Origin of the sequence: Maricaulis sp. (assembly GCF_030149515.1) — a bacterium.
GTDB lineage: Bacteria > Pseudomonadota > Alphaproteobacteria > Caulobacterales > Maricaulaceae > Maricaulis.
In genome coordinates, this window is record NZ_JASBRI010000022.1 from 224,957 (window position 1) to 280,674 (window position 55,718).

The following is a 55,718-nucleotide window of genomic DNA, read 5'->3' on the forward strand; positions in this document are numbered from 1 at the left end:
GCATGGCGTCACGGATGCGCGCCAGGAGATCGTCATCGGGATTGACGGTCACCGCCACGGTCTCGCTCGAACTGGCCAGATGGGCCAGTTCTCCGGCAAGCGACGGCGAAACGCCGCGCGGACTCTTTTCAAAAATGACATAGCCCGTCCAGCGCGCCCGGGCCCGTTCGGCCGCTGCCACATCGCGTCCGGTCTTCAATCCGCAGAACTTGATATCGGTCATCCGATACCGGTTAAACGCTTGCCGCGCAGGAGAAAAGGGGAGAATTGCCGGCAGCCGGAACCGGGCCGGTCATATGACCGGCCCGGCCGGGGGTCGGACTACAACTCGTCGTGACCGATCACGTTGAACGGGTTTTCATAGCCCGAATAATTGTGGTTGGACGAGATGATGAACTGGACGATGTCCATCCAGCCATAGGTGTCCGTGTTATATTTTTCGAACTGGTAGTCGAACAGTGTCCAGCCGAACTGGGCCGGCCGATTGGCTGCGGAATTGGCGCCGAAGTAGGACAGGAGGTCGCCCATTATGTAGACGCCGATCACACCGTACCAGGTGGCGCTGGCATAATTCAGGACCGCATCGTAATTCGCCTTCTTCCCGAAAGCCGAAGTGACCAGATTGGTCTTGACGCCATTGGCACCGAAGGTTGGCAGACCCTTGTACTGGTCCTGGACGTAGACGGAGAAATTGCGGTTCGAATTGCCATAGGCAGCGCTGCCGCTTGTATTGTCGCTCCAGCCGATCGGCACACCCAGCCGCAGATCGCTGTTGATACGATTGTAGAGCACGATCTTCGAACGCACCGAACCCAGCGTCTGCATGTCGCTCGACGAGGTAACCGGATAGGCCGAAAGAACATCGGCCAGCGCGTTAAGTACATTCGTGGAATCGCCATTGTAGCCATTCCAGTCATCAACCTTCAGCGTCATCACCACCATTTCGGAGGTGTTGGAGGCAAGGAAGGTCTTGCACTCGTCCATCAGCGACGTGAAGGACTGGTATTCGTTAACCCCTGTCGAGCTGCCCAGGTCTCCGTGGCAAGTCACGAAGGAGTAGGTACTGCCCGTCTTCTGCACCTTGAGCCGGACGTCGAGCAGGCGGACCCCGCCATTCAGCTGATCCGTTATGGAGAAGCGGTGACAGGCATAGGGCGTATGGATGGTCGTGTTGATTGCAGCGGAGTCGTGCGTGCCCGGCAGGTTGATATTGCCCAGGGGCAGCGAGTCGTCGATTGACTGCAACCAGTTGGACGCGCTCGTATCCGTCGTGTGCAGGTCGACGATGGCATAGCGCATGAAGACCTTGGAATTACCCCCGATCAGCTTCAGCACGATCTCATTGTCCCCGGCCTTCAGCATGCTCGCCGGCACCGACCAGACCATGTCGTAGAAGCTGGTGATATGCGGATCGAAGCCCGTCACCAGAAGCTGGCCATTGACGGTGATGGAGATCGGACAATTTGTCGTGCCGTTCACAATGGAGCTGCACAACTGGAAGATCAGATTGACGCCCTGTTGCTGGTCCAGCTTCAGATTGAACTTGAAGAAGCCGTCGACGTAATTGATCGACCAGCAGGTATAGGTCGGATTGTAGTCGCAGCCCTGATACAGCGGCAAGGAGTAGTTCGCGGTCCGCGCCGGGTCGGGACGGGTGAAGTCGATGGTCTGCTTGAGCGCGGCTGTCGTCGCCGCGGGGCGAGCTTGTTGCGCCGACCGCTTTGTCGCGACCGGTGCATCGGGCGTTTTGAGAGACATGGCAGATATCCTGGGATGAGTGTGATCGATCGGCCGCGCTAGCACGGCCGGCAGATTGCATTTGGAACTCACTCGATTTCGAACTGGCTGCGACCCGCCCGTGTGTTCTGCCGCATCCTTTAAAGCGGGTGTCATGTGCGGGTCGGGAGCGCCAGTCAGTACGCGCTTTGCGCAGCGTGTTTCTAGCCTATTACTTAAGGTTCGTCCAGAGCATAAATATAACTAGACCGTGTTGTGCCAAACGCATGGAGAGCGCGGCATGGCACAGCGCCTTATGGGCTTTCGACGGTTCGCTGGGCGGGGCCGTCCCGGTTGAGGCAGAACGCCATTGGCTGAAACAGCATCCATTCGACGAATGCTTTGATCTTCGGTTCGACGGCCCGCGTCTTGTCGAAGACGAGATAGTGCGAATGCGTGTGCGGGGATTCATGTTCGAAAGGCTGCAACAGGCCGCCGGCCGCGAGCTGTTCGGCGAAGTATATCGGCGTGACCATCACCGCAGCATCTCCGGCAGCGATGGCCGCCGACACCTCCATCGTCTGGGTTTCCAGCTCCAGGGCCGGACGTTCCGGCAGACGGGCAGGGTCGACCCCACATTCCTCCATCCAGGCACTCCACCAGTGCATGGGCCCGAACAGGCGCAGGCGCAGAAGATCTTCCGGCTTTTCGAACGGACCGAACCGGACGGCTGCCTGGGCCGGCACAAGCGGCGCGGTCTTGTCGTCAAAAAGGTGACGCGCCTCCAGGCCCGGCCAGTATCCCCGGCCCATACGGATGCCGATATCCGCGTCGCCGGCGCGGATGTCGACCAATTCGGACCGGCTGTCGATCCGCACGGCCAGATGCGGGTGATCGATCTGGAAGCTGCCGATCCGCGGGACCAGCCAGTTCGAACAGAATGTCGGCAGGGCGGTGATGGTCAGCACGCTGTCCCGGTCCTCACGCACATCGCGGAACGTGCGTTCGAGCAGGCGGAAGGCCTCGGATGTCCCCCGGGCCAGTTGTGCGCCACGTACGGTCAGTTCGACGTGGCGGGCCTTGCGTTCGAACAGCGCGAAGCCGAGCCGGTCCTCAAGCAGCTTGACTTGATAACTCACGGCGGCCTGGGTCATGCCAAGCGCCTCGCCGGTACGCGTGAAATTGCCCAGACGCGCTGCGGCCTCGAAGACGCGGATAGCATTGACCGGGGGCAGGGAAGCGAAATTATCCATAAGCGGTATTTATCAAAGACCCTTGAGAACGCGTTGGTCAAGACTGCCCTGACCCGCTACATCCCGGTCGTGCTTATGACGGAGGCCGCCATGACCCTGGTCGAACTGATGATCGAAAGAACCCCTCCCCGCGTCACCGGAGCAGCAGGTGATCGCTGGCTTGTCGACAAGTCCTGGCTGGGCTGGCTTGTCCGGACCTTCGGCTGGCTGGAAGGCAGGACCGACTGGAACCGGAAAGCTTGAGGGCAACAGTCGTGCCCGATGCCGATGGGTGCGGCTGCAGGTGTGGCGGACCGGCGCCGTGCTGCCGATGACCGGTGCCGGTCCTGCCACGCCGACCCGGGCAGACGACAAGGCGAACAAAAGGAAAGGGCCCGTCAGCACACTGCCCGGGCCCTTTCTCTTTCGCACGATTGCGAACGGTTATTCGACGAGTTCCGGAACGGTTTCCCGCGATGCGTCCACGCGTTCGCGCAACTCCTTGCCGGTCTTGAAGAAAGGCACATGCTTTTCCTTGACGGCAACGCTTTCGCCGGTCCGCGGATTGCGTCCGATACGGGCGGGGCGGCGGCGCACCGAGAAGGCACCGAAGCCGCGGAGCTCAACCCTGTCCCCGCGGGCAAGGGCATCGGTGATACCGTCAAGGACCGTGTTGACCACACGCTCGACATCGCGGTGGTAGAGGTGGGGATTGGCCTCCGCCAACTTGTCGATCAATTCCGATTTGATCATGCTAAACCTCCGCGCGGGAAAGCCTGATCCTTACGTCTGCTGCTGCGGCCGTCAATGCGCACGGACAAAAAAACGGCCGGAGCGTGAGCTCCGGCCGTCTTCTGTCTGTATGTAAGGGGATGGAGACGACTAGTTGTCGTCCTTCTCCTCTTCCTTCTCGCGCAGTGCGGCGCCGAGAATGTCGCCGAGCGACGCGCCGGCGTCGGACGAACCGTACTGTTCGACGGCCTCACGCTCCTCGGAAATCTCCAGCGCCTTGATGGACAGGGAGATGCGGCGCGATGCCTTGTCGATATTGGTGACGCGGGCGTCGACCTTGTCGCCGACCGCGAAACGCTCCGGACGCTGTTCCGCGCGATCGCGGGACAGGTCGGACTTGCGGATGAAGGACTTCATCGAACCGTCTTCGCCGAAGGAGACCTCGATACCGCCCGAGGTGACCTCGGTGACGGTGCAGGTCACCGTATCGCCACGGCCCACGCCGGACGAATCCATCGGATCGCCGCCGAGCTGCTTGATGCCCAGGGAGACGCGCTCTTTCTCGACGTCGACATCGAGCACCTTGGCCTCGACGACATCGCCCTTCTTGAATTCCTCGATGGCCTGCTCGCCCGACTTCTCCCAGGAGATGTCGGAGAGATGGACCATGCCGTCGATATCGCCGTCGAGACCGACGAACAGACCGAACTCGGTGATGTTCTTGATCTCGCCCTTGATCGACGATCCGGACGGATGGGTTTCCGCGAAGACTTCCCAGGGATTGCGCTGGGTCTGCTTGACACCCAGGGAGATGCGGCGCTTTTCGGCATCGACGTCCAGCACCATGACTTCGACTTCCTGCGAGGTCGACAGGATTTTGCCCGGATGGACGTTCTTCTTGGTCCAGGACATTTCGGAAACGTGGACGAGGCCTTCAACGCCCTCTTCCAGTTCCACGAAGGCACCATATTCGGCGATATTGGTGACACGGCCCTTGAAAACGGCGCCAACCGGGTATTTGGCGCCCACGCCTTCCCACGGATCCGACATCAGCTGCTTCATGCCGAGCGAGATGCGCTGTGTGTCCTTGTTGATCTTGATGATCTGGACTTTGACGGTCTGGCCGACTTCCACCACTTCGGACGGGTGGCCGACGCGGCTCCAGGACATGTCAGTGACGTGCAGCAGACCGTCGATCCCGCCCAGGTCCACGAACGCACCGTAATCGGTGATGTTCTTGACCACGCCTTCGCGGGTCTCGCCCTCGGCCAGCTGACCGACGAGTTCGGCACGCTGTTCGGCGCGGCTTTCTTCCAGCACGGCGCGGCGCGAAACCACGATATTGCCGCGCGGACGGTCCATCTTCAGGATCGCGAAGGGCTGTTCCTGATTCATCAGCGGACCGACATCGCGCACCGGGCGGATATCCACCTGGGAGCCCGGCAGGAAGGCCGAGGCGCCGCCCAGGTCCACCGTGAACCCGCCCTTGACGCGGCCCACGATGGCGCCGTTGACGGGCTCCTTTTTCTCGAAGGACTTCTCGAGACGATCCCAGCTTTCCTCGCGGCGGGCTTTGTCGCGCGACAGGATGGCATCGCCGAGCGCGTTTTCGATGCGCTCCAGGTAAACTTCGACTTCGTCACCCACTTTGGGGGCTTCCGAGCCCGGGCCCGTGAACTCGCGCAGCGGGATCCGGCCTTCGGTCTTCAGGCCGACATCGACCACCACGAAATCGTTTTCGATCGCGGTCACGGAACCTTTGACGACCTGGCCTTCCGCCAGATCTCGTCCGGCGAGACTCGCTTCGAGCATGGCGGCAAAATCATCGGTCGTCGGGGTGAGGGATTCGTTAGACATGTTAAAGGGTTGCTCCAATGCGGCGAACGCTTCGAACTGTGCTTTCGCGGCCACCGCGTAGCCGTTTCCGGCCGGTTGGTCGTTGTACAAATGGGCGCCAGCCAAGGCCGCGACATCGGATCGATATTGCGGTGACGGCATCTGGAACGCCCGGCTTCTTGTTGCTCTAGCGTCGGAAGTGTCACGCCTTTTGGCGCTTTTCCACAATGCGGATCGCTGTTGCAACGGCCGCGTCTATACTCAAGGAAGACGTATCAAGCAAGATCGCGTCGTCCGCCGGACGCATCGGCGCATCGCTGCGCCCGGCATCCCGGCGGTCCCGTTCGCGGGTCTGTTCCAGCATTGCGTCAAAGCTGAGCGTCTCGCCGCTCGCGGTCAATTCCGCCCAGCGGCGGCGGGCCCGTGTCTCCGGATCGGCGGTCACGAACAGCTTTACGTCCGCATCCGGGCAGATCACCGTTCCGATATCCCGGCCGTCGAGAATGGCGCCGCCCGGCTGCGTTGCAAAGGCACGCTGCACCTCGAACAGGGCGTCACGCACGGCCGGAATCGCCGCGATTTTTGACGCCATGGCCCCGGCCTGTGCCGTGCGTATGCGAGCTTCGTCGATCGCCGAGACATCGAGGTCGCGGGCCAGCGCCGCACAGGCGGTGTGGTCCTCCGGGGACACGCCGGCATCAAGCACCGCCACGCCGGTGGCGCGATATAGCGAGCCCGTGTCCAGATGGGGCAGGGACAAGTGCGCGGCCAGCGCCTTTGCGATCGTGCCCTTGCCTGAGGCCATGGGTCCGTCGACGGCGATGATCATCTCAACCGGCCTCCAGCGCCGCGCCCAGGCTGCGCATATGGTCGAAGAAGTCGGGATAGCTGGTCGCGATCATGGCGATATCGTCGACGCGCGCGCCCGTTCGCGAGGCGAGGCCGAGGACAAGGCCGCTCATGGCCAGCCGATGATCGTGATGCGTCACCGTTTCGCCGCCGCCCTCGAGCCCCTTCGGACCGGCCCCGTAGACGGTCAGACTATCCTCGCCGGCTTCCACCCTGGCGCCGTTCACAGTGAGTAGCGCCGCGGTGCCGGCAAGCCGGTCGCTTTCCTTGGCGCGCAGTTCCGCAAGCCCTGGCATGAAGGTGGTTCCGGTCGCGAATGCGGCGGCGACTGCAAGAATGGGATATTCGTCAATCATGGCAGGCGCGCGCTCGGCCGGCACTTCGATACCTCTCAGCGGGCTGGTCCGCGCGGTTACTGTCATCGTGCGCTCGCCGGCCATGACAGGTCCCGGCACGATTGTCAGGTCCGCTCCCATTTCCTTCAGGGTCTCGATCAGGCCGGTGCGGGCCGGGTTGTTCATGACGCCGGTCAGCGTGACTTCGGAGTCCGGCACGATCAGGGCAGCGACAATCGCAAAGGCCGAAGAGGACGGATCTCCCGGCACGTCGACCACCTGACCGGTCAGGCGCTGCGGACCGGTAAGACGGATGCGCGTACCGCCGCCTTCGCGCGTCACGTCTATTTCGGCTCCGAAGGATTTCAGCATGGTTTCTGTGTGGTCGCGCGTGACCTGCAGCTCGCGCACACAGGTTTCTCCCTTAGCGCCCAGGCCGGCGAGCAGGATTGCCGATTTCACCTGTGCCGACGCGATGGGCGGCGTGTAGTCGATAGCCGCCAGTTCCCCCGGCTCCAGATGGGCTGGCAGGCGCCCGTCGGTCGTTGTGAAGCGTGCGCCCATGAGACCCAGCGGATCCGTGACACGCCGCATCGGGCGGGATGAGAGGCTTTCATCCCCGACGAAATCCGCGCCCGCTCCGGACCCGGCGACTGCTCCCATGACCAGGCGCACGCCTGTGCCCGAATTTCCGAAGTCGAGCGGTTCTGGCGGGGTTGAAAGCCGGCCGCTCGTGCCCTGCACTACCCATTCGCCGGGGCGGTTGTGCTTGACGCCGGCGCCGAGCGCAGCCATTGCCTTCGCTGTATTCAACACGTCTTCGCTTTCCAGCAGACCGGAAATGCGCGTCTCGCCCCGGGCAAGGGCGCCAAGAATGAGAGCACGGTGGGAGACGGACTTGTCCCCGGGAGCGGCCAGGGAACCTGCCAGGCCCGAGGCCGGATGGGCCTGCGCGGGACCGCGCAGACGGGAGGACGTTTCGCTCATGAACGGAAATGCAAGGTTTGAGGTGACATGACGGCGAAGAGGTTTTGACAGAGGGCGGTGATCGTGGCAACGGGTCCCGCCGAAATTCGAAACTGGTTGTGAAGGGAAGTCATGGCCAAGCCAGAACTGGGAACCAAGCGCGCCTGTCCGAGCTGCAGCGCGAAATTCTACGATTTGGGCCGCCGGCCGGCCCGCTGTCCGAAATGCGAAACCGAGTTCGATCCGGAACTCGAGGAACCGCGTCTGGAGACAGCACCGGAAGTCGAGGAAGAGCCGCCTGCCAAACAACCCGCCGCCACATCGGACGATGATGGTTACGGCGACGAGACCGACGACACACCTGAAATCGATGCCGAAGCCGACCGCATTCCCGACAGTGACGACGATGATGACGACGAGGACTCATCCGGTCTGAGCGACGATCTTCCCGACGGGTTCGAGGAAGACGATGTCGATAATGACAGCGATGACGAGGACGATACGAGTGTCCTGCTCGACGATGAGGAAGACGATGATTTCGGCGACTTCCCGATTGAAAAGGACGAGGACCTGTAGGCCGGTTTCCGGTCGCTGCATTTGTGGCGCACAAGAGGCTTGATCCCGGTGAAAACCGGGACTAGTTTCCGCGCCTCCCGCCGGGACCCAATCCGGCACAGGGTAATGGGGCCATAGCTCAGTTGGGAGAGCGCTTGAATGGCATTCAAGAGGTCGGCGGTTCGATTCCGCCTGGCTCCACCATTCCCTCGATCTCACGACAGTCCGCTTCGCGGACGTCTCCGATGGGGCGGGCTGACCGCCCGGCGCGCAGTCGCGCTTGCGAACCCTGCGGGTTCGAAGTTACTTCGTCCAGCTCCACCATCTTCCAGCCGGCAGGATTCGGGTAATCGGCCCGCGACAGGCTCGGGCATCCGTTATTTGCCTAATGAAAGTCCCGGCTTTTCGGGATCACGCGCACATTGCGCGGATGTGTGCGTCCGCGCGGATCCCGGCTGACGGGGCGGGCCACTTCATCGGTCGGGGCCAGCACCTGTTTGAGCGTATCGCGCTGGACGTCTTCGGACAGCAGTGAGAGATCGTCCGTCCGGTCGACGAGGCCTTCGGCAACGATATGCACGACATTGTCGGCGCTTTGCACCCGGCCGCTCACCGCAAGTAGCCGCGCTCCCATGACGACAGGACGAAACCGGTCGAAAACGCGCGGCCAGACGACAAGATTGGCGATGCCGGTCTCGTCCTCGATGGTGATGAACACCACACCACTGGCTGTACCCGGACGCTGGCGTACCAGCACAACTCCACCGGTTTTCACCCGGCTCCCGCCCGGCCGCGCATTGGCCGAGCGTGTTGTGACCAGGCCCATGGCGTCATAGCGTTCGCGCAGGAAACGCAGGGGATGCGCCTTCAGGGACAGGCCCGTGGTCTGATAGTCCTGCAACACGTGCTCCGACAGGGGTATGTCCGGCAGGCCGGCCTCGCGCTCGCGTCCAAACGCATTGACACCGGCCATGTCGAACAGGGGAAGTCCCGCGTCCCGCGCACCGCCACGAATGGCCCAGAGCGCCTGCCGGCGGTCGAGTTCCATAGACCGGAAGGCATCGGCGGCGGCAAGACGTTCCATCGCCCCCCGGCCCAGCCCGGCACGGCGCCGCAATTCCGCCGGATCGTCATAGCCGCGGCCTCGTCCCTCGACGATTGCCATGGCATCGTCCTCGCGCAGGCCATCGATCAGTCTCAGTCCCAAGCGCAGGGCGAAACCGCCCCTTTCGGCCGGTTCCAGCATACAGTCCCAGGCCGAGTAATTGACGTCCGGCCCGCGCACTTCGACACCATGCTCGCGGGCATCGCGGACGATCTGGGCCGGCGCATAAAACCCCATGGGCTGGGAATTCAGAAGCGACGCTGCAAACACCTCCGGGTGATGGCATTTCAGCCAGGCGGAAACATAGACTAGAAGCGCGAAGCTGGCGGCATGACTTTCGGGGAAACCGTAATCGCCGAATCCCTTGATCTGGTTGAAACAGGCCTGGGCGAATTCCAGCGAATAACCGCGCGCAGTCATGCCCTCGACCATCTTGCTCTCATAGTTCGCGATCGTGCCCATCTTGCGGAAAGTCGCCATGGCCCGGCGCAGCCCGTTGGCCTCATCCGGCGTGAATTTCGCGGCATCGATCGCGATCTGCATGGCCTGTTCCTGGAACAGGGGAACACCCAGGGTCCGGCTGAGGATCGACCGCAACTCGTCCGGCGGCCCGTGCTCCGGAGCGGGCGAAGGATAGTCGACGGCCTCCAGCCCCTTCCTGCGCCGCAGATAGGGGTGGACCATATCGCCCTGGATCGGCCCCGGCCGCACGATGGCAACCTCGATCACCAGATCGTAGAAGTTTCCCGGCCGCAGACGCGGCAGCATGGTCATCTGGGCCCGGCTCTCGACCTGGAATACGCCCAGACTGTCTGCCTCGCAGAGCATGTCGTAGACCGCCCTGTCACCTTCAGGGATCGAGGCCAGGCTCCATGTCTCGCCCTTGTCGAACGCAAGCATGTCGAAGGCCTTGCGGATACAGGTCAGCATGCCCAGCGCCAGGACATCCACCTTCATGATACCCAGGGCGTCGATATCGTCCTTGTCCCATTCGATAAAGGTGCGATCGTCCATGGCCGCATTGCCCACGGGCACTGTTTCGATCAGCGGGCCCCGGGTCAGTACGAATCCCCCGACATGCTGGGAGAGATGGCGCGGGAAGCCGATCAGCTCGCCGGCCAGACGCAGCGCCAGGCGGATTGACGGATTGTCCGGATCCAGCCCGGCCTCGCGGATATGCTCGGTGTTTACCGACCGCCCCCAACTGCCCCAGACCGTGCCCGCCATCGCCGTGGCGATGTCCGGAGACAGGCCCATCGCCTTGCACACATCACGCAGCGCCGAGCGCGGCCGGTAGGAGATCACCGTCGCAGTCAACGCGGCGCGATGGCGGCCATAACGGCGGTAGACATACTGGATTACTTCCTCGCGCCGCTCATGCTCGAAATCGACGTCGATATCGGGCGGTTCCTTGCGTTCCTTTGACAGAAAGCGCGCGAAAAGCAGGCTGGTCCGGGCCGGATCGACCTCGGTAATGCCGAGACAGTAGCACACGGCCGAATTCGCCGCCGACCCCCGGCCCTGGCAAAGAATGCCCTGCCGGCGTGCCCAGGCGACAATATCGTGCACAGTGAGGAAATAGGCGGGATAGCCAAGCGCCTCGATCAGGGCGAGTTCCTGATCGACCAGGCGGGCCACCTTGTCGGGAATGCCGTTGGGATAGCGCCTGTGTGCGCCCTCCCAGGCAAGAGCTGTGAGATGCTGCTGTGGCGTCCGGCCGGGCGGGACAGGCTCGTCAGGATAGACATAGGCCAGTTCGTCGAGGCTGAAGGCACAGCGCGCCACGATTTCCTGCGTGCGAGCCAGAGCCGTTTCGAACCCCTTGAACAGGCGTTCCATCTCTTCCGGTGATTTGAGATGACGCTCGGCATTCGGCTGTAACCGGAACCCGGCCGTTTCCATGCTGCAGCCCTCGCGGATACAGGTCAGCACGTCCTGCAAGGGGCGGCGGGACGGGGTGTGGTAGAACGCGTCTTGAGCCGCGACCAGCGGCACACCGGTGCGTCCGGCAAGGGCCGACAATGCGCCCAGGCGAGCCCTGTCGCCGCCGGCCATACGGTGGATGGCCGCCAGATAGAGACGATCGCCCCAGATCCTGGCGAGACGGGCCAGCAAGTCCTCGAACCCGTCATCATCGTTCTCTGGCGGGATGAGGATGAAAATCTGGCCTTCGCCATGAGCTATAATGTCGTCCAGTGCGATGCGGCACTCGCCCTTGGGCACATCGCCCATCTTGCCATTCGACAACAATGCGCACAGGCGGCCATAGGCGGCGCGGTCGGTGGGATAGCAGACCAGGTCCGGCCCGTCGGCGGGGCGCAGCCGGGCCCCGACCAGAAGGGGAAAGCCGTGTTCCTTCGCCGCCAGATGCGCCCGCACCACCCCGGCCAGCGTGTTGATATCGCAAACGCCCAGTGCGGCAAGGCCGAGCGCCTTGGCGGCCAGCACCATTTCCTCGCCATGCGAGGCCCCGCGCAGAAAGGAAAAATTGGTCGCGCTGACGAGTTCGGCATAACCGGTCATGGGAAGAGCCCGTGGACATACCAGGCCGGCGTCCCGCCGCGACCATCGCCATAAAGGCCTTCGCGGAAAATCCAGTAGCGGCGTCCATCCGTGTCTTCGACGCGGTAATAGTCGCGCGCCCGGGACGGCCGCGGCGGCGGACGCCACCATTCCGGTGCGATGCGTTCCGGCCCGTCGGCACGACGGACCCTGTGCACCACCCGGCGCCAGACAAAGCGCATGGGCGGTCCGTCGGGGATTTCCGCGATCACATCGAGGCTTTCCGGCCGCTCGAACAGGCGCAGGGGGCGCAGCGCACTTCCGGCCGGGGCCGCGCTCTGCCAGTCCGGGAGTTCACCATCATAGACAGAGAGTCTTTCCGCCCGTTCGGGCAGATGGCTTTCAACCGGTTTGAGGGTTTTCACCACCCGGTTGCCCAGCCGGGCGGTGATCCGGTCGGCGAGCAGCGACAGGCCCGCCAGGTCCGGCCCTTCCCGGCCGAAACCCGGCCCGAAATCGCGCGCAACGGCCCGGACCGGTCCCGTGCCGGCCGCCTCCAGCTCCACCATCTCGATCCCGAAGCCCGGATCGATCCCGTCCAGACGGTCCCGGAACAGGCGCAGAATGTGGTCCGGGTCGCGCACCGGCCGGGCCGCACCCGCCTGGACCACGGTCACGCTCTGATCGCTGCGGAAGGCGGCGAAGCGGAAGCGGCGCGCGCCTTCACCATGGGTATCCAGCCGTTCGCACAGGGCCGGCACCAGCTGCTCCAGCCCGGCCCGGATACCGTCATGATGCAGCAGCGGTTCCGCGCAGGGCAGGCGAACCGCATGATCCGGCGGCGGGCGCAAAGGATCGAGCGGTTCCGGCCGCAACCCCAGCGCCTGATCGAGCCGGGTCAGGACCGCATCGGCAACCGACCGCGAATGAAAGCGCCGGGCCAGGGCCTTGCGGTCGATATCGTAAAGCTGGCCGATCCGCGTCAGTCCGAAGCGCCTGAGCAGGGTCAGCGCCCCCTCCGTCAGGCGCAGACCGGACATGGGCAAGTCCGCCAGACCGGCCCGGAGGCCGGTTTCGTTAAGCCGCGTCCGGTCCGGCGCCGCATGCGCGAGGGCCCAGGCGGCGCCCGGCGTCGGCGCCAGACCGAGCCGGCAGGCAAGTCCGCTCCGGGCGAGCGCCGCTGCCATGTCATTCATCATCGCCGTTTCGCCACCGAAAAGATGGGCGCCACCGGTTGTATCGATCAGGATCGAATCAGCATCGGCCAGCGCGACACTGGGCGACCAGCGTTCCATCCACAGGGCGAGCGCCGACAAGGCCTGCGCATCAGCCATGCGGTCGACGGGCTCCGCCATCATCTCCGGCGCCCGGGCACGGGCATCGGCGAAGCGCAGCCCCGCCTCGATTCCGGCCATGCACGCCGCCGCATTGGCCGCCACAACGCGCAGGCCGTGCTGGCCGCTTTCGGTCAGAACGAAGGGTGTGGCCTCATCCGGTGTCACGCCATTCGAGGCCACGTCCCGGAACGGGGCCGATGCGGCGCGGCTGCGGTACAGACGGTCGAGCGGCCAGTCCGGGAACCAGACGCAGACATGGCGCTTCATGATGGAACTCCAGGTCGAAGACGCGTCCCGCCTCGCCCGGCCGCAGGCGGGACTTCTCCAGAACCGCACGCCAGGCCGGCCGCCCCGGGGCGCGCGCATCGTATGGATCCGGTTGCGACGGCCGCGCCGAAACCCGCCATCGTCCCTGTGCGGCCGTTGCCCCCGACCGCGTATGAGGAAACATCAGCACCAGCGGAGTCCGGCTGGATTCCGACGCAAGGACCAGCCGGCGCGCCGCCGTGAAGTCCATGCCGTCGACCTCCCCCACCACAGCAGCAAGCTCCTTGTCCCGCGCGCCCTCCTCGATCGCCCGCAACGCATCCAGGCGCGTACGTGCCTCAACCCAGAGCAGGCGCCCGGGGTCGAACCCGAACCCGGCAACTCCACGGGCCGAAACACGCCCATGCTCGGCGGCCAGCGCCTGCTGGCGCACCCAGAGACAGACACCCGGCCTCCCGGCATCGCGCAAGGCTGCCAGGGTCAGACCTGCCAGGGCCGCAAAATCGCCGAAACCGGCCTCGGCCAGCTCATGCAGGCCCGCCTGCCCCAGCCCGTAGGGGAAGGGGGAGACTGCCGGCCTCCCGGCCACATTCGTGTCGGGCTTCAAGATCATTGTTCTGTTTTTGTTCCAATGCAGGAAAGAGTCAAGAGCGTCCCGAACAATCCCCATACCCAGGATCAAAAGAGCGGATCGGGAGGGCTGAGCCTTGGACCAGGCCAAACGCCCATTGCTCCGGCGAGGCGAAGCAAGTCACCCACAAGCCGCCGCCGGTCGGTCTCGTCGGCCGGCTTCTCGACGGCTCCCACGACATTGGCGAACTCGCGAGCCTGCCGCACGGCATCCGGGCGCTGAGAGAGAGCCAGGACCGGTATGTCACACAAAGCCGGATGACCAGACATTCGCTCGAGCAGCCAGACACCGTCATGCGCACCCATCACCATGTCCAGAAGCACGCAGACAGGCCGTTTGCTCCGCCCCGACAAGGCCCGGTGGCGCAACAGGTCCCACGCCGCGTCCGCCGACGGAGCCCGTTCCAGCTGAAGAATGGCCGCATGACGCCGCACGGCATTCTCGACCAGTTCCGCATCGGCTTCATCGTCTTCGACCAGAAGGACGCGCTTCATGATTTCAATCAAAGAGTTCGTTTTCCAGCCTCTCCAGTGTCCCACGCCTGTCGCCTGGAATCCAGAAATGGTTTTAATTTGGAACCAATGATTCCGGCGCGCCAAGGGGTGCTTGAATGCCAATCGGAAAGGGAAATGCATGAACTGGGCGGCAGAACTTCGAGCCATGCGGGCCCGCGCCGGGCTGACACAACGGGGCCTCGCCAGACTGCTGGACACCAGCCAACCGCACATCTCGCGTATCGAGGCCGGACTTGCCCTGCCTCGCCACGGCCTGATTGACCGGATCCGCCTGTTCCGCGATGCACCGAAGGCCCGCGGCGTTCTGGCCGGCATTCTGGCCAGCGTGCGCCGCAACCCCAATGCCGCCTGCGTCCTTCAACCGGAGGACGGTACCCTGCGCTATGTTGCGCTGAGCGCCGGCTTCCGGCGCCATCCCCAGTTCACCAACGATAATGAAGGAGAATGCGTCCGTCCCGAGATTAGTCCGAACGGGACCAAGCTGGTCCGCAAACTCCTGGAAAGCGGCATATTCAACGGCGATGCAGAGACGGTGGAAACACTCTGGCCCGCCGATACCGGTGGTGTCCGCTATTACTGGTCGGTCACGCATACACCGATCCGGACGGCCACCGCAGAGCGCTATCTGCACTGCGCCCTGCAACCGATCGACCCCAGCACATATGAGCGTCTCCACAAGACCTGGAACGGGCGGCTCCGGATCCGGACCTATCGCCCGCCGGAGCCGACGCCAACGCTTCCTTTACCCCGATAGGCTAGAAGAAAGGCATGACCGGATTGCGCCGCCTTCTTCCCCTAACCGCGTTTGCGGCAGCCCTGTGCCTGACCGGCCCGGCCCTGGCCGGTGGAGGAGGCAGTCCCGCGCCCAGCGAGGACAGCCGCCACAGAACGCTGACCTCCTCGGAATCCTATGTCCCCATTTCCGCACTCACGGCGACCGTGCAGGCCAATCACCGGGCCCAGGGCCTGCTGCAGATAGAAGCCGGACTGGAAGTGCCCGACGCGCGACTGCGCAGGCGGGTGGAACAGTACATGCCGCGCCTTCGCAATGCCTGGGTGACCGCGCTGAGCGTCTATACCGGCGTCAATTACCGCTTCGGCGACGTTCCCGATGCCGACCGGATCGCGCAGGTCCTGCAGGAAGCGACCGATATCACGCTCGGTCAGGAAGGTGCGGAAATCCTGATCGGCATGATCATCATCCACCCCAACTGATGGCGGATTAGCCCGCGACGGCGTCCATGAAGGATGCCAGGTCGACATCCTTCTGCGTCACACCGCCGGCATCATGCGTGGCCAGGGTCACATCGACCTTGTTGTAGACATTGAACCATTCGGGATGGTGATCCATCTGGTCGGCCTTCAGCGCCACCCGGCTCATGAAACCCCAGGCGGCATTGAAATCTGCGAACTGGAAGGCCTTGCGAATTGCGTCGCGGCCCTCCACGGCCGACCAGCCGGACAAACCGGCCACAGCAGCCTCGGCTCCGATGCGATCCATATCCTGGTCTCCCTTGATTGCCTATTCCGCCGCCGGAAGCGGCATCGGTTCGATGCCCAGCGTTTTGAACAGATCGAAATCCTCGCCTTCGTCCGGATTGGGCGTCGTCAGCAATTCCTCGCCCACGAAGATCGAATTCGCCCCGGCGAGGAAGCACAATGCCTGCAACTCCTGGCTCATGCCTTCGCGTCCGGCCGACAGGCGCACCATCGAACGCGGCATCAGGATGCGCGCCGTGGCAATGGTGCGCACGAACTCGATACCGTCCAGCGGCTCCGAATCGCCCAGCGGCGTACCCGCAACCCCGACGAGGTGATTGATCGGCACGCTTTCCGGATGCGGATCCATGATCGCCAGCTCGGTCAGGAGACCGATGCGCGCGCCCTCGTCCTCGCCCATGCCGACAATGCCGCCCGTACAGACATGAATGCCCGCACCGCGCACCCGCGCCAGGGTATCCAGACGGTCCTGGTAGGTGCGTGTCGAGATAACGCGGCCATAGTCTTCCGGCGCGGTATCGAGATTGTGATTGTAATAATCCAGCCCCGCATCCCGCAGACGTTCGGCCTGGCCATCGTCCAGCATGCCGAGGGTAACGCATGTCTCCATGCCCAGCGCTTTCACGCCGGAAATCATGTCGCAGACCTTGTCCTCGTCGCGCGGCTTCAGTTCACGCCAGGCCGCACCCATGCAGAATCGTGTCGCACCGCCGGCCTTCGCCTTCTTTGCCGCCTCGAGCACCTCGTCCAGCGGCATCAGCTTGGAGGCCTTCAGGCCGGTATCGAAATGGGCCGACTGGTTGCAATAGCCACAATCCTCCGCACAGCCGCCGGTCTTGATCGACAGGAGCTGGCTGGTCTGGACCTGGTTGGCCGGATGGCATCTTCTGTGCACTGACTGCGCCGCAAAGATGAGATCGTTGAAGGGGGCACGGTAGATCCGGGCCGCATCCTCGCGGGTCCAGTCATTGCGCGGCTGTGCCAGAAGGTCGATATCGCTCAGCAAAAAGGTCATGGAAGGTCTGTCCCGGAAAATGACAACGGAACCTAGAAACGCGAGCGCCGCACGTCCAGACATGACACTGCGTTGGGCTGGCCGCATTCTGTTCGTTGCCGCGATCATTGTCATCACCGACCTGGCGCTGCAGCCGGGCCATGCCATGCCAGCCACGCTTCTGGGCTCGGACAAGCTGGAACATCTCGCGGCCTTTGCCGTGCTGACGGTGCTGGCTCATATCGCCTGGCCCGGTGTCAGCCGCTGGTTCACGGTTCCCATCCTGGTGCTTTACGGGATCGGAATCGAACTGGCCCAGGCGTCTCTGACGGTCGGCCGGACCGCCTCGCTCGCCGATCTCGGCGCCGACACGCTGGGCATTCTGGTCGGACTGGGCCTTCTCTCCCTCGTCCGGCCGGGGCGCTGAGCGGGCAGGTCCCGCCAAAGCGGGACCTGCATCATTCGGCATCAGGACGCGCGATCTGCTCCGGTCTTCGCCTCGGCCTCCCGCTTTTCGAAATAGTCCCGGGTCATCTTGAAGATGACGGGCGAAAGCACGAGCAAGGCGATGAGGTTGGGCGCCGCCATCATCCCGGTCAGCGTGTCCGTGGTCAGCCAGACTGTATTCATCAGCGCGGTGACATTGTCGCCCGCATAGAGCAGGCCGGTAACGAACAGCATCATGGCGATCCAGGCATAGCGGAACGGCATGATGATCTTCTCGCCGAAGAGATATTCGGCACAGCGTTCGCCGTAGTATGACCATCCCAGAATAGTTGTGAAGGCGAACAGCGCCAGCGCCACCGTGACGAAATGGTCGCCAAAGCCCGGCAGGGCTTCGGCGAAAGCCGCCGACGTGATGCGGGCACCCGTGTCGCAGACCTCCGGGGTGATACCGCTCTGGGCGATCAGGAAGGCATTGCATTCCTCCGGGATAACGCCCGAGGTGAGGATGGCCAGGCCGGTGATCGAACACACCATGATCGTATCGATGAAAGTACCCAGCATGGCGATGATGCCCTGGTCCACCGGATCATTGTTCTGCGCGGCCGCGTGCGCGATCGGGGCGGAACCCTGGCCAGCCTCGTTGGAGAAGATGCCCCTGGCGACACCGCGCTGCATTGCCAGCATCAGCATGGCACCGGTAAAGCCGCCGGCGGCGGCGTCAAACCCGAGCGCATTGGAGAAGATGCGGACAAGGGCATGCGGCACGGCATCGTAGTTGATCGCCACCACGCTAAGACCCAGCGCGATATAGATCAGCGCCATGGCGGGAACGACCTTTTCGGCGACGCTGGCGATGCGCTTGATGCCGCCCAGAATCACCATGCCCGCCAGCAGGGCCAGCAGCCCGCCGGTGACGTAGTAGTCGACGCCATAGGTCTCATTGACCGTACGCACGACTTCCGCCGTCTGGATCGCATTGCCGGTGCCAAGCCCCGCCATCACGCCGAAGAAGGCGAACACGCCGCCCAGCCAGATCCAGCGTTTCCCCATACCGTTCTTGATGTAGTACATCGGCCCGCCGACCCGCTGTCCGGTCTCGTCGACCTCGCGGTATTTCACAGCCAGCACGCCTTCGGAAAATTTCGTGGCCATGCCGACAAGGGCGGTCATCCACATCCAGAACAGCGCGCCGGGACCGCCGATCGCGATCGCCACAGCGACGCCCGCGATATTGCCGGTGCCGATGGTCGAAGACAGCGCAGTCATCAGGGCGGCAAAGGGGGTGACTTCACCGTCGCCCTCGGATTTGCGTCCCTTCATCAGCTCGCCGAAGGCAAAGCCGATCTTGCGCAGGGGCATGAAACGCAACCCGATCGTCAGGTAGAGCCCTGTCCCCAGCAGGAGGACCAGCATGGGCGGCCCCCAGACGAAACCGTTTACGGTCCCAATCCCGTTGGACACCACTTCGCCAATAGACGCCGAACTTGCACTCATACTCATCCCCGGTTGGTTAGGTGGGCGCACATTATGAACTCGACTCCGCCTCTCCAAGGTCTGCACGCGGCTCTTTCGCAGTAATCACGGCGCTCAGTGCCTGCCTGGAACGCAAAAGGCCCCGCCGGAGCGGGGCCTTAAGGTCTTCGGACGGGCCGGCGTCTATTCGCCGTCGCCGGGCTTGTCTTCGCCAGTGGAGACCGCAACGATTTCCTCGGCAGGCGTTTCGTCGGTTCCCCAGTCGTCGCCAGCCCAGTTGGGCGGCAATTCCCCGGTTGTGTCGAACCGCTTGGTCATCGCCACGACGACGCCGGACAACAGGAGCAGGGATATCACGTTCGGGATCAGCATTACCGAATTGGCGATGTCGCCGAAACGCCATAGTCCGTCCACATTCAGTATCAGCGTACCCACGAAGGCGACCAGCACCCACGCATAGCGGAAGGGTTTCGCCACCCAGTCGCCGGCGATGTAGGTGATGCACTGCTCGGCATAATAGGACCAGCCTATGATCGTGGTGAAGGCGAACAGCGCCTGCGCGGCCAGGATCACCCAGGCCCCGCCGAACATGCCCGCCGAATAGGCAGCGGTGGTTACGGCGGAGGCTTCCAGTTCGGTCGACATCCAGGCATAGGGCACAGGACCGCCCTCGCTCGGGAAGGAGCCTTCCACGACCAGGATGACCAGCGCCGTCATCGTGCAGATCACCATCGTGTCGATGAACACGCCCAGCATGGCGATCTCACCCTGCTTGACCGGATTCTTCGTCTGCGCCGCGGCGTGCGCGATCGGAGCAGAGCCCTGACCGGCCTCGTTGGAGAAGAGACCGCGGGCCACACCGGCGCGGATCGCGGCCAGGACGCCATAGCCGGCCAGCCCGCCGGCGGCCTGTTCAAGCCCGAAGGCATGCGAGAAGATCGTCGCGAACGCCCCCGGAACATGTTCGATATGGGTGACCAGGACAAACAGGGCCGCCGCCACATAGGCCAGCGCCATGAAGGGAATGATCTTGCCGGCCACACTGCCGATCGACTTGATTCCGCCGATAATGACGAGGAAGACCAGAGCTGCCAGGACCACACCGACCGCCCAGTTCGGAATGGCAAGCCCCAGCGAGGTACCGGCCTCAAGCGCGCTCTGCGTGACGGAATTGGCCTGGATCATGCCGCCGGTGGCAATCGCGGAGAACACCGTACCGGCGCAGAAGAGGAAGGCCAGCCAGCCCCAGTGCTTGCCCAGCCCGTTCTTGATCGAATACATCGGCCCGCCATGAAAATGCCCGTCGGGATGGCGTTCCCGGAAGCGCACGGCGAGGCTGGATTCGGCATAGGCAGCCGCCATGCCGAAGATCGCCGTGACCCACATCCAGAAGATGGCGCCGGGCCCGCCCAGCGTGATCGCCGTGGCGACGCCGGCGAGATTGCCCGTGCCGACCTGGCCGGACAGCGCGGTGGACAGGGCCTGCCAGGGCGTGATCTCGCCCTCGCCGGACCCTTTGCGACCGCCCCAGAGTTCGCCAAAGGCGGGCCCCAGGCGGCGCAGCGGGCGGAAGCCCAGCCGCAGCATGAAGTAGAGGCCGGTGCCCAGGAGCATGTAAGTGATGGGCCCGGACATCGGGACGATGCGGGTCCCGTTCCATTCGCCCCCCCACAGGAAGTCGCTGACCGTAAAGATCAGGTCGAATACAGCGTCCATAATTCTCCCCACGCGCTGTTGTCAGGCCGACACCTTAGTTAGGCGCCGGGGCCGATGGGAAGCCTTTTCTGGATAAAGCCTGCATGACGCGACGAGTGTGCGCATACGGAGCGATGAACGCCCATTCCTCCGGTCCCGACATCTCGATGGCGAAGATGCCCCGGACCCGGTCGTCATCCGGCATGCCGCGCAGCGCCGGGTCGGCGCGGCGATGCCAGGCCGGCCAGAACGAGATTTCCGGTCGTCGCATCGCTCGCGCTTTGACCCTGGATATCTGGCACCGTGGCCGGGCAAGCTCAGAAATAGCTGCCACCCAGTGTCACCACGCGGCCGCCGGTCCCGATCTTGAAGCGGGCGATCCCCGCACCGGACGCCGTGTTCACCCCGCCCAGGTCCAGCTGGACGATACCCCGGGCCTGCAGCGCCTCGATCGCCGACCAGAGCAGGAGATTGTGGGCACCGTCGCGGCGCCCCGTCTCGTCGGCCCAGCCCATGTGATACGTCGCCGCCCGGCCGTGAATCAGGAACAGCATCGCCGCCGTCTTTGACCGGCCCTTGTCGGCCCGCAGGATCAACAGGCTGGACCGCTCGCCCTTGGCTTCGGCATAAGCCGGAACCAGGGCAGCCGGTGCCGCACGATAACCGCGCTCGGTGCGCTGCCCCTCCTCGGTTTCCAGCAACCAGCGGTATTGCGCCGGCTTGGTACCGGCCTGCTGGACCTTCAGACCGGACTTTTCCGCCGCCTTGAGCCGGTTGCGCCACTTGCCGTCCAGTCCGGCACGAAGCGCCTCGGCGCTTTGGGTGAGATCCAGGAGCACCGTGGAATAGCCCGTCATCACCCGGCTCATCCTGCCGGCGCCTGCCGGCGCGGTCTCGTCAGGCGTAAACACGGTAATCCGAGGCCAGGACAGGCCAAGACCGCGCTTGAGCGCCCTGTAGGATTCGGCCTTCGCATCCGGCCCCACATTTTCCAGCCAGACCGGTCCGCGCGTACAGGCTGCCATATGCACGACCCCGCCAATCCGGCGCGTGGTGAACTGGGCAAGGCCGACAAGCGTATCGCCATCAAGGATGCCGGCACGGCAGACTTGCGCACCCAGTGCAACGAGGGCATCCCCATAACACCAGTCCTGCTGCACAGCCGCGGGCCGGTCCATCAGGGCGAGGTCCCAGGCCGGACGGTGTATATCCAGGTCGAGTTTCATCCTCGAAAGGGTTAGGGATGAGATCGCGTCAAGTCGAGACTGCCTGAGCAGAACGGAGACTGTCTGCGTGTTCGCGAGAAAGACCCGGACCGTGATGGGTTACCGTATCCCGGAACCCCGACCCACCCTGGCGGCCGTGTGGCTGGCCATTCTCTATGTCGGCATCCCCCTGTTGGTGGTAACCGGGCTTTTGGATCTCGCCATGCAGCTTGTTTTCGGGATCTGTACCGGATTGTGGTGCCTGGCCTGAACCGGCCTGTAATATTCTATTCAGGCTCGGATCTCCGCCCCTCAAATCACCCTGCCCGGCCCGAGACACGCCGAACTTTCCACCCGGTTTTTCGAAAAAACCACCCCGAATCCACCCAAAGCCGGATTGACGGGCCCTCACTGCCCAAACGCCAACCTCTTGTTTTTCATGCTGCATATCGGGCGCACAAAGAGTGCGGCGCGGGCGGCGCCGGTGCGCTAACACAACTCTTTTCACGATATGAATCGCACATACAAAGTTTATTAGCTTTGTCAAGTTATATTTCACAGTATCGCCCCGCAGAAAGACCGCGAACAGGACGAATTCCGGCAGCGGAGCGCTCGTGTGGAAACAGTGAGTGGGGGCCAAGAAATGGCAACGATCAACACCAATGCCGGCGCCATGATGGCGCTGCAAACGCTGAACCAGACCAATCGCGATCTGGAACAGGTCCAGAGCCGCATCAATACCGGACTCGCCGTTGCATCGGCGAAAGACAATGGCGGCGTCTACGCCATCGCCCAGAAGATGCGCTCCGACGTCAATGGCTATGCTGCGGTCAGCGGATCGCTGGATCTGGCAACCTCGACGGTCGATGTCGCCCTGGCCGGCGGCGAGGCCATTTCGGATCTTCTGGTCGAAATGAAGGAAAAGGCGCTGGCCGCGTCTGACACGTCACTCGACACCGCTTCGCGCAGTGCTCTCAACGAGGATTTCAAGGCCCTTCGCGACCAGATCGCCAAGATCGTCGAAACCGCAGAATTCAACGGAACCAATCTGATCAACAACAGCGTGACGTCGATCAGCGCCCTGGCCAATGCCGACGGCACGTCGTCCATCGTCATCTCGGACGAGAACCTGTCGCTGGGCGGTGCGGTGGTGACCCTGTCGGCGACCGCTTCCTTCAGCTCGGCCGGGGATGCCTCTTCGGTAACCACGACCATCGAGACGTCGCTGGACAATCTCAACGCTTCGCTCGCCCGCCTGGGCACGGCGTCCAAGGCGCTCGGCGTGCACCAGTCCTTCATCGGCAAGCTGTCCGACGCCCTTGAGGTGGGGATCGGCAATCTGGTCGACGCGGACCTGGCGAAGGAAAGCGCCCGCCTGCAATCGCTGCAGGTCAAGCAACAACTCGGCGTCCAGGCGCTCTCCATCGCCAACGCCGCACCGGCAACCATACTCGGCTACTTCATCTAGCAGCCGGCAGGCGCAACACAAATCCAGTGCTGTCTGATTGAGGCACCAACTGAGGCGGCATCCCGATGCCGCCTCTTTTTTGTCCGGCATCGCCAGGACCTGAAGGACCGGAAGACCCTCATGGCAGGGCTCGCAGGCACGGGTGCAGCGAACTGCCGTGAGATCAAGGAAATGGCGCGCACCGGAAGATCGCGTTCAAACCGAGCGCGTTCCATATGAGCATCGACCCCGACACCGACAGCGGCGGCGAACTCGGGTCGAGCGGAGCGGGAACAAGGTGAGAGTGGCGCACCCATCAGGATTCGAACCTGAGACCTCTGCCTTCGGAGGGCAGCGCTCTATCCAGCTGAGCTATGGGTGCGCGAGAGGCGCACCCTTACCCGAAGCGGCCGCGGGGTGCAACGCGGTTGCGCTTGGCGAATTCAGCCCCGCGGCGCACGCGCGCCACCCAGAACGCCGCGCAGGCCGATGATGACAAATCCGGCCAGCATGACACCGACCGCAATCCAGGGCGCCAGCGCCACGGGCGCGAACAGCCAGACCATCGAATAGCCGATACCGGCGAGCACCAGGGTCAGCGCGAAAAAGCGGCGGAAGGCTGCGTGGGCCGCCGTCCTGGCTTCCCCGTCACCGGCGCCCGGCAGGCGCTTGGCGGCCGGGTTCGAGAACACCGCCACGGTGAGACCTATCAGAACCCCGACTATGCGGTCGGGCATGCCGGTCCCGATCCAGCCCTGCCGGTCGGCAAGCACTGCGGCCAGGGAGACCAGGATGAGGAAGGCGGCAAAGCCAAGCGCGAAACCGACATTTCGAGTGATCATGATGGATCTCCGGGGTTTGCGTCCGAACCGAGGCCGAAAACACCGGCAAAGCCGAGCAAGGCCTCTTCGAGGACCGAAACATTGAGGTGGTAGAGGATCGACTTGCCCTGCCGTTCGGCCGTGATCAGGCCCGCCTCGCGCAGCACCGCGAAATGCGCCGACATGGTCGGCTTGGAGACCGGGAAGGCCCCGGCCAGCTCGCCGGCGGATTTCGGCCCGCGCTTGAGTGCCTGGAGGACCTGGCGCCGGGTCGGATCGGCAAGGGCTTTGAAGACATCGCTCATAATTTAGACAATTAGCCAATTATCAAATTATTGTCAACAAAGAGACCCGGACATCATTGTCCGGGTCCAGGCAGGCGCCGCAGTCAGGCCAGCGATCCGCCCTCCAGCCCGTCCGCATCGCCGTCCATCTCCCCCGACGAGCGCCGCCCGCCCAGATCGTCGGGCGTATCGTCATCGCGGCGGCGGCGTCCGCCGTCCTTGTGTCCGGCATAACCGGTCAGGCCCATACCCCAGTCCCGGTCATACCCGTCGACCCCCCGGTTGCGGAACCGCATCTTGGGCCCGGGCCGCATCAGCCAGCCATACACCCACAGCGCAGCAAGGGCGGATGCGGCAATGAGGCCCAGCGCAAAACCGGCACCGATCTCGCCCTGGGGCTGCATGAAGATACCGAAGAACCAGGCCAGGAAGATAAACAACGGCGCCGAAACCAGGATGGCGAAGAACTTCCGGACATGATGCATACGCATGGCAACCTCCCTAATCTCGTGAACCGCATAGTCTTTCCGCGCGCCCGGCCTCCTTGCGGCCAAAATCAGGATGCGACGGGATCGTGCCGGAAAAAGGGCAGGTTGCCGGGGATAAGGGGTGTTTCAATCCCGCTCAGGCGGTTTCGCGATTATAGGTCAGCGCCAGAAAAACGTCTTCCAGATCGGCCTCTTCGGTGCGCAAGTCGTCGATACGGTGGCCCGAAGCCCGGAATTTCTCGATCATCTCCGCAACTGACTGCTCGCCATAGCGGTAGGTGATGGCCAGGGCCCCGTCGGCGCGGATCTCCGCGTCGTATTGCGCCAGCTCGGCGGGAATGTCCGACATGGGGTCGACCGGGTCGATCACCAGCGTCTTCGAATCCATGCGCTTGAGCAGGGTTTCGGTGGGCTCGCATGCAATCACCTCGCCCTGGTCGACAATGGCGATCTCGTCGCACAGCTCCTGGGCTTCCTCGAGATAGTGGGTGGTCAGAACGATGGTGGTGCCGCGGGCATGCAGTTCTCGCACATAGGCCCACAATTGCCGGCGCAGCTCGATATCCACCCCCGCCGTCGGCTCGTCGAGCACCAGGACGGGCGGGGTGTGCACCATCGCCTTGGCCACCAGAAGGCGCCGTTTCATGCCGCCGGACAATTGCCGCACATAGGCATCGCGCTTGTCCGCGAGTCCCACTGCTTCAAGCAATTCCGCCGTCCGCCGTTCGCCCCGGGGTACGCCGTAGAAACCGGCCATCAGCTCCAGCGTCTCATAGGGCGTGAAGAAGACGTCCATATTGATTTCCTGAGGCACCACGCCGATCGCGGCACGCGCGGCGCGGCTGTCCCGATCGATATCGATCCCCCAGGTCCTGGCCACGCCGGACGTCTTGTTCACCAGGCCGGCGAAAATATTGATGAAGGTCGACTTGCCCGCGCCATTGGGGCCCAGCAGCCCGAAGATGGAGCCGCGCGGCACTTTCAGATCGACCCCCTTGAGCGCCTCCTTCGGCGGCGCATTCTTCGATCCGGCATAGGTCTTTTTCAGACCGCGGGCTTCCAGGGCGAATTCGGGCAAGGAGGAACTGTCGGGCATGTGGCCTCGGAATTGACGGGACTGGGTCAAGCGCCATAACTAGGCGCCATACCTAGGGATCGTCTTAGCTTCTGTCCATGAGGACTGCATCCATGGCCAATACCGACAACGCCGTTCCGCCGCCGGAAATCATCGTCACGGATCAGCACCGCATTGCCTGCGACGGAGGCGGCGGCGCACTGGGCCATCCCAAGGTCTATCTGGAAATGGGCGAAGACGATTTCGTCGAATGCGGCTATTGCGACCGCCGTTTCGTGCGCAAGGGATCGAAGGAAGACCCGAACGCCTGACCGGGCCGTACCGGCGCCGGCATACAGCCGCACAAGACGACTGGGGAGGCGTCTTTGGGTCAATCTCGCAGCCAGCGTATCGGGCTGATCGCCGGCCTCGTCCTGGCGGCCGGGGTCCAGTTCGCGCCCGTACCTGACGGGTTGAGCCGCGAGGCCTGGCTGCTCGCCTCGCTCGCCCTCCTGATGGCCAGCTGGTGGGCCACAGAAGCCATTCCCATCGCGGCCACGGCGCTGATCCCGATGGCGCTGTTCCCGCTTCTGGGCATCACCTCGACCGGTGCGGCAACGGCTCCCTATGCCAGCCCCATCGTCATGCTGCTGCTGGGCGGTTTCATCGTCGCCCTGTCAATCGAGCGATGGAACCTGCACACCCGGATCGCACTCAATGTCGTCGTCCGCGCCGGCGGCAAGCCGGCCGCCCTGATCGGCGGTTTCATGATCGCCTCGGCACTGTTGTCGATGTGGATCTCCAACACGGCGACCACGCTGATGATGATCCCCATCGCCCTGAAGGTCGCCGAGGAGGTCGAACGCGAGGGCATGACCTCGAAATTCTTTGCTCCTGCCCTGGCCCTGGGCGTGGCCTATGCCGCCTCTATCGGCGGCATGGCGACCCCGGTAGGCACGCCGACAAACCTCATCGGCATCGGTTATCTGCAAAACGAGTTTTCCCGCTCCATCGATTTCGCCACCTGGATGATGCTGGGCCTGCCTGCGGTGATCCTGATCGTTCCCGCCGCCTGGTTCGTGCTGACCCGCTGGGCCTTCGATCTGAAGGGCGGCGAGGAGAGCGAGGCGGCGCGCGATCTGGTGCGTTCGGAGCTCAAAGGCCTTGGCCGGATGACCGCGCCGGAAGTCCGCGTCGCCCTGCTGTTCGGCACCGTGGCGATCCTGTGGATGGGCCGCGTCCTGCCCGGCGAGCTGATCGGCCAGCCCGGCACGGAATGGGGCTGGAACCCGCTTCTGGCGTGGCTGGGCGAGCGGCTGAACCTGCCCGTCTCGATCCAGCTGGGCAACACCCAGATCGCCGTGATGGGCGCCCTGGCCACCTTCCTGGTACCCGCCGGCGGCCGGGGCGAAGGCCGGGGCCAGGCGCTGATGAGCTGGGACGGGCTGGCCCGCCTGCCCTGGAATGTCGTCATCCTGTTCGGCGGCGGCCTGTCGCTCGCCGCAGCGCTGACCGACACCGGCCTGGCCGACTGGCTGGGCGGGCAGATGCAATTCCTCGCCGGTTTCCCGCTGCCGGTCCTGATCCTGGTCATTGTGGCGGTCGTGGTCTTCCTGACCGAACTTACTTCCAATGTCGCCACCACGACGGCCTTCCTGCCCGTACTGGGCGTCATAGCACTGGAGGCCGGCGTGCCGCCGGAACAGCTGATCGCCCCGGTCGCGATCGCCGCCTCGACCGCCTTCATGCTGCCCGTGGCCACGGCGCCCAACGCCATCGTCTATGCCTCCGGCGCGGTGACCCAGGGCCAGATGATCAAGGCGGGTTTCCGCATCAACCTCTTCGCCATCGCGGCGATCACGCTGGTCGGCATCGTGGCGGGGATAATGGGCTTCGGCGGTTAGAGCCCGTCGGGCAAGGTGCGGCTGCCGTGCACGATGCGTTCAATGCGAAGCGCGTCGGCGCCGACCCGGTAAAGTACAAGATACGCCGCGTAAGACTGGACCCGAATGCCCGGACCGATTTCCGGCCTCGACGGGGCGGCTTCGGGAAAAGCGGCTGCCCGTTTGCAGACTGCCTTCAACTCCTCGACGAAGCTCGCCGCGCGAGCCGGATTGTCCCGCGCGATATAGTCAGCAATGTCCATGAGATCCGCTCTGGCAGCCGGTGCAAAATCCAGCTTCATTTGCCCTGTTCGCGCTCGGCGGCGATCCTGGCGATGTGCGCCTTGACGTCGGCGAAGACCTCCTCAGCCGGGATGCCCGGCCCGCTCTCCATGCCGATCCGCACGGCCTCGCGCAGCTCTTCCAGTTCGGTGAGATAGCGCGCCTCGCTCTCCTCCACCATGCGCAGCCCGTGGCGCAGCACCTCGCTTTTCGAGTTGAAGCGGCCGGAGGCGATGAGATCCTCCATCATCTTCTCGTAGCGTTCGCCGAGGGAGTAGGAACTGGGCATGAGCGATCTCCGGTCGGTTGGATAATTATTATTATAGCCGCTTTGACCGCTGGACTCAGCCATCGATTTTGCCGTGCCGAGCGGAAAGAATCCGCTCACCCTCTAGCGGCTGATCGAATCTACCACTTCGAGGGTGCTATGAAGGATGATGACGAACGCTATGCAGCCACAATAGAACGGGCTCTACACGAAATTGGCTCACTACACCGACCACGAGTTGCCGTGAACTCGGAACGCGGCGGCGTAAAACTGAGCGTCTCGGCCTCCAGCCCAAATGGGGAGATTGCGATGGAGACCCGGTTCTTAGAAGGAGAGCCTTCGGAGCCTGAGGTTGATACCGCTCTTCATCGCCTTTGCCTTCAGGTTAGCAGCAAGCTGGAACCCTGACGGCCACCGCACTCCACCGATGACCTCTCCGCCGCACCGCGCTAACCTCGCGCGGCATGCGAGAAGAGGACACCCCATGGCCATCACCAAGCCCGTCGACGAGACCTCCCACCTCTATCTGATCGACGGGTCGGGCTATATTTTCCGGGCCTATCATGCGCTGCCGCCGCTGACCCGGTCGGACGGGACGCCGGTAGGCGCCGTACAGGGGTTCTGCAACATGCTGTGGAAGCTGCTGGAGGACCTCAAGGGCGAGGACGCACCCTCGCATCTGGCCGTGATCTTCGATCATTCCGGCAAGTCTTTCCGCAATGACCTTTACGACCTGTACAAGGCGAACCGGCCGCCGGCGCCGGAAGATCTGGTGCCGCAATTCACGCTGATCCGTGACGCCACGCGCGCCTTCGGCACGCCGTGCATCGAGCTGGAGAATTACGAGGCCGACGACATTATCGCCACCTATGCCCGACAGGCCGAAGCCAGGGGAGCCAAGGTGACCATCGTCTCCTCCGACAAGGATCTGATGCAACTGGTCACCGACAAGGTGGACATGTTTGACGCCATGAAGAACCGCCGCATCGAGGCCCCGGAAGTCTTCGAGAAGTTCGGCGTGGGACCGGACAAGGTCATCGATATCCAGTCGCTGGCCGGCGACAGTGTGGACAATGTCCCCGGCGTGCCGGGTATAGGCGTCAAGACGGCCGCCCTCCTGATCAACGAATATGGCGATCTCGACACGCTGCTGGAGCGGGCCGGCGAGATCAAACAGAAGGGGCGGCGCGAGAAACTCCTGGCCCATGCCGAGGATGCGCGCATTTCCCGGCAATTGGTGACGCTGAAGACGGACACGCCGGTGGTCGACGACATGGACGCCTTCGGCATCACCGATCCGGATGCGGAAACCCTGGTCAAATTCCTCAAAGAGATGGAATTCCGCACCTTCACCCGGAAAGTCGAGGAAGCGCTGGGCGGGCCGGCGGCCGACGAGACCGGCGATGCCACCGCGCCGATCGACCGCGAGGCCTATGAATGCGTCACCACGACGGAGCGGCTGAACGCCTGGATCGACAAGGCGCACCGGGCCGGGGTGATCGCCGTGGACACCGAGACGGATGCGCTCTCGGCGGCGGCATCGGGCCTGGTCGGCATATGCCTGGCCACGGCGCCGGGCGAGGCCTGCTATATTCCTCTGGCCCATGTCGACCCCAGTTCATCCGGCGACATGTTCGACACCGGCGAAAAGCCCGGCCAGATCCCGATGGACGAGGCGCTGGCGGCACTGAAACCCCTGCTGGAGGACCCGGGAGTTCTCAAGGTGGGGCAGAATTTCAAATACGATCTGGCCGTCCTCGCACGCTACGGCATCGAGGTTGCCCCCTATGACGACACGATGCTGATCTCCTACGTCATGGAGGCGGGCCTGCACGGGCATGGCATGGACGAGCTGGCCGAACTGCATCTGGGCCATGAATGCATCCCCTTCAAGGAGATCTGCGGGACCGGCAAGAACCAGATCAGTTTCGACAAGGTCGCCCTGGACAAGGCCACGCAATACGCCGCCGAGGACGCGGATGTGACGTTGCGCCTGTGGGAGTTGTTGAAACCGGCGCTGGTCGCGAAAAAGAAGGCCACGGTCTACGAGACGCTGGAACGGCCCATGGCCAAGGTGCTCGCCGACATGGAGCGTGCGGGCATCAAGGTCGATCCCGATCAGCTGCGCCAGTTGTCTTCCGACTTCGCCCGGAAGATGGCTGCCGCCGAGGCGGCCGCGCACAAGGCGGCCGGACGCGCGTTCAACGTTGCGTCACCGAAACAGATCGGGGAAATCCTGTTTGGCGAGATGGGGCTGCCCGGCGGGAAAAAGACCAAGACGGGGGCCTGGTCGACCGATGTGACCGTGCTGGACCAGCTCGCCGCGGAGGGGCACGACCTGCCCGTCGCGCTGCTGGAGTACCGCCAGTTCGCCAAGCTGAAATCGACCTATTCCGACGCCCTGTTCGAGCACATCAATCCGGCCACGAAACGCGTACACGGCTCGTTCTCGCTCGCGGCAACGACGACAGGGCGGCTCTCCTCGACCGAACCCAATCTGCAGAACATCCCGATCCGCACCGAGGAAGGCCGCAAGATCCGCGAAGTCTTCATCGCCGAGCCGGGCCATTGCCTGGTCGCGGCCGACTATTCCCAGATCGAGCTGCGCCTCCTGGCTCATATCGCCGATGTGGAGAGTCTGAAACAGGCCTTCAGGGACGGTGCCGACATCCACGCCATGACCGCGTCGGAAGTGTTCGGCGTGCCTGTGGAGGGCATGGACCCGATGGTGCGCCGCAAGGCCAAGGCGATCAATTTCGGCGTCATCTACGGCATTTCCGCCTTCGGCCTGGCCAACCAGATCGACGTCTCGCGCGAGGAGGCCAAGGCCTTCATCGACGCCTATTTCGGGAAATTCCCCGGCATCGCCGATTACATGGACCGCATGAAGTCCGAGGTGAAGGAACGCGGACATGTCGAAACCGTTTTCGGCCGCCGCTGCCACTTTCCCTCGATCAAGGACAAGAACCCCAACATGCGCATGTTCGCGGAACGCCAGGCCATCAATGCGCCCATCCAGGGCTCTGCCGCCGACGTCATCCGCCGCGCCATGATCCGCATGGACGACGCCCTCAGGGCCGCCAGCCTGGATGCCAGGATGCTCCTCCAGGTGCACGACGAACTCGTCTTCGAAGTGCCGGAAAACCAGGCCGACGACCTGATCGCCCTGGCCTCAAAGGTGATGGGCGAGGCCTGCGCGCCGGCGGTGGAGCTCAGCGTGCCGCTGGAGGTGGATGCGAAGAAGGGGAAGAGCTGGGCGGAGGCGCATTAGGGGGCGAATTGGGATAGCGGACGCATCGGCCGGAGACACGCCCTTTCCGGCCTGCGCATTTTTCCCGGAAGTGCGTGAGCGCTATCCGGGACCTCCCGGTCGAGGGCCCGGGCGAAGCGGTCGCGCAGGAGATCCCGGCTCTTCGGCCGGCAAGGGGGCTGGTGCCAGGGGCAGCTGCCCTGGTGAAGGCCGCCGGAACCTTCTCCCCGCCAGAGGCGGAGCGGTAACGCCCCCTACGCGTCCACCTCGGCTTCCAGCGCATGCTCCTGGATGAAGTCGCGGCGCGGTTCCACCACGTCGCCCATGAGCTTGGTGAAGAGCTCGTCGGCGGTGTCGGCGTGGGTGACCGAGACCTGGAGGAGGGAGCGGGCATCGGGGTCGAGCGTGGTTTCCCAGAGCTGGGACGGGTTCATTTCGCCCAGCCCCTTGTAGCGCTGGATCTTCATCCCCTTGGCGCCCGATGCGGTGACTGCGTCGACCAGCTGGCTGGGCGTGTAGATGGTCACCGGACCGGATTTCGGCGTGAAGACGGCGGGGCCGGTATAGTCCTCCGCTACAGCGCGGGCTCGCTCGGACAGGCGCTTGGCCTCAGGGCTTTCGCGCAGATTGGCGTCCAGCACGACGGTTTCGGTCACGCCGCGCACTTCGCGCTGGAAGATCAGGCCCCAGTCCTCGCCCAGACGGGCCGTCCAGTTATCCTCGCCCTCGTCGGCGAAGGCGTTGAGCCGGTCTGCGGCGCGGGAGACCGCCCCCTCGTCGGGTTCGGGCACCAGGGCGCCGGCCAGGGCCGCGCCCTCGAGGGCGAAGCCCGGCGCGCGGGCGGTCAGACGCTCGATCGAGAGCTTCACCCCGCGTGCGGCGGCGACGCGTCCGGCCAGGTCCTGCCCGCTCACCACTTCGCCATCGGCGAGGGTGAGATGGGCGTCCGAAACGCCTTCGTCGATGAGATAGGCGTCCATCTCGGCCTGGTCCTTCACATAGCGCTCCGAGCGGCCCTTGGTGATCTTGTAGAGCGGCGGCTGGGCGATATAGAGATGGCCGCGCTCGATCAGCTCGGGCATCTGCCGGTAGAAGAAGGTGAGCAGAAGCGTGCGGATGTGGGCGCCGTCCACATCGGCGTCGGTCATGATGATGACCTTGTGATAGCGCAGCTTCTCGTAGTCGATCTGGTCGCGACCGATGCCCGTGCCCAGCGCCGTGATCAGCGTGCCGACCTGGTCGGAGGAGAGCATCTTGTCGAAACGTGCCCGCTCGACATTGAGGATTTTCCCGCGCAGCGGCAGGACCGCCTGATTCCCGCGGTGACGGCCCTGCTTGGCCGAGCCGCCGGCTGAATCACCCTCGACGATGAAAAGTTCGGACTTGGCCGGATCCTTCTCCTGGCAGTCGGCCAGCTTGCCGGGCAGGGAGGTGATATCCAGCGCCGACTTGCGCCGCGTCAGCTCGCGCGCCTTGCGCGCAGCCTCGCGGGCGGCGGCGGCCTCGATGATCTTGGAGACGACCATCTTGGCTTCGCCCGGATGTTCCTCGAACCATTCCGCCAGCGCCTCGCCGACCGCACCCTCGACGGCGGGACGGACTTCCGAAGAGACCAGCTTGTCCTTGGTCTGGGAGGAGAATTTCGGGTCGGGCACCTTCACCGACAGCACACAGGTCAGACCCTCGCGCGCATCATCGCCCGAGATCGCCACCTTCGCCTTCGAGGCCAGGCCCGACGACCCGGCATAATTGTTGATGATACGGGTCAGCGCACCACGGAAACCGGCCAGATGGGTGCCGCCATCGCGCTGGGGGATGTTGTTGGTGAAGCAGAGCACATTCTCGTGGTAGCTGTCATTCCATTCCAGCGCCGCTTCCACCGTCACCCCGTCGCGCTCGCCCCGGATCAGGACGGGCGGGGTGAAGAGCGGGGTCTTGGTGCGGTCCAGATGGGCCACGAATTCGGCCACGCCGCCTTCATACATCATCGTGTCCGAGAAGGGCTCCGGTCCACGCTCGTCCTTCAGCGTGATCTTCACGCCGGAATTCAGGAAGGCCAGTTCGCGCAGCCGGTGCTGCAGCGTCTCGCGGTCGAAGTCGATCATCGAGAACGTCTCTTCGGACGGCATGAAGCGCACTTCGGTCCCGGTCTGGCCCGCCGCATCGCCGACGACCTTCAGGTCTTCCTCGGCTTCGCCGCGGCGAAAGCGCATGTAATGCTGACTGCCATTCCGCCAGATCGTCAGGTCCATCCAGTCGGACAGCGCATTCACGACCGACACGCCCACCCCGTGCAGACCGCCGGACACCTTGTAGGAATTCTGGTCGAACTTCCCGCCGGCATGCAGCTGGGTCATGATCACCTGGGCCGCGGAGACGCCCTCTTCCTTGTGGATGTCGGTGGGGATGCCGCGGCCGTCGTCGCGCACCGAGGCCGAACCGTCGGCATGCAGGGCCACGACGACCTCGGTGCAATGCCCGGCCAGGGCTTCGTCGATCGCATTGTCGACGACCTCGTAGACCATGTGGTGCAGGCCGGATCCGTCATCGGTGTCGCCGATATACATGCCCGGGCGCTTGCGCACGGCGTCGAGGCCCTTGAGGACCTTGATCGACTCCGCGCCATACTCGTGATTCGCTTGTTCCGTCATGAGATTGTTGTACAGGTTTCACCGGCCGGTGACCACTCGCGCGCACACGCGCGCGCACGTACGCGCGCAAGGCGTCCGGCCCCGCTAGACGGGCGGTTTCGTACCGAAACGGCGCCTCATCCAGCCGCGGCCGATAACCCCGATCAGGACCAGCAGGAGGATCGCCCCGCCCAGAGTGATCCAGGCCTGCGCACCGGCGCCCGACAGACCCAGGATCGCCGCATGGCTGGCAAAGGCGATGAGCGCCATTTTCGGGACCGAGCCGACCGCCGTGCCGGCGATGAAATCGCGAAATCGCATCGGTGTGCAGCCGGCAACGAGATTGATGACGATGGACGGCAGGGTCGGCACCAGGCGGATCGCTGCGCTTGTCCAGAAACCGTGCCGGGCCAGCTCGTCCATGACGATGGCGGCATCGGGGCCGGCATGGCGGTCGACCCAGCCCGCGCCCAGACGGCGGCCGATGGCGAAGCCCAGGGCGCAGGCGAGGATCTTGCCGATCCAGCTGTAGGCAAACCCGGCCCAGGGCCCGAAGCCGGCCACCAGGGCTGCGATCAGCACGGCCTGCGGCGTGCCCAGCGTGATCAGGGCGACGAAAACCAGCACCGCCAGCGGCGGCGCCCAGGGATGACGGCCCAGCGCCGCGAGCCCGTCGAGCAGGCGATCCAGGGTTTCAGCCGGCAGCAGCAGCGTGGCAAACCCGCCCAGGGAAAACAGGGCAATCAGCGCGGCAAGACCGGCCGCCCGGCCCGGATGGCGTTTGAGCGCCGCGGCCAGGCCCTGCCCGATCATTGCGCCGGATCGGGTGCGGTTGCGCGGTAGAGCGTCAGCCGCATGGTGTCGCCGTTGGAATAATTCTGCCCCTCGATCCGTCCGGCCCCGGCGAGGTCCAGCCCCAGTTCCGAAGCCCGGGCGAGGAAGGGATCCGCCTCGCTGTCGTCGATCAGGGCCAGGCGGCAGGCCGTGTCCTGCGCCAGCCGGTCGGCGGCCTCGGCCGGGCTCGACGCGAGGTAGGTGTCATAGGGGCCATGGCGATAGACCAGGCTGGGCTCGCGATAGGCCGAGGTGACGAGCATGGTGTCCGGGCAGGGCCGCACCGCCTCGACGGCCACGACGATGCGCGGGGTCAGCCACAGGGTTTCCAGCCGCGGCAGTGCGCCGGCGTAGATGGTGACCATCGCGATGACACCGGCCGCAACACCGCTGACCAGGGCCGGCATGGCCCGGCGCAGGACCAGGAAGGCAAGGGCGGCCGCGGCAGCCAGGAAGACCAGCACGCCGGCCACGGCCAGGAGCGGCGGCAGATAGCCTTCCGACCAGTGAACGCCGGCCGGCCCCAGCGCCGCAATCAGCGCACTGGCAGCCAGCCAGACGGCCGCATAGAGCCCGGCCCCGGTACGCACCCAGAGCGGGCTTTTCTCGCGCCCCGAAAACAGCGCCACCGCCGCCAGGCAGGCCATCGCCGGATAGACCGGCATGACGTAGTGCGGGAGTTTCGTGGCGATCAGCTCGTAGGCGATCCAGGCCGGCACGATCCAGGCGATGAGATAGCGCACCGCCGCCTCGCGCCGGTGCTGCCAGACCCAGTATCCGGCGAAGACGACGAACAGGGAGGCGGGCCAGAAGGTCAGCGAAAAGACGCCCAGATAATAGCCGAAGGGGCCGGAATGGGATTGCTGGCTCTCGCCGACCTTGCCCATCATGCTGTCGCCGACGGCTTCGGCATAAAACGCGCCGTCCGAGACGATGCCGATCGCGACATACCAGGGCAGGGCAATCGCCAGGAACAGCGGCACGCCCCACAACGGCTTGAGCTGGAGCATCCAGCGGGCACGGCGGTCCCAAAGACCCAGGGCCAGAAGGGTGAGGCCGACGAAGAGCATGATGATCGGACCCTTGATCATCATGCCCGCCCCCAGCGCGGCCCAGAACAGGGCCGGGCGCCACCAATGGCCTTCGGGCCGGAGATAGATGCGCAACAGGCCCAGATGAGCCGCCGTTATCGTGGCCAGGAGGACGGCATCGGTCTTGGCGATGCGCGCCTCGAAACCCACGGCAAACCCGGTCGCCAGGAAGAGGGCGGCAGCGATACCGGCCGTCCGGCCGAACAGGTGCGCGCCGATAGCGCCGGTCATCAGCACCGCCGCCAGAATGCCCAGAAAGGAGGGAATGCGGTGCACCGCGATGAGCCGGTCCTCGCCGGTACCGGCCAAGCTCACCGAGATCGCCTGCAGCCAGTAGATGCCTGCGGGCTGGAGGTGACGCGGCTGGTCCTGGAAACGGATATCGATGTAGTCGCCGCTTTCCAGCATCTGCGTGGTGGCGACGGCATAGCGGGACTCGTCCCGGTCGACCGGCGGCAGGCCGGCAATACCCGGCAGCAGGACGGCACAGGCCAGAAGGACGACGATCAGCCAGTCCTTCCAGACCAGGCGTTCGCCGGCCGGGATCACGCGCCCGGCCCTTTCGGCTGACGCTCTTCGATCCGTCCGGGAGCCCGGGTGCGCCGGACCAGCCAGATCACGCCCATCGTGTCGAAAATCCCGACCAGGGCCCGGCCCCAATTGGTGTATTTCGACGACCCGGCGGCACGCGCCCGGTGCTTGACCGGATGATTGATCAGCGGATGGCCGTAGCGCTGGAACAGGGCCGGCAGGAAGCGGTGCATGCCCTCGAAACAGGGCAGGAGAAGAAAGCTGTCGCGATGAAACACTTTCACGCCGCAGCCGGTGTCCGGGCAATGATCGCCCAGCACCCAGGAACGGAATCCGTTGGCGATGCGCGTAGCGATGAGGCGCGAGAGCGGATCGTCGCGGCGCACCCGTGTGCCCGCGACCAGCGGCGCCAGCCCCTCGCCCGACCAGGCCTTGTCCAGCATGTCGGGCAGGTCGTCCGGATCGTTCTGGCCGTCCCCGTCCAGCGTGGCGATCCAGGGCGCACGGGCAGCCAGCACGCCGGACCGCACGGCCTGGGACTTGCCGCAACGCCTGTCATGGCGCACGAGCCGGACACGCGGATCCCGGCCGGCGATATCCTGCAGAATCTGCGGTGTCGCATCCGCGGACCCGTCATCGACAAAGACGATCTCGAACGCGCCTGCGCGCTCCATGCCGCGCAGGGTTTCCTCGCACACGGCGGCAACATTCTCGGCCTCGTCGAGCACGGCGATGACGACGCTCGCGCGCAGCGGCGTATCCGCGTGCGAAGGGCGACGGTAGTCCGTCGTCGGCTCGCTCATGATGTCCCGGTCCCCAAGCCGCGAACCGCCCTCACGCGGTTCAGATGGCGGCAACTTCGCATTGCCCGCGCCCGGCAACAAGCCATCACCGCCGTCACCGGGCGAACAGAAGCAGAAGCGCGATTCCCGCCATGACGCAGCCGGTGACAATGTCCGCTCCGCGCCGCACGGTAGGGGTAACCAGCCATTGGCGCGCCCGGTGGGCGCCGGCGATATAGGCGCCCGCCGTCAGCACGGCGAGCACGGCCATGATGGCCAGCATCAGCGCATAGGTCAGCGGGGTGATCTCCGCCAGCGGCACAAAGGCCGGTACCAGGGTGAGGTAGAAGACGATGGGTTTGGGGTTGGACAGCGGCATCGCCACGCCGGCGACATAGGTCGCCGCCCAGGAGCGTTTCGATCCCGCCCTGAAGACCGGCCTGGGCCGCGCCCCGGTCCAGGCACTCCAGAAGGCGCGATAGGCCATCCAGGACAGATAGGCCACGCCGACAAGCTTGGCCGCCAGCCAGAAAGCGCCCAGTTGCGTGGCCAGCGCAGACAGTCCGGTCACGGCCAGGGTGAACCAGAACATGTCGCCGGTGAGAATGCCCACACCATACATTGCCGCATGCCAGGGCCCGGCATCCAGCGTCCGCGCGATCATCGCCGCTATACCGGGGCCGGGCGTGACAAAAAGCACCAGCAGCGCACCGGCGAACAGGAGGAGGTTTTCCGGGGTCATGGCTGCGCCGTCACAGTCGCCGCATCGATCTCGAAATACTGGATTCCGGCGCCGAAGGGTTCGAACAGCACGCGCTCCACCCCGGTCAGCCAGGCCTGCGATCCGGTCGCCAGGATTTCCCGGGCGAGGCCCTCGCGCCGTGCCGCATCGAGATGGGCGCAGGCCTCGTCGAGAAGGAGAAGCGGCGCGGCGCCGTACTGCCGCCCCAGTGCACGGGCCTGCGCCAGGGCCAGGGTGAGGATCAGGGCTTTCTGCTCGCCGGTCGAACAATCCCCGGCCGGCCGATCCTTGCCGCGATGGCGGGCGACGAGTTCCGTGCGGTGCGGTCCGGGCGTCAGCGTCCGGCCGGCGGCCGCATCCCGGGACCGTCCCTCGCGCAGGGCCTGGGCGAACCGGTCTTCCGCCGTGCCGGCATCCAGCCCCCCGGCCAGGCCGGCTTCCACCGCCCCGTCCAGGGCAAGGTCGGCCTGCGGAAAGGCCCCTTCGGGACGGGCATCGATCTCGCCCTGCAAACGGATCAGGGCCTCCAGGCGCGCCGCGGCCATTGCCACCCCGTGGCCGGCCATTTCGGTTTCCAGCGCATCCAGCCAGGCCGGATCGGCGCGCCCCTCGTCCAGCAGGCGCTGACGCCGTGTACGAACCTTGTCGTAGGCGCTGGCGGCTTCGGCGTGGGCGGGATCGGCGGAGTAGACCAGGCGGTCGAAGAATTTCAGCCGGTCGCCCCGCGGCCCGGCGAAGAGCCTGTCCTGGGCCGGGGTCAGCCAGATCATCGGCAGAAGGCGCGCCAGCTGGCCCTGGGGCGCAGGCTGGCCGTCGATCCGCGTCTGCCTGCGGCCGCCCTCTCCCGAACCGACACCCAGGCGGACCGCGCCCTCGCGGGTTTGCGCTTCGGCAAAGACGGCCCAGTTCGCCGCCGCGCCCTCATCGCTCTTGCGGACGACGGCATCGGCCCCGGCCGAACGCAGGCCGCGGCCCGGGGCCAGGAAGGAAACGGCTTCGAGAAGATTGGTCTTGCCGGAACCATTGGCGCCGTAGAGGGCCACAGGGACGGCTTCGAGCTCGAGATCGAGCAGGGCATAGCCGCGAAAATCGGTCAGCCGCAAACGACGAACCGCCGCAGGCGGAACCGGCGGCGGCGTCATCTCGTCGTATCCGGCGGGCCCGTGCGTCACACCCTGAGCGGCATCAGCACGTAGAGCGCATCGGGATCGCCGCTGTCGGTGACCAGCGCCGGCGAGGCGGCGTCGGCAAAGTGGAAGCGGGCTTCCTCGCCCTCGATCTGGCCGGCGACGTCCAGCATGTAGCGGGCGTTGAAGCCGATGGCGAAGCCTTCATCCGTATACGACACGGCCAGTTCCTCCTCGGCCTGGCCGCTTTCCGGATTGTTCACGGCCAGGGTCAGCGAGTCCTCGCCAAGGGTGAGCTTCACCGAGCGCGACTTCTCCACCGAGATGGTGGCGACGCGGTCGACAGCTTCGGCAAAGCGCTTGTTCTCCACCGCCATCAGGCGTGTATTGCCGCGCGGGATGACACGCTCATAGTCCGGGAAGGCGCCGTCGATCAGTTTCGAGGTGAGGACCGCCCGGCCGAGCCGGAAGCGGATCTTGCCCTCGGAGACGGACACTTCGACCTCTTCACCGGCATCCTCGAGCAGGCGGCGGACTTCCTGCACCGTCTTGCGCGGCACGATCACGCCGGGCATGCCCGCCGCGCCCTCGGGCAGGTCGATCTCGGCGAGCGCCAGGCGGACGCCATCCGTGGCCACGGCGCGCAGGGTCTTGCGGCCATCCTCCTCGGCGGCATGCAGGTGGATACCGTTGAGGTAATAGCGCGTCTCCTCGGTGGAGATGGCGAAACGCGTCTTGTCGATCAGCCGCGCCAGCTCGTTCGCCGGGACCGAGAAACGGTGTTCGAGATCCTCGGTCGGCATGACCGGGAAGTCACCCGGAGGCAGGGATGGCAGGGAGAAGTTGGACCGGCCGGCCTTGAGCGTCAGCCGCGGGTCGCCGCCATTCATCTCCAGGGTCACATCGGCCCCGTCGGGCAGTTTGCGCGTGATGTCGTAGAGCGTGTGCGCGGGGGCCGTGACCAGGCCCTCGCCATCGCATTGCGCATCGGTGGTTTCCAGGATCTCGATGTCGAGATCGGTGGCGGCGAAACTGGCTCCGTCAGGGCCCGCCGAGATCAGCACATTGGACAGGATCGGAATGGTGTTGCGCTTTTCGACGACGGCCTGAACATGGCCCAGGGCCTTCAGGAGCGTGGCGCGCTCGATCGTCAGCTTCATGTCTCGCGTTCCGCTTTCAACGTTTTCGACATCGACGTCTGTTTGGACGGCACTGCGGGCTTGTCACCCGCGGCGCAAATCAGGGTGGGTCAAAGAGGATACATGAAAACGCGCGTTCGCAAGAGATTTCTCCAGCGTCCGCGCGTTCCCCTTGGGCATCGTGAAGCGCCGGGCGTCAGCCCTGGAGCTCCTGCGTGAGACGGTCGATGTCGTCTGCCACGGGATCTCCGGCATCGAGCAGCGCCGTCACCTTGTTGACCGCATGGATTACCGTCGAGTGGTCGCGCCCGCCGAAACGGCGCCCGATATCGGGCAGCGAGCGCGTGGTCATTGTCTTGGCCAGATACATGGCAATATGACGCGGACGCACGACACTCTGGGTCCGTCGCTTGGAACAGATATCCGCGGGCGTGACACCGTAATGCGACGCCACGGCCTTCTGGATCTCGTCCACGGTGAGGCGCCGCTCCGAGCTGAGCGACAGCTCGCGCAGGGCCGTCGACACGGCTTCCATCGTCACCGGCAGACCGAGCAGGGCCGTGCGGCAGATGACATTGTTGAGGACCCCCTCCAGTTCGCGCGGACTGGACGTGATGCGCGCGGCGAGGAAGTCGCGCACGGCCTCAGGCACATCCAGCACCGGATAGTGGCATTTGGCCTGGGCGATCTTGCAGTCCAGGATTTGCCGGCGCAGGTCGAGATCGGGTTTGCCCAGCGGACAGGCCAGACCGCCGACCAGGAGCGAGCGCAGGCGGTCGTCGGAGACCTGAAGCTCGGCCGGAGGGCGGTGCGAGGCGAGCACCACCTGCTTGTTCTCGGCCACAAGGGCAGCAACCGTGTTGAGGAATTCGTCTTCGGTCTTGGGCTTGCCGGCGATGAAATGGACATCGTCGACCAGCAGGACATCCACGCGGCGCACGGTCTCCTTGAAGGCGATCGTGTCGCGTGCCCGCATGGCGGTGACAAAACCGGAGAGGAATTCCTCTGCCGTCAGATAAAGCGCCTTGCGCGGCCGCGACGTATGTTCGAACGCGCTGGCCACAGCATGCATCAGGTGGGTCTTGCCGACACCGTAATCGCCGTAGAAGAAGACCGGATTGAACGGCGGCGTCTGGGCGCCGACCACGGTGCGCGCGGCTGCCGCCGCCACTTCGTTCGCCGGGCCGACCCGGAAACTGTCGAAGGTGAAGCGGGTCTCGCTGACCGGAGCGCTTTCGGGCGCGGAAGACGCTGCAGGCGCCGGCGCGGTGACTGCGCGCTCGGCGGACGGCGCGACCACCGGTTGCGGCTCGGCCTCGCCTTCGGCAACCAGATGAACCGCCCGGTGCGTGCTGTCGAGTTCGGCCCAGATCGCACGAATCCGGGCACCCCAATGATCCTCGACCCAGTCGCGATTAAAACTGCTGGGTGCGATAATGATTATCGCACCGGACTCCGATACGCGCACACGCAGGCGGGCAATTTCCTGCGAGTATATGGCCGGACCGCACTCATCTCTAAGATGCGCCCGCACCTGCCGCCAAATCGCCGAAATTCCGTCCGATCTACCCGTCTCGATGCCCGCGGGCTTCGCCTCTGCCACCGCCAATTTGTTTAACGCCATCGTTCGCCACACTTTTGTTTTTCTCGTCAGGATGCACGAGCTATGTGTTTGTTATTTAGACGCATTTCCCCCTCATACAGCGCTCGCGGCGGCGGCGCTGCTCTCGGAATGTGATCCGCATGGGAATGATCGCCCTCAGGAGCCCAGAGGTTACGCCTCTCCTAATTGTGGTCAACATGATTCAGCGCCTCAAATCCGAGATTCTTCGCTTGACACGGGAAATCCGTGATCGGATCGAAGCTTGTCATTTTTGACAGATTGATGACACTTCTGCTGGTCGCAAAACGGAACCGTTTTGCGACCCGATAGCACGAGCATCATCGAAATGTACGCCTGGCAAGCTCTCCGTATGAGGATTAAAATTATTCAAGCAGCCGCGCGGGCCTGGGGTGCACCTTGAAGACCGCGGTTTGTGCGCGCGCAAAAAAATACGCCCGGGACGTGTATCCCGGGCGCATTGAATTCGGCTGATGCCGGATCGGCGTCAGGCGGACATGGCCTTCACGCGGGCCGACAGGCGCGAGACTTTCCGCGAACCGGTATTCTTGTGGACCACGCCATTGCTGACGGCGCGCATCATTTCCGATTCCGCCTGGACCAGAGCGGTCTTGGCCGCGGCCTGATCGCCCGAAGCGATCGCCAGCTCGACCTTCTTCACAAACGTCCGCACGCGCGAGCGGCGGGCCTTGTTGACGGCCGTGCGACGCGCAATCTTGCGAACCATTTTCTTGGCCGAGTTGGTGTTGGCCATCGATCTACCTCTTCATGCGGTCGGGCCAAGCGGGCCCGGCAAATTCCGTGAGCGGCGGCGTATAGGCCTTCGGGACCGGGCCGTCAACCGCCGAATGCGCATTCCGGCCTAGCGGTGCTTGAAATGCGCAGCGCGTTTTTCAGCGAAGGCCGCCATACCCTCCTTCTGGTCCTCCAGTGCGAACTGCGACTGGAACACACGGCGTTCGAAGCGGATACCCTCGGTCAGGCCGATCTCGAAGGCGCGATTGACCGCTTCCTTGGTCATCATGGCCACCGGCAGCGACTTTGACGCGATCGTCTCGGCCGCCTCCATGACGGTATCCATCAGGTCGTCGGCCGGCACGACACGCGACACCAGGCCGGCACGCTCGGCCTCCTCGGCATCCATCATGCGCCCGGTCAGACACAGATCCATCGCCTTGGCCTTGCCCACGGCGCGCGGCAGGCGCTGCGTGCCACCCGAGCCCGGCATGACGCCGAGATTGATTTCGGGCTGGCCGAACTTGGCGGTCTCCGACGCGATGATGAAATCGCACATCATGGCAATTTCGCACCCGCCGCCGAGCGCGTAGCCCGACACGGCCGCGATGATCGGCTTGCGGAAGCGCGACACCGATTCCCAGGTCTCGGCGAACGGATCGTTCATGTAGAGACCGACCTGGTCGCGCGCCTGCAATTCCTTGATATCGGCACCGGCGGCAAAGGCCTTCTTCGACCCGGTCAGCACGACACAGCCAATTTCGTCGTCCCGTTCGAACTCCGCCAGGGCCGCGGACAGTTCGGTGGTGAGTTCGTCGCAGAGCGCGTTCAGCGCTTGCGGACGGTTCAGCGTTACAACGCCGACACGCCCCTCCGTCTTCACCTGTATCGTCTTGTAGGCCATTCGGCACTCCATGTGACGGCGCGGCATCCCCCGCGCGGGAAAAACCGCGCCGCTATAACCCACACGGGCGCAAGCGTCGATAGCGGGCAGGCTGGAAGACTCACCCGCCATCGCATCGGCGCTATTGCCGGGTGACGGTCAGCCCGCGATCGCGCAGCAATTCGATAACACCGGCATCGCCCGGAAGATGTCCCGCGCCCACGGCGATGAAGACCGTGCCCTCGCCGTCGAGAATGTCCAGGATCTGGGGCACCCACGCGCGATTGCGCTCCGCAATGATCGCCTCGAAGAGTTCCGGCGCGTCTTCACGCATGTCGTCATTGATCAGTGCATCCAGCGCCGCCATGTCGCCCGTGGCCCAGGCACGCACCATGTCGTCGACCAGTTGCGGCATGCGCTCCATGTCTTCCAGCCCTTCGGCGAGGAAACGGACCTGGATGTCGTCCGGCAGACCGGACAGGAAACCGATCTGCTGTTCGGCAGTCTCGAAATAGCCGAACTGCATGTCCCTGTCGGCGACATGCGAGATCAACGCCAGTTCGACGCCGGCATTGGGATCGAACCCCATCTGCTGCATCTGTCCGACGGCGAGGACGATCTGGGCCAGCCAGGGCCGCATCGGATCCAGCATGACAGGCGTTGCCCCGACGCTGGGCGCGATCTCGGCCAGCAGGGCCTGCGTTTCTTCGTCCAGCATGGAGGAGAGCGTCGTGCCGGCCGGGTTGAGACCGTATTGCGGGATCAGGGCCTGCATCTGCTGTTGCGCCTCCGGCGAATGCACATCCGCTTCCAGATAGATCGTGCCCGCCATCTCCACCGCGGTCATTACATCCTCGGTCTTCCATTCCAGCTCGGCGGGCAGAATGTGAAACGTGCCGAAAATGTAGATATCGGAATCCGCGTCGCTGACGCGCCAGAGGGCCGGATCCGCATCGATGGCGGCATAGTCGGTGGCATGCGGCTGGGCCGACGCGCCGGGCGCGGCGGCCAGTAGCCCGGCGAGCAGGGCGGTGCCGGCTGCCAGCGCGGCACGGGATCGCTGGAGACGCGAAATCAGGGACATGAAGATTACTCCTGCAAGGCTTGACGGTTTCGTGGCACGACTTCTAGGCAAGATGGCGGCGGAACGGACCGGGGATTGTGGTCTGGACGGTCCCGGTTTCAACGCTGGCACGACGTGCAAAGGAAGGTCGACCGCCCCGACTGGACAATCCGGCCGATCCGGCCGGCGCAATCGGGAGTGACACACGCCTCGCCCTCGCGGCCATAGGCCCGGAAACGGTGCTGGAAATAGCCCAGAGCCCCGTCCGCCGCTGCAAAATCGCGCAGTGTCGATCCGCCGGCCTCGATTGCCTCGTCGATCACACTGCGCACGGCCACGGCCAGCCGCGCGGCACGGCGCCCGGGGATTGTCGCCGCCAGCCGCCGGGGGCTGATCCCGGCCCGGTGCAGGGCCTCGCAGACATAGATATTGCCCAGGCCTGCCACCACGCGCTGATCCAGCAGCGCAGCCTTGACCGGCGTCTTGCGGCCCTTGAGCGCGTTGCACAGATGCGCTTCGGAAAAGGCGTTTGAATTGGGTTCGGGCCCGAGGCCGGCGAGGAAGGGGTTGGCCGCCTCCGCGGCCGTATCGAACACGTCCATGAAACCGAAGCGCCGCGGATCGTTGTAGCGGATGGTGACCCCGCCCTCGACGCCGAACACGACATGATCGTGCCGGGGATTGGCGGGCTCGGCATGAACGAAATCCCCCGGCTGCCGGCTGCGGTCTTCGGCCTCGACCGAATAGCGCCCCGACATGCCCAGATGCGACAGCAGCGTGGCGCCGCCCTCCAGCCGGATCAGCAGATATTTGGCGCGGCGGTCGATCCGCTCGACCCGGCGCCCGGCAATCCGCCCGGCAAATCCGGGCGGGAAGGGAAAGCGCAGATCGGCGCGGTTGAGGGTGACCGATCGAACGGTCCGGCCTTCGAGGGCCGGAGTCAGGCCGCGGCGAACGGTTTCGACTTCGGGCAGTTCGGGCATGGCAACTCGCGGTCGGACAGGGTCGGCACAACCTGCTTACAGCCTTCTTCCGGCGCTGCCCATATTGCGCAGCGCGGACGGGCCGCTGCGACACTTGGCACCGCGCCCGCCGCTTTTCGCAGCGGCGGGTGGCGTCTATGGTCGCGCCCATGAGCGAGTCCCCGATGCAAGACACTGTTTCCTTCGGCTTTGCCGATGTTGCCCGCGACCGGAAAGCCGGGCTGGTGCGCGGCGTGTTCGACCGGTCGGCGCGGCGTTACGACCTGATGAACGACCTGATGTCGCTGGGCATTCACCGGGTCTGGAAGGACATGGTGATCACCCGGGCCAATCCCCAGCCCGGCGAACGTCTGGTCGACGTGGCCGGAGGCACCGGGGACCTGGCGCGCAGCTTTGTCAGCCGGGCCGATCGCACCGGCGAGCGCCGCGGGGATCCGCGAAAGGCCGGGGCCATCGTGCTGGATATCAACGAACAGATGCTGCGCGCCGGTGTAAAACGGGGCGTCAGCCAGGCCCAGGCCGGGCGGATCCACTGGGTGACCGGCAATGCCGAATGCCTGCCCCTGCCGGACCGCAGCGCGCACTGCGTGACGATTTCCACCGGCATTCGCAATGTCACCGACCGAATGGCTGCGCTGCTGGAGATGCGGCGCGTGCTCAAGCCGGGCGGACGTTTTCTGTGCCTGGAATTCACCCGGCCGACCAGCCGCGCCTGGGAAAGACTGTACGATGCCTGGTCGTTCAATGTGATGCCGGCGCTGGGCGAACATGTCGCGAATGACCGGGAGAGCTATCAGTATCTGGTGGAGTCGATCCGGCGCTTTCCTGACCAGGAGGACTTCGCCGCGGAATTGCGCGAGGCCGGCTTCCACCGTGTCGGCTATACCAATTTCTCCGGCGGCATTGCCGCCCTGCACACGGGTTGGGCCTAGTCGCGGCCGCGCTTGGCCCGCAGCCAGGCCTTTGCGGCCTCGACCGTGTCGAACACGGGCAATTCGGCCGGATAGAACTGGCCGCCGAAACTGATCCAGTATTCCACCAGCGGCCGCTGCATGGGATTGCTGCACACCTGGGCGGAATAGGTCGGCGTATCGCCGTAGTGCTCCCTGAGCAGCGCCACGAGCTCGTCCCTCAGGCGCCGGAAATCGTCCGGCGAGACATCGCCCAGCAGACCGTCGTTATAGACGACGATGCGGTCGCAGTGCGGCGTCCAGCCCGGCATCGTGACGAGCCTGCGCATCAGGACGAGGGCATCGTCCAGTGCCACGACCCCGTGATAGCGGATGATCGCCCATTGATTCTCGCGGTCGAACTCGATCGTGTGGCGCATGCCGCGCACGTTCGGCCAGAAGCGGACGCCGATCAACCGGCCGGTTGCAGATCGCGACGTATCGGGTGCACGCGACTTCACGCCACGCTCGCCAAGCGCGTCCGTGCACACTAAACCGGCTGTCGATGTTTGCGACCCTTGCCTCTTTCGCGCGCCTGCTGCGGGCTGTCCTGACCCTCGCCCGGCACGATGCCATTCTGCCGGCGGAGTATCAGTCGGTCTATCCGGCGCCCGCGCGCATGGCCGGCCGTGTCATGCGCCTGCTTGCCCGGCGCAGGCAGGCCGGCAATCCCGGAGAACGCCTGGCCCGTGCCCTGGAAAGCCTGGGCCCGTCCTATGTCAAATTCGGCCAGATCCTGGCGACGCGCGGCGACGTCATCGGCGAACGCTTTGCCCGCGGCCTGGCCCGCCTGCAGGACAAGATGCCGCCCTTCGGTGACGACAAGGCGCGCACAGTCCTGGAAGCCGAGTTCGGCGCCCCCCCGGATACGCTCTTTTCTGAACTGGGTCCTGCCGTCGCCGCCGCCTCGATCGCCCAGGTCCACAAGGCGACGACCTCGGACGGGCGCACGGTGGCGGTGAAAATCCTGCGTCCGGACATCGAGCGGCGCATCGCCCGCGATATCCGCACCCTGTCGCTGGGCGCGGCCCTGGCGGAACGTTTCGCCCCGGCCTCGCGCCGGCTGGAGCCGCGCAAATTCGTCGAGACAGTGTCGCGCTCGCTGACTGTCGAGACCGATCTGCGCCTCGAGGCTGCCGCCGCATCGGAGCTGGCCGAGGCCGCCGCCGTGGCGGAAGGCTATCGCATTCCCGCCGTCGACTGGACCCGCTCCACAAAACGCGTCCTGACCACCGAATGGATCGATGCCATTGCGCTGTCCGATACCGAGCGCTTGTCGCAATGCGATCTCGACCGGCCGGAACTGGCAACACGCCTGACCCGGGCCTTTCTGGCGACGGCACTGGATCGCGGTGTCTTTCATGCCGACATGCATGCCGGCAATCTCTTTGCCGACGAGGCCGGCCGGATCTGGGCCGTGGATTTCGGCATCATGGGGCGGATCGGGCGGGCCGAGCGGCGCTTTCTCGCCCTGATCCTGCACGGTTTCCTGACCCGCGACTACATGTCGGCCGCCCGCGCCCACTTCGCCGCCGGCTATGTGCCGCAGCACCATTCGGTGGAGGATTTTGCCAGCGCCCTGCGCGCCGTCGGCGAGCCGATCTTCGGCAAGCGGGCCGATGAGGTGCCGATGTCGCGCGTGCTGCTGCAATTGTTCGAGATCACCGATCTGTTCGACATGCGGCTGCGGCCTGAACTGGTGATGCTGCAAAAGACGATGGTGCAGTGCGAGGGCGTGGCGCGCCAGCTGGACCCCAAGCACGACATGTGGGGCGCGGCGGCGCCGGTCGTGGAGCGCTGGATGAAGCGCGAGCTGGGGCCGGAGGGGCGGATCCGCGACCTCGGTGAGGATGTGGTGCGCCTGCACGATGCGGTGCGGCAATTGCCCCGGGCGATCGAGGACTGGGCCGAGATCGGCGCGAAGCTCAAGGCGGGCGAGCTGAAACTGTCCGGAGGGCCCCGGATACGGCCCTGGGCCCTGCGCCTGGCCTGGCTGGCAGGGGCCGGCGCGACCGGCGCCATGCTCGCCTGGCTCGCCCTCTAGTATTTGAGCGGTCACATACACTTTCCTTAAAGGAAAGCGTGATCCAATGCATGCATGGCAAGGTTGAGACCCATCACCGAAGAACAGCGCGCGATCCAGCGGGAGTTTTTCCAGCTGGACGAAAAAACGATGGACCGCGTCCGCCGGCTCAAACCGCGGCTGATGGACTATGCCAAGACGGCGCTGGACGGCGTGTTCGACCATCTCGAGGGCAATCCGGAAGTCGCCCACTATTTCGAGATTTCCGAGAACGTGACCTATCTGCGCGCCGGCATGCTGGCGCATTGCGATACGCTGTTCTCCTGCCGGTTCGACGACGCTTATTACGACGCCACCGACCATATGGGCGAGCGGCATTCCAAGCTGGAATACCATTCCCACGTCTATACGGCGGCCTATACCAACATGTTCACGCGTATTGTCGAGCTGGCGATGGCGGACAAGGGCAAGTTCACCACCGAGGACATCGTCGCCCTGACCCGTGTCACGCTCTACGACATGGAACTGACCGTCGGCTCCTTCTTCTCCCACCGCATGGAAAAGCGCGACGCGCTGGACTCGGACGCGGTGAAGATCCGGCATCTGCTCACGGGAAGCTGACCGGGCGCGCGCACGCGCCTCTTGGGAAATCCGCCGCAAAGGGTTACCTCTTGCCCGTCTCGAGCGGAGCAAGCCCTTGTCCGAACCCCGCATTCTCCTGATCGTCGGCGGCGGTATCGCCGCCTACAAATCCCTCGAACTGATCCGCGAACTCAAGAAGCGGGGCATTGCCGCTCGCTGCATCCTGACGCGGGCGGGCGCACAGTTCGTGACCCCGCTGAGCCTGTCCGCCCTGTCGGCGGACAAGGTCTATGGCGAATTGTTCGATCTTACCGACGAGGCCGAAATGGGTCATATCGAGCTGTCGCGCTCGGCCGATCTTCTGGTCGTTGCCCCCGCCACGGCCGACCTTATGGCCAAGGCCGCAACGGGCCTGGCCAATGACCTCGCCTCGACGGCGCTGCTGGCAACCGACAAGCCCGTTCTGATGGCGCCGGCGATGAATGTGCGCATGTGGGAACATCCCGCCACACGCCGGAATCTGGCCACCCTGAAGGACGACGGCGTGCATATCGTCGGCCCCGACGAGGGCGATATGGCATGTGGCGAATTCGGGCCGGGACGCATGGCCGGGCCGGCAGCTATCGCCGATGCGATCGAAGGCCTTCTCCGTGGCTGAGACACTGAAGGACCGGCATGTCCTGGTCACTGCAGGACCGACGCGCGAGCCGATCGATCCGGTGCGTTTCATTTCCAATCACTCCTCGGGCCGGCAGGGCTATGCCATCGCCCGCGCCTGCGCCGCACTGGGCGCCCGGGTCACCCTCGTCGCCGGACCGACGGCGCTGCCGGACCCGGCCGGGGTTAGGACCGTGCATGTCGAGACCGCACGGGACATGCTGGCTGCCGTGGAAGCCGCGCTGCCGGCCGACGTGTTCATCGCCGTGGCGGCTGTCGCCGACTGGCGCCCCGCCCAACCCGCCGGCAGGAAACTAAAACTGGACAAGGCCAGCCTTGCCAGCCTGCCGCTGGTGGAAAATCCCGACATCCTGAAGACGGTTGCCGGCCGGCCGCCGGGAACCCGGCCCGGCCTGGTGATCGGCTTCGCCGCCGAGACACACGATGTCGAGGCCCTCGCCAAGGCCAAGCGCGAGCGCAAGGGCTGCGACTGGATCCTGGCCAATGACGTGTCGGGGGATGTGATGGGCGGAGCGGAGAATGCGGTCATCCTGGTTACGCCCGCAAACGCCGAACACTGGAACCGTACCGGCAAGGATGCCGTCGCCCGGCGGCTGGCCGACCGGATCGCGGCCGCCCTGTGACCGTCTTGCCTGCCCGCGGCGACGGCGGCAGACTGGTGCCGACCGCTTCGAATGCAAGAGGGGGAGGAATCATGATCCGTACAATCTTCTCGGCCTGCCTCGTGGCAGGACTGGCAGCGGCCGCGCCCGCCACGGCCCAGTCGGACAATGTCCGCGACCTGCACTGTTTCGCTGTCGAACGGGGCACGCACGCCCTGGTCAATCTGGACACATACAGCGTCATCGAGGCCACGGCCGGGCCCGGCCCGTTTCACTTCAGCGCCGACAATTTCGACCTGATGGGAATCGCCTGCCGCCGCAATACGCCGGTGCCCCAGCCGAATGACTACAAGGTGGCGCTGTCCGGCCTGGCGCTCTACGTCGATGTCGAACGGGGCGATACACCGGTCTCGACCATGCTCCACATTGTCGACGACCAGTTCGTGTTGCGCATCGTCAACGGCTCGCTGACCGCCGCGGAACGGGAGCAGGCGACCGCGCAGATCGAGCGCTATTACGACCGGGTCAATGCCGGCACGGAGCCGGGGCCGACCGGGCGCTGAACGGGCCCTGCTTTTCCACACGCTTCCACAGCGCCGGAAAAACCTGCCCATAACATCGTTGAAAACCCGGCCCCGCCTTGCCCGGACAGGCCGGGGCTGGCCCAATGGACCGCTCCCTCGCCGATCCAGGAGCGACCTGCCCATGTCCGTCCCCGTCCGTATCATGCCGCTGGAACACTATGAGGGGCTCGACCTGCCCGCCTACCAGACGGAACAGTCCGCCGGGATGGATCTGCGTGCCGCGGTGCCGGACAACACGCCGGTGATGATCCCGCCGGGCGAATGGCGGCTGATCCCCGTGGGTATCGCCATCGCCCTGCCGGACGGTTACGAGGCCCAGGTGCGCCCGCGTTCCGGCCTGGCAGCCAAGAAGGGCGTCACCTGTCTCAACACGCCCGGCACGATCGATGCCGACTATCGCGGCGAAATCCGGGTCAACCTGATCAATCACGGCAAGGAGCCCTTCATCGTCCAGCGCGGCGAACGCATCGCCCAGATGATCATCGCCCCCGTGACCCAGGCCGTATGGCAGGTGTCGGACAGCCTGGACGAGACCGGGCGCGGATCCGGCGGGTTCGGCTCGACGGGGGTTTAGGCCTCCACGCTCGCCGGCGCCGGATCGCAGAAGGCCTTCACATCGAATATCCGCGGATCGGAAATGATGTCGTCTGGCCGCAGCGGCCGCGACAGTTCCAGCCCTTCCAGCGAGCGGGCCCGCGACAGGGCGACATAGGCCTGCCCGTGGGCGAAGAGGCGCCGCGAGATGTCCAGATAGACCTTGTCCAGGGTGAGGCCCTGGGCCTTGTGGATTGTCATCGCCCAGGCCAGGCGCAGCGGATACTGGGTGAAACTGCCCGCCGTCGTCTTGGTCAGCGCCTGGGCCTCCGGGTCGAAGGCATAGGCGTTGCGCTCCCATTTCTGGGGTTCCACGGCGTAGGTCGTCTCGCCGATGCGCACGCGCACCGCCTTCTCGTCGAAACCTTCCACCTCCCCCAGCGTGCCGTTGACCCAGCGCCCCGCCGGATCGTTGCGGGTGAGCATGACCCGGGCGCCGATCTTCAGCGTCAGCGGTTCCTCGGCCGGAAACAGGCGCGGATCGAACTGGCCCTCCACCCTGGCCTCGAAGGCCCGGCCCGGCGTCGAAAGGCCCTCCAGACGCGCCTGGTTGATGCGCCAGGCGGCTTCGTTGGTCGAGGTGAGCACGACATGGGTCAGCGAGGCTTCCAGGCCCGAACGGCCGGTGACCCGCTCATTAAGCTCGTCGGCCTCGTCGGAGGTGATGTCCCCGTCGCGCACGGCATTGAGGATATTGATGAAATACTCGTCGGTCTGGCGGAAGACCTGTTCCAGCTCGACCAGCGAGAAACCGGCATCGCGGAAGGGTTCGGGATGGAAGAAGAAGGGCCCGCCGAAACTCGATTCCAGATATTCCGCCTCCGCGCCCTGGATCACCGGCGGCAATTGCGCCAGATCGCCGACCAGCACCATCTGCACGCCGCCGAAGGGCTCGTCGCGCTCGCGATTGAGGCGCAGCGACTTGTCGATGGCCCACATCATGTCGGCGCGGACCATGGAAATCTCGTCGATGACCAGTGTCTCCAGCGCCTGCACCACCCGGCGGTGACGCACCTTGCGGATATCGCGCGTACCGATCATGCGCGGCGGGAAATGGAAGAAGGAGTGGATGGTCTGCCCGCCGGCCTGCATGGCGGCCACGCCGGTCGGCGCGATCACCGCGGCGCGATTGCCCGCCCGGCGCAGGAATTCGCGCATCAGCGTCGTCTTGCCCGTGCCCGCCCGCCCGGTGAGAAACACGTTCGGCCGCGCGCCGGTCAGCCAGTCCAGCAGGCGTTCCTGATGATCGGAGAGTGCGGGCCGGGCGGCGGCAAGGTCGGAAACGGCGGACATGGGCTCAAACTGGCCGGGTTTGTATCAAAAGCATAGCCCGGACACTCACGGGGCTTGATCGGCCGCGCTGCTTCCGCCACCTCTCGCTCATGACGGACGAGATCGATATCGAGCGCTTTGCGCGCCACATCGTGCTGCGCGAGATCGGCGGGCCGGGCCAGCAGGCGCTGGCGCGGACGCATGTGGCCCTTGTCGGCGCCGGCGGGCTGGGCGCGCCCGCAGCGCTTTATCTGGCGGCCGCCGGGATAGGCCGGATCACCCTGATCGACCCGGACACGGTGAGCCTGGACAATCTCCAGCGCCAGATCCTCTTCCGCACCGCCGATGTCGGCACTACTAAGGCCGGGACCGGTGCAAGGGCGCTGTCTGCCTTGCATCCGGGGACCGCCGTCACGGCGGTCACCGCCGCGCTGGACGAGGCCAATGCCGAAGCCCTGATCGAAGGCGCCGACCTGGTTCTCGACGGCTGCGACAATTTCCGGACCCGGTTCGCCGTCAACGCGGCCAGCCGGTCAATGGGCATTCCGCTGATTTCGGGTGCGGTCGGCCGCTGGGACGGGCAGGTCGCCCTGTTCAACGCCACGGATGCGTCGCCCTGCTACAGATGCTGGGTGCCGGACGTCCCGCCCGATGCGGAAACCTGCGCCCGTGTCGGCATAGTCGGCGCATTGACCGGCGTGGTCGGATCGGCGATGGCGCTGGAAACGATCAAGCATGTCTGCCGGGCGGGAGAGACGCTGGACGGCCGGATCTGGCTGTTCGACGGGCTGTCGATGCGAAGCCGCACCGTATCGTTGCCGCGCGACCCGGCCTGTCCGGTGTGCGGCAGCTAACGCTTTGCCGTGAGTTGCAGGCCCAGCCCGATGGCGACGCCGGGCGCGAGACCGAAGATCAGGCCCAGCGCCATGTTGCCGGTCGCCAGGGCGATGATCGCCCAGAGCATCAGACCGACCCCCAGCCCCGCGGCAAATCCCAACGGACGTCCGAAGGGCGGTTTGGGCGGGGCCGGGCGGTGCGGCCCGGAGGATGGTGTCTCAGGCTTGGCCATGCCCCTGTATCTAGGATGCCGGGCCTGATCGGAAACTGGTGGCAGATTTAAATCTTCGTCACGATTTTCACTGCGATTTGTTCGACCTTACCTATTCGAAAGACACGGCATTTCCGGCCGCGTCATTGTAGAGCGTCTGCACCATCCGGTCGGTGGTGATGAAGCGCCAGCTCCAGTCCTCCTCCAGATCGGCCAGCGGCCGGGCGGCGCGCACCTCGTCCAGCGAGGCCCCGCCTTCGACCAGGGTGCGCACGCGGAAGGCCGCCTGGCGCAGCATGTCGATCGAAGCCTGCAGGTCGGCCGGCGTCGACAGGGGACCATGGCCCGGCACGATGCGGGTGTTCTCGCCCGCCATCTCCAGCCCGCGTTCCATCGCCGCGATATAGCCGTCCACGGACCCGCCCGCGGACAGGTCGATGAAGGGGAACCAGCCTGAGAAGAACACATCGCCCATGTGCAGGATGTCGGCTTCGCGGAAATATACGAAAGCATCGCCGTCGGTATGGGCGTTGGGCACGTGGGTGACCTCGACCGTCTGGCCGTTCATGTGGAAGGTCAGGTCTTCGCCGAAAGTGATGACCGGCAATGTGGCCGGGTTCTGCGCCCATTCATCCTCGGCATCGGCCAGACGGCGGCGGATATTGTGGTGGGCCGCGACGGTCGAACCCTGCTGCGCAAAATGCGCATTGCCGCCGGTATGGTCGCCATGCCAGTGCGTGTTGACGATGAAGCGCGGCGCGCCGGTGCCGGCGATCTCGACGATCGCCCCTTCGATCAGGGCCCCGGTATTGGGCAGCTGGTCGTCCACCATCACCACCCCGTCTTCGCCGGTCAGCAGTGCCAGGTTCCCGGCGATCCCGGTGGACAGCATGTAGATGCCGTCACCCAGATCCGTGCTGTCGACTTCCGGTGCTTCCTGCCGGGCCTGCGCGCCCAGTCCCAGACCCGCGGCCGGCACGCCGGCCGCCAGCAGGGCTGCGGCACTGGAAATAGCCAAACGGAAACTCATATTTCCCCTCCCTGAATACGGTGCGGCGCATCGCCGCTCCTCTCCATATAGGCAAGCCGCGCCGGATTTCATCGTCACACTTGCGCGAGTGCCCCCTGTCTTTACCGCCTATTCACCCTGATCCGGCACAGAGACCGGGGGAAGGAGTGTCTCATGCGCGGTCTCGTCGCCCTTGTTCTTGTCCTTGTACTGCCGGCCCAGCTTTGGGCCATGCAAACGCCCGACACGCCGTCGGGCCAGCAGGTGCCGCGCTTCGTATCGCTCAAGGTCGATGTCGCCAATGGCCGTTCGGGCCCGTCCGCCCAGCACCCCATCGCCTGGCGTTATACGCGCGCGGGCCTGCCCATGGAAGTGATTGCGGAAACGCCGGAATGGCGGCGGGTACGCGATCCGGGCGGCGAGGTGACCTGGATGCACCGCTCCATCCTTTCCGGCCGCCGCTCGGTCTTCACCCTGGAGGAAACACCGCTGCACGCCCGCGACAATGGGGAGAGCCCGGTCGAGGCCATCGCCGGGGCGGGTGTG

The 55,718-nt window shown here is 65.0% G+C and carries 55 protein-coding genes, 2 tRNA genes and 1 pseudogene (2 of these 58 running past the window's edge); 19 read left to right on the forward strand and 39 right to left on the reverse strand.

What is annotated here, in order from left to right; genetic code table 11:
• The 3 genes from Q1U94_RS09945 to Q1U94_RS09955 form a co-directional block, all read right to left on the reverse strand.
• Nucleotides 1-223 carry the start of a phosphoribosylanthranilate isomerase gene (locus Q1U94_RS09945; protein WP_300543991.1) on the reverse strand. 419 nt of this gene lie to the left of the window's left edge, so only the first 223 of its 642 coding nucleotides appear in the window; it begins with the start codon at nt 221-223; the stop codon falls past the left edge of the window.
• Between the two features lie 98 nt (nt 224-321).
• Nucleotides 322-1,758: a hypothetical protein gene (locus Q1U94_RS09950; RefSeq protein ID WP_300543993.1), complete on the reverse strand. Its 1,437-nt coding sequence runs from the start codon at nt 1,756-1,758 to the stop codon at nt 322-324.
• Between the two features lie 272 nt (nt 1,759-2,030).
• Nucleotides 2,031-2,969: a LysR substrate-binding domain-containing protein gene (locus tag Q1U94_RS09955; RefSeq protein ID WP_300543996.1), complete on the reverse strand. Its 939-nt coding sequence runs from the start codon at nt 2,967-2,969 to the stop codon at nt 2,031-2,033.
• A gap of 33 nt (nt 2,970-3,002) precedes the next feature.
• Between Q1U94_RS09955 and Q1U94_RS09960 the strand changes: the two genes are divergently transcribed.
• Nucleotides 3,003-3,212, forward strand: coding sequence for a hypothetical protein (locus Q1U94_RS09960; RefSeq protein WP_300543998.1), 210 nt, complete (start codon nt 3,003-3,005; stop codon nt 3,210-3,212).
• A gap of 180 nt (nt 3,213-3,392) precedes the next feature.
• On the opposite strand, the gene Q1U94_RS09965 is transcribed toward Q1U94_RS09960, so the two are convergent.
• The 4 genes from Q1U94_RS09965 to aroA form a co-directional block, all read right to left on the reverse strand.
• Entirely contained in the window at nt 3,393-3,701 is a 309-nt protein-coding gene (locus Q1U94_RS09965; protein ID WP_300544001.1) for an integration host factor subunit beta, read from the reverse strand.
• A gap of 129 nt (nt 3,702-3,830) precedes the next feature.
• Nucleotides 3,831-5,678: a 30S ribosomal protein S1 gene (gene rpsA / locus Q1U94_RS09970; RefSeq protein WP_300544003.1), complete on the reverse strand. Its 1,848-nt coding sequence runs from the start codon at nt 5,676-5,678 to the stop codon at nt 3,831-3,833.
• A gap of 40 nt (nt 5,679-5,718) precedes the next feature.
• Nucleotides 5,719-6,345: a (d)CMP kinase gene (gene cmk, locus Q1U94_RS09975; protein ID WP_300544005.1), complete on the reverse strand. Its 627-nt coding sequence runs from the start codon at nt 6,343-6,345 to the stop codon at nt 5,719-5,721.
• A gap of 1 nt (nt 6,346) precedes the next feature.
• Nucleotides 6,347-7,687: a 3-phosphoshikimate 1-carboxyvinyltransferase gene (gene aroA / locus Q1U94_RS09980; RefSeq protein ID WP_300544007.1), complete on the reverse strand. Its 1,341-nt coding sequence runs from the start codon at nt 7,685-7,687 to the stop codon at nt 6,347-6,349.
• A 111-nt stretch (nt 7,688-7,798) separates the two neighbouring features.
• On the opposite strand from aroA, the gene Q1U94_RS09985 reads away from it, so the two are divergent.
• Both Q1U94_RS09985 and Q1U94_RS09990 read left to right on the forward strand, forming a co-directional pair.
• A complete protein-coding gene (locus Q1U94_RS09985) occupies nt 7,799-8,242 on the forward strand; it encodes a TIGR02300 family protein (RefSeq protein WP_300544009.1) in 444 nt (147 codons plus the stop codon).
• A 107-nt stretch (nt 8,243-8,349) separates the two neighbouring features.
• Nucleotides 8,350-8,425 (forward strand) — tRNA-Ala (locus tag Q1U94_RS09990).
• A 181-nt stretch (nt 8,426-8,606) separates the two neighbouring features.
• On the opposite strand, the gene Q1U94_RS09995 is transcribed toward Q1U94_RS09990, so the two are convergent.
• From Q1U94_RS09995 to Q1U94_RS10010, 4 genes are all read right to left on the reverse strand, one after another.
• Nucleotides 8,607-11,849 carry an error-prone DNA polymerase gene (locus Q1U94_RS09995; RefSeq protein WP_300544011.1) on the reverse strand — a complete coding sequence of 1,081 codons (3,243 nt, stop codon included), beginning with the start codon at nt 11,847-11,849 and terminating at the stop codon, nt 8,607-8,609.
• On the reverse strand, nt 11,846-13,432 hold the full coding sequence (locus tag Q1U94_RS10000) for a DNA polymerase Y family protein (RefSeq protein WP_300544013.1): 1,587 nt from the start codon (nt 13,430-13,432) through the stop codon (nt 11,846-11,848). Before Q1U94_RS10000 ends, Q1U94_RS09995 begins: the two co-directional genes overlap by 4 nt.
• Nucleotides 13,317-14,045: a hypothetical protein gene (locus Q1U94_RS10005; RefSeq protein WP_300544015.1), complete on the reverse strand. Its 729-nt coding sequence runs from the start codon at nt 14,043-14,045 to the stop codon at nt 13,317-13,319. Before Q1U94_RS10005 ends, Q1U94_RS10000 begins: the two co-directional genes overlap by 116 nt.
• A gap of 65 nt (nt 14,046-14,110) precedes the next feature.
• The gene (locus tag Q1U94_RS10010; RefSeq protein ID WP_300544017.1) at nt 14,111-14,557 is read right to left on the reverse strand and encodes a response regulator; all 447 of its coding nucleotides are present in this window, start codon (nt 14,555-14,557) and stop codon (nt 14,111-14,113) included.
• 139 nt (nt 14,558-14,696) lie between these two features.
• Here Q1U94_RS10010 and Q1U94_RS10015 point away from each other — a divergent pair, with 139 nt between their 5' ends.
• Together Q1U94_RS10015 and Q1U94_RS10020 are read left to right on the forward strand one after the other, a co-directional pair.
• Complete coding sequence (locus tag Q1U94_RS10015) at nt 14,697-15,332, forward strand: helix-turn-helix domain-containing protein (protein ID WP_300544019.1); 636 nt, start codon at nt 14,697-14,699, stop codon at nt 15,330-15,332.
• A 14-nt stretch (nt 15,333-15,346) separates the two neighbouring features.
• On the forward strand, nt 15,347-15,793 hold the full coding sequence (locus tag Q1U94_RS10020; RefSeq protein ID WP_300544022.1) for a hypothetical protein: 447 nt from the start codon (nt 15,347-15,349) through the stop codon (nt 15,791-15,793).
• 7 nt (nt 15,794-15,800) lie between these two features.
• On the opposite strand, the gene Q1U94_RS10025 is transcribed toward Q1U94_RS10020, so the two are convergent.
• The gene (locus Q1U94_RS10025) at nt 15,801-16,079 is read right to left on the reverse strand and encodes a 4a-hydroxytetrahydrobiopterin dehydratase (RefSeq protein ID WP_300544025.1); all 279 of its coding nucleotides are present in this window, start codon (nt 16,077-16,079) and stop codon (nt 15,801-15,803) included.
• Nucleotides 16,080-16,100: 21 nt separating this feature from the next.
• Nucleotides 16,101-17,093 (reverse strand): biotin synthase BioB, encoded by a 993-nt coding sequence (bioB, locus tag Q1U94_RS10030; protein ID WP_300544027.1) that lies wholly within the window; start codon nt 17,091-17,093, stop codon nt 16,101-16,103.
• Nucleotides 17,094-17,154: 61 nt separating this feature from the next.
• Here bioB and Q1U94_RS10035 point away from each other — a divergent pair, with 61 nt between their 5' ends.
• On the forward strand, nt 17,155-17,499 hold the full coding sequence (locus Q1U94_RS10035) for a VanZ family protein (protein ID WP_300544030.1): 345 nt from the start codon (nt 17,155-17,157) through the stop codon (nt 17,497-17,499).
• 41 nt (nt 17,500-17,540) lie between these two features.
• On the opposite strand, the gene Q1U94_RS10040 is transcribed toward Q1U94_RS10035, so the two are convergent.
• The 3 genes from Q1U94_RS10040 to Q1U94_RS10050 form a co-directional block, all read right to left on the reverse strand.
• Nucleotides 17,541-19,013, reverse strand: a complete 1,473-nt coding sequence (locus Q1U94_RS10040; protein WP_300544032.1) for an alanine/glycine:cation symporter family protein — start codon at nt 19,011-19,013, stop codon at nt 17,541-17,543.
• A 162-nt stretch (nt 19,014-19,175) separates the two neighbouring features.
• The gene (locus Q1U94_RS10045) at nt 19,176-20,708 is read right to left on the reverse strand and encodes a sodium:alanine symporter family protein (protein WP_300544034.1); all 1,533 of its coding nucleotides are present in this window, start codon (nt 20,706-20,708) and stop codon (nt 19,176-19,178) included.
• A 296-nt stretch (nt 20,709-21,004) separates the two neighbouring features.
• Nucleotides 21,005-21,913 carry a GNAT family N-acetyltransferase gene (locus Q1U94_RS10050; RefSeq protein WP_300544037.1) on the reverse strand — a complete coding sequence of 303 codons (909 nt, stop codon included), beginning with the start codon at nt 21,911-21,913 and terminating at the stop codon, nt 21,005-21,007.
• Nucleotides 21,914-21,980: 67 nt separating this feature from the next.
• Between Q1U94_RS10050 and Q1U94_RS10055 the strand changes: the two genes are divergently transcribed.
• Together Q1U94_RS10055 and Q1U94_RS10060 are read left to right on the forward strand one after the other, a co-directional pair.
• Nucleotides 21,981-22,163, forward strand: coding sequence for a hypothetical protein (locus Q1U94_RS10055; protein ID WP_300544039.1), 183 nt, complete (start codon nt 21,981-21,983; stop codon nt 22,161-22,163).
• A 372-nt stretch (nt 22,164-22,535) separates the two neighbouring features.
• Nucleotides 22,536-23,360, forward strand: a complete 825-nt coding sequence (locus Q1U94_RS10060) for a flagellin (RefSeq protein WP_300544042.1) — start codon at nt 22,536-22,538, stop codon at nt 23,358-23,360.
• Between the two features lie 284 nt (nt 23,361-23,644).
• On the opposite strand, the gene Q1U94_RS10065 is transcribed toward Q1U94_RS10060, so the two are convergent.
• The 5 genes from Q1U94_RS10065 to Q1U94_RS10085 all read right to left on the reverse strand — a co-directional run bounded on the left by Q1U94_RS10065 (nt 23,645) and on the right by Q1U94_RS10085 (nt 26,028).
• Nucleotides 23,645-23,721, reverse strand: a tRNA-Arg gene (locus tag Q1U94_RS10065).
• 61 nt (nt 23,722-23,782) lie between these two features.
• Nucleotides 23,783-24,181, reverse strand: a complete 399-nt coding sequence (locus Q1U94_RS10070) for a hypothetical protein (RefSeq protein WP_300544044.1) — start codon at nt 24,179-24,181, stop codon at nt 23,783-23,785.
• Complete coding sequence (locus Q1U94_RS10075) at nt 24,178-24,465, reverse strand: autorepressor SdpR family transcription factor (RefSeq protein ID WP_300544047.1); 288 nt, start codon at nt 24,463-24,465, stop codon at nt 24,178-24,180. Before Q1U94_RS10075 ends, Q1U94_RS10070 begins: the two co-directional genes overlap by 4 nt.
• Before the next feature lie 83 nt (nt 24,466-24,548).
• A complete protein-coding gene (locus tag Q1U94_RS10080) occupies nt 24,549-24,935 on the reverse strand; it encodes a hypothetical protein (protein ID WP_300544049.1) in 387 nt (128 codons plus the stop codon).
• A 133-nt stretch (nt 24,936-25,068) separates the two neighbouring features.
• Nucleotides 25,069-26,028, reverse strand: a complete 960-nt coding sequence (locus Q1U94_RS10085) for an ABC transporter ATP-binding protein (RefSeq protein ID WP_300544051.1) — start codon at nt 26,026-26,028, stop codon at nt 25,069-25,071.
• Between the two features lie 92 nt (nt 26,029-26,120).
• On the opposite strand from Q1U94_RS10085, the gene Q1U94_RS10090 reads away from it, so the two are divergent.
• Both Q1U94_RS10090 and Q1U94_RS10095 read left to right on the forward strand, forming a co-directional pair.
• On the forward strand, nt 26,121-26,318 hold the full coding sequence (locus tag Q1U94_RS10090; RefSeq protein ID WP_300544053.1) for a zinc-finger domain-containing protein: 198 nt from the start codon (nt 26,121-26,123) through the stop codon (nt 26,316-26,318).
• A gap of 54 nt (nt 26,319-26,372) precedes the next feature.
• Nucleotides 26,373-27,890, forward strand: coding sequence for an SLC13 family permease (locus Q1U94_RS10095; protein ID WP_300544055.1), 1,518 nt, complete (start codon nt 26,373-26,375; stop codon nt 27,888-27,890).
• Here Q1U94_RS10095 and Q1U94_RS10100 read toward each other — a convergent pair.
• Both Q1U94_RS10100 and Q1U94_RS10105 read right to left on the reverse strand, forming a co-directional pair.
• The gene (locus Q1U94_RS10100; protein ID WP_300544057.1) at nt 27,887-28,171 is read right to left on the reverse strand and encodes a type II toxin-antitoxin system RelE/ParE family toxin; all 285 of its coding nucleotides are present in this window, start codon (nt 28,169-28,171) and stop codon (nt 27,887-27,889) included. The genes Q1U94_RS10095 and Q1U94_RS10100 overlap by 4 nt on opposite strands.
• Nucleotides 28,168-28,440, reverse strand: a complete 273-nt coding sequence (locus Q1U94_RS10105; protein WP_300544059.1) for a type II toxin-antitoxin system ParD family antitoxin — start codon at nt 28,438-28,440, stop codon at nt 28,168-28,170. Before Q1U94_RS10105 ends, Q1U94_RS10100 begins: the two co-directional genes overlap by 4 nt.
• Before the next feature lie 463 nt (nt 28,441-28,903).
• Here Q1U94_RS10105 and polA point away from each other — a divergent pair, with 463 nt between their 5' ends.
• On the forward strand, nt 28,904-31,690 hold the full coding sequence (polA, locus tag Q1U94_RS10110) for a DNA polymerase I (protein ID WP_300544061.1): 2,787 nt from the start codon (nt 28,904-28,906) through the stop codon (nt 31,688-31,690).
• A gap of 233 nt (nt 31,691-31,923) precedes the next feature.
• Here the strand turns inward: polA and gyrB are convergent, their stop codons facing one another.
• The 12 genes from gyrB to mutM form a co-directional block, all read right to left on the reverse strand.
• Entirely contained in the window at nt 31,924-34,320 is a 2,397-nt protein-coding gene (gyrB, locus tag Q1U94_RS10115; protein WP_300544064.1) for a DNA topoisomerase (ATP-hydrolyzing) subunit B, read from the reverse strand.
• An 84-nt stretch (nt 34,321-34,404) separates the two neighbouring features.
• Complete coding sequence (locus Q1U94_RS10120; protein WP_300544066.1) at nt 34,405-35,112, reverse strand: VTT domain-containing protein; 708 nt, start codon at nt 35,110-35,112, stop codon at nt 34,405-34,407.
• Complete coding sequence (locus Q1U94_RS10125; protein WP_300544068.1) at nt 35,109-36,773, reverse strand: glycosyltransferase family 39 protein; 1,665 nt, start codon at nt 36,771-36,773, stop codon at nt 35,109-35,111. The genes Q1U94_RS10120 and Q1U94_RS10125 overlap by 4 nt, the downstream gene beginning before the upstream one ends.
• Nucleotides 36,770-37,558, reverse strand: coding sequence for a glycosyltransferase family 2 protein (locus tag Q1U94_RS10130; RefSeq protein WP_300544070.1), 789 nt, complete (start codon nt 37,556-37,558; stop codon nt 36,770-36,772). The genes Q1U94_RS10125 and Q1U94_RS10130 overlap by 4 nt, the downstream gene beginning before the upstream one ends.
• Nucleotides 37,559-37,652: 94 nt before the next feature.
• A complete protein-coding gene (locus Q1U94_RS10135; protein WP_300544072.1) occupies nt 37,653-38,279 on the reverse strand; it encodes a LysE family translocator in 627 nt (208 codons plus the stop codon).
• A complete protein-coding gene (recF, locus tag Q1U94_RS10140) occupies nt 38,276-39,421 on the reverse strand; it encodes a DNA replication/repair protein RecF (RefSeq protein WP_300544074.1) in 1,146 nt (381 codons plus the stop codon). The genes Q1U94_RS10135 and recF overlap by 4 nt, the downstream gene beginning before the upstream one ends.
• Before the next feature lie 26 nt (nt 39,422-39,447).
• Nucleotides 39,448-40,566 carry a DNA polymerase III subunit beta gene (dnaN, locus tag Q1U94_RS10145; protein WP_300544076.1) on the reverse strand — a complete coding sequence of 373 codons (1,119 nt, stop codon included), beginning with the start codon at nt 40,564-40,566 and terminating at the stop codon, nt 39,448-39,450.
• Between the two features lie 175 nt (nt 40,567-40,741).
• Nucleotides 40,742-42,169, reverse strand: coding sequence for a chromosomal replication initiator protein DnaA (gene dnaA / locus Q1U94_RS10150; RefSeq protein ID WP_300544078.1), 1,428 nt, complete (start codon nt 42,167-42,169; stop codon nt 40,742-40,744).
• A 484-nt stretch (nt 42,170-42,653) separates the two neighbouring features.
• Nucleotides 42,654-42,920, reverse strand: a complete 267-nt coding sequence (gene rpsT, locus Q1U94_RS10155; protein ID WP_300544080.1) for a 30S ribosomal protein S20 — start codon at nt 42,918-42,920, stop codon at nt 42,654-42,656.
• Nucleotides 42,921-43,028: 108 nt separating this feature from the next.
• A complete protein-coding gene (locus Q1U94_RS10160; RefSeq protein ID WP_300544082.1) occupies nt 43,029-43,805 on the reverse strand; it encodes an enoyl-CoA hydratase in 777 nt (258 codons plus the stop codon).
• A gap of 121 nt (nt 43,806-43,926) precedes the next feature.
• The gene (locus tag Q1U94_RS10165; RefSeq protein WP_300544084.1) at nt 43,927-44,868 is read right to left on the reverse strand and encodes a TraB/GumN family protein; all 942 of its coding nucleotides are present in this window, start codon (nt 44,866-44,868) and stop codon (nt 43,927-43,929) included.
• 98 nt (nt 44,869-44,966) lie between these two features.
• Complete coding sequence (mutM, locus tag Q1U94_RS10170; RefSeq protein WP_300544086.1) at nt 44,967-45,830, reverse strand: bifunctional DNA-formamidopyrimidine glycosylase/DNA-(apurinic or apyrimidinic site) lyase; 864 nt, start codon at nt 45,828-45,830, stop codon at nt 44,967-44,969.
• Between the two features lie 164 nt (nt 45,831-45,994).
• Between mutM and Q1U94_RS10175 the strand changes: the two genes are divergently transcribed.
• Nucleotides 45,995-46,762, forward strand: a complete 768-nt coding sequence (locus Q1U94_RS10175) for a class I SAM-dependent methyltransferase (RefSeq protein WP_300544089.1) — start codon at nt 45,995-45,997, stop codon at nt 46,760-46,762.
• On the opposite strand, the gene Q1U94_RS10180 is transcribed toward Q1U94_RS10175, so the two are convergent.
• On the reverse strand, nt 46,759-47,241 hold the full coding sequence (locus tag Q1U94_RS10180) for a hypothetical protein (RefSeq protein ID WP_300544092.1): 483 nt from the start codon (nt 47,239-47,241) through the stop codon (nt 46,759-46,761). The genes Q1U94_RS10175 and Q1U94_RS10180 overlap by 4 nt on opposite strands.
• 44 nt (nt 47,242-47,285) lie before the next feature.
• Between Q1U94_RS10180 and ubiB the strand changes: the two genes are divergently transcribed.
• From ubiB to dut, 5 genes and pseudogenes are all read left to right on the forward strand, one after another.
• Entirely contained in the window at nt 47,286-48,824 is a 1,539-nt protein-coding gene (gene ubiB, locus Q1U94_RS10185) for a 2-polyprenylphenol 6-hydroxylase (protein ID WP_300544095.1), read from the forward strand.
• Between the two features lie 63 nt (nt 48,825-48,887).
• Nucleotides 48,888-49,424: a protoglobin domain-containing protein gene (locus Q1U94_RS10190; protein WP_300544097.1), complete on the forward strand. Its 537-nt coding sequence runs from the start codon at nt 48,888-48,890 to the stop codon at nt 49,422-49,424.
• A 76-nt stretch (nt 49,425-49,500) separates the two neighbouring features.
• Nucleotides 49,501-50,686: pseudogene (gene coaBC, locus Q1U94_RS14135) on the forward strand (bifunctional phosphopantothenoylcysteine decarboxylase/phosphopantothenate--cysteine ligase CoaBC).
• Nucleotides 50,687-50,757: 71 nt separating this feature from the next.
• Nucleotides 50,758-51,228, forward strand: coding sequence for a hypothetical protein (locus Q1U94_RS10205; protein WP_300544102.1), 471 nt, complete (start codon nt 50,758-50,760; stop codon nt 51,226-51,228).
• A 142-nt stretch (nt 51,229-51,370) separates the two neighbouring features.
• Nucleotides 51,371-51,823 carry a dUTP diphosphatase gene (dut, locus tag Q1U94_RS10210; protein WP_300544104.1) on the forward strand — a complete coding sequence of 151 codons (453 nt, stop codon included), beginning with the start codon at nt 51,371-51,373 and terminating at the stop codon, nt 51,821-51,823.
• Here dut and Q1U94_RS10215 read toward each other — a convergent pair.
• Entirely contained in the window at nt 51,820-53,136 is a 1,317-nt protein-coding gene (locus Q1U94_RS10215) for an ATP-dependent RecD-like DNA helicase (RefSeq protein ID WP_300544106.1), read from the reverse strand. The two genes, dut and Q1U94_RS10215, sit on opposite strands and share 4 nt — an antisense overlap.
• Before the next feature lie 89 nt (nt 53,137-53,225).
• Here Q1U94_RS10215 and Q1U94_RS10220 point away from each other — a divergent pair, with 89 nt between their 5' ends.
• A complete protein-coding gene (locus tag Q1U94_RS10220; RefSeq protein ID WP_300544108.1) occupies nt 53,226-53,969 on the forward strand; it encodes a HesA/MoeB/ThiF family protein in 744 nt (247 codons plus the stop codon).
• On the opposite strand, the gene Q1U94_RS10225 is transcribed toward Q1U94_RS10220, so the two are convergent.
• Together Q1U94_RS10225 and Q1U94_RS10230 are read right to left on the reverse strand one after the other, a co-directional pair.
• Entirely contained in the window at nt 53,966-54,184 is a 219-nt protein-coding gene (locus tag Q1U94_RS10225) for a hypothetical protein (RefSeq protein ID WP_300544111.1), read from the reverse strand. The two genes, Q1U94_RS10220 and Q1U94_RS10225, sit on opposite strands and share 4 nt — an antisense overlap.
• 91 nt (nt 54,185-54,275) lie before the next feature.
• The gene (locus tag Q1U94_RS10230) at nt 54,276-55,193 is read right to left on the reverse strand and encodes an MBL fold metallo-hydrolase (protein ID WP_300544112.1); all 918 of its coding nucleotides are present in this window, start codon (nt 55,191-55,193) and stop codon (nt 54,276-54,278) included.
• Nucleotides 55,194-55,346: 153 nt separating this feature from the next.
• Between Q1U94_RS10230 and Q1U94_RS10235 the strand changes: the two genes are divergently transcribed.
• Nucleotides 55,347-55,718, forward strand: partial view of an SH3 domain-containing protein gene (locus Q1U94_RS10235; RefSeq protein ID WP_300544113.1) — the 5' portion only. Its footprint extends 186 nt past the window's final position; 372 of the gene's 558 nt are visible here — the first part of the coding sequence; its start codon is at nt 55,347-55,349; its stop codon lies beyond the right edge, outside the window.

Bases quoted from the DNA above. Each gene is read 5' to 3' on its own strand.
- Q1U94_RS09950 (WP_300543993.1), bottom strand. From the start codon at position 1,758: ATGTCTCTCAAAACGCCCGATGCACCGGTCGCGACAAAGCGGTCGGCG.
- Q1U94_RS09955 (WP_300543996.1), bottom strand. From the start codon at position 2,969: ATGGATAATTTCGCTTCCCTGCCCCCGGTCAATGCTATCCGCGTCTTC.
- Q1U94_RS09965 (WP_300544001.1), bottom strand. From the start codon at position 3,701: ATGATCAAATCGGAATTGATCGACAAGTTGGCGGAGGCCAATCCCCAC.
- rpsA (WP_300544003.1), bottom strand. From the start codon at position 5,678: ATGCCGTCACCGCAATATCGATCCGATGTCGCGGCCTTGGCTGGCGCC.
- cmk (WP_300544005.1), bottom strand. From the start codon at position 6,345: ATGATCATCGCCGTCGACGGACCCATGGCCTCAGGCAAGGGCACGATC.
- aroA (WP_300544007.1), bottom strand. From the start codon at position 7,687: ATGAGCGAAACGTCCTCCCGTCTGCGCGGTCCCGCGCAGGCCCATCCG.
- Q1U94_RS09985 (WP_300544009.1), top strand. From the start codon at position 7,799: ATGGCCAAGCCAGAACTGGGAACCAAGCGCGCCTGTCCGAGCTGCAGC.
- Q1U94_RS09995 (WP_300544011.1), bottom strand. From the start codon at position 11,849: ATGACCGGTTATGCCGAACTCGTCAGCGCGACCAATTTTTCCTTTCTG.
- Q1U94_RS10000 (WP_300544013.1), bottom strand. From the start codon at position 13,432: ATGAAGCGCCATGTCTGCGTCTGGTTCCCGGACTGGCCGCTCGACCGT.
- Q1U94_RS10005 (WP_300544015.1), bottom strand. From the start codon at position 14,045: ATGATCTTGAAGCCCGACACGAATGTGGCCGGGAGGCCGGCAGTCTCC.
- Q1U94_RS10010 (WP_300544017.1), bottom strand. From the start codon at position 14,557: ATGAAGCGCGTCCTTCTGGTCGAAGACGATGAAGCCGATGCGGAACTG.
- Q1U94_RS10015 (WP_300544019.1), top strand. From the start codon at position 14,697: ATGAACTGGGCGGCAGAACTTCGAGCCATGCGGGCCCGCGCCGGGCTG.
- Q1U94_RS10020 (WP_300544022.1), top strand. From the start codon at position 15,347: ATGACCGGATTGCGCCGCCTTCTTCCCCTAACCGCGTTTGCGGCAGCC.
- Q1U94_RS10025 (WP_300544025.1), bottom strand. From the start codon at position 16,079: ATGGATCGCATCGGAGCCGAGGCTGCTGTGGCCGGTTTGTCCGGCTGG.
- bioB (WP_300544027.1), bottom strand. From the start codon at position 17,093: ATGACCTTTTTGCTGAGCGATATCGACCTTCTGGCACAGCCGCGCAAT.
- Q1U94_RS10035 (WP_300544030.1), top strand. From the start codon at position 17,155: ATGACACTGCGTTGGGCTGGCCGCATTCTGTTCGTTGCCGCGATCATT.
- Q1U94_RS10040 (WP_300544032.1), bottom strand. From the start codon at position 19,013: ATGAGTGCAAGTTCGGCGTCTATTGGCGAAGTGGTGTCCAACGGGATT.
- Q1U94_RS10045 (WP_300544034.1), bottom strand. From the start codon at position 20,708: ATGGACGCTGTATTCGACCTGATCTTTACGGTCAGCGACTTCCTGTGG.
- Q1U94_RS10050 (WP_300544037.1), bottom strand. From the start codon at position 21,913: ATGAAACTCGACCTGGATATACACCGTCCGGCCTGGGACCTCGCCCTG.
- Q1U94_RS10060 (WP_300544042.1), top strand. From the start codon at position 22,536: ATGGCAACGATCAACACCAATGCCGGCGCCATGATGGCGCTGCAAACG.
- Q1U94_RS10070 (WP_300544044.1), bottom strand. From the start codon at position 24,181: ATGATCACTCGAAATGTCGGTTTCGCGCTTGGCTTTGCCGCCTTCCTC.
- Q1U94_RS10075 (WP_300544047.1), bottom strand. From the start codon at position 24,465: ATGAGCGATGTCTTCAAAGCCCTTGCCGATCCGACCCGGCGCCAGGTC.
- Q1U94_RS10080 (WP_300544049.1), bottom strand. From the start codon at position 24,935: ATGCGTATGCATCATGTCCGGAAGTTCTTCGCCATCCTGGTTTCGGCG.
- Q1U94_RS10085 (WP_300544051.1), bottom strand. From the start codon at position 26,028: ATGCCCGACAGTTCCTCCTTGCCCGAATTCGCCCTGGAAGCCCGCGGT.
- Q1U94_RS10090 (WP_300544053.1), top strand. From the start codon at position 26,121: ATGGCCAATACCGACAACGCCGTTCCGCCGCCGGAAATCATCGTCACG.
- Q1U94_RS10100 (WP_300544057.1), bottom strand. From the start codon at position 28,171: ATGAAGCTGGATTTTGCACCGGCTGCCAGAGCGGATCTCATGGACATT.
- Q1U94_RS10105 (WP_300544059.1), bottom strand. From the start codon at position 28,440: ATGCCCAGTTCCTACTCCCTCGGCGAACGCTACGAGAAGATGATGGAG.
- polA (WP_300544061.1), top strand. From the start codon at position 28,904: ATGGCCATCACCAAGCCCGTCGACGAGACCTCCCACCTCTATCTGATC.
- gyrB (WP_300544064.1), bottom strand. From the start codon at position 34,320: ATGACGGAACAAGCGAATCACGAGTATGGCGCGGAGTCGATCAAGGTC.
- Q1U94_RS10120 (WP_300544066.1), bottom strand. From the start codon at position 35,112: ATGATCGGGCAGGGCCTGGCCGCGGCGCTCAAACGCCATCCGGGCCGG.
- Q1U94_RS10130 (WP_300544070.1), bottom strand. From the start codon at position 37,558: ATGAGCGAGCCGACGACGGACTACCGTCGCCCTTCGCACGCGGATACG.
- Q1U94_RS10135 (WP_300544072.1), bottom strand. From the start codon at position 38,279: ATGACCCCGGAAAACCTCCTCCTGTTCGCCGGTGCGCTGCTGGTGCTT.
- recF (WP_300544074.1), bottom strand. From the start codon at position 39,421: ATGACGCCGCCGCCGGTTCCGCCTGCGGCGGTTCGTCGTTTGCGGCTG.
- dnaN (WP_300544076.1), bottom strand. From the start codon at position 40,566: ATGAAGCTGACGATCGAGCGCGCCACGCTCCTGAAGGCCCTGGGCCAT.
- dnaA (WP_300544078.1), bottom strand. From the start codon at position 42,169: ATGGCGTTAAACAAATTGGCGGTGGCAGAGGCGAAGCCCGCGGGCATC.
- rpsT (WP_300544080.1), bottom strand. From the start codon at position 42,920: ATGGCCAACACCAACTCGGCCAAGAAAATGGTTCGCAAGATTGCGCGT.
- Q1U94_RS10160 (WP_300544082.1), bottom strand. From the start codon at position 43,805: ATGGCCTACAAGACGATACAGGTGAAGACGGAGGGGCGTGTCGGCGTT.
- Q1U94_RS10165 (WP_300544084.1), bottom strand. From the start codon at position 44,868: ATGTCCCTGATTTCGCGTCTCCAGCGATCCCGTGCCGCGCTGGCAGCC.
- mutM (WP_300544086.1), bottom strand. From the start codon at position 45,830: ATGCCCGAACTGCCCGAAGTCGAAACCGTTCGCCGCGGCCTGACTCCG.
- Q1U94_RS10175 (WP_300544089.1), top strand. From the start codon at position 45,995: ATGCAAGACACTGTTTCCTTCGGCTTTGCCGATGTTGCCCGCGACCGG.
- ubiB (WP_300544095.1), top strand. From the start codon at position 47,286: ATGTTTGCGACCCTTGCCTCTTTCGCGCGCCTGCTGCGGGCTGTCCTG.
- Q1U94_RS10205 (WP_300544102.1), top strand. From the start codon at position 50,758: ATGATCCGTACAATCTTCTCGGCCTGCCTCGTGGCAGGACTGGCAGCG.
- dut (WP_300544104.1), top strand. From the start codon at position 51,371: ATGTCCGTCCCCGTCCGTATCATGCCGCTGGAACACTATGAGGGGCTC.
- Q1U94_RS10215 (WP_300544106.1), bottom strand. From the start codon at position 53,136: ATGTCCGCCGTTTCCGACCTTGCCGCCGCCCGGCCCGCACTCTCCGAT.
- Q1U94_RS10220 (WP_300544108.1), top strand. From the start codon at position 53,226: ATGACGGACGAGATCGATATCGAGCGCTTTGCGCGCCACATCGTGCTG.
- Q1U94_RS10225 (WP_300544111.1), bottom strand. From the start codon at position 54,184: ATGGCCAAGCCTGAGACACCATCCTCCGGGCCGCACCGCCCGGCCCCG.
- Q1U94_RS10230 (WP_300544112.1), bottom strand. From the start codon at position 55,193: ATGAGTTTCCGTTTGGCTATTTCCAGTGCCGCAGCCCTGCTGGCGGCC.